The organism is Cyclobacterium qasimii M12-11B (assembly GCF_000427295.1).
GTDB classification, from domain to species: Bacteria; Bacteroidota; Bacteroidia; order Cytophagales; family Cyclobacteriaceae; genus Cyclobacterium; species Cyclobacterium qasimii.
The window spans coordinates 57672-115342 of record NZ_ATNM01000110.1 but is presented as its reverse complement, the minus strand read 5'-3'; the positions used below and the strand labels follow the sequence as shown (position 1 = coordinate 115342).

The window sequence follows — 57671 nt, the reverse complement described above, 5'->3', positions numbered from 1 at the left end:
GTAAGATCTACCTGTTTTAAAGCATAGGTGTCCTTGTTGATCCAAATGGTACCAGAAAATGCCAAATCTTGCTCCCTCAGTGGATAGACTTGCAAGGCATAAACAGAGTCTTCACCGATTTTGACAGAATCCAGAAGGTCGTAGTCATAAAAGCCACGCCATCCATCAGCAATCGGGGAAACGAATTCTTTCTCTAGAATCACCAGCCAATTTCTGTAAAAGTTATATTCCTGAAAAGCGGAACCAGTGATTTGGGAAGCAGTGGACCCATCAGTTATCCCTACACCCGTAACCTTAGATTTTTCTACCACCTCTTTTTTAAGCTCTGGATTGTTTCTGAAGTAAAATGAAGAGAGTGTTTCAGAGAAAAATACTGGCAAAATCTTTTCGCCTTCATCATTGGTCAATTGCTTAATGGAATCTAAAACAGCGGTTACTTTTTGAACCGCTTTTCTTTTTGTAAAGGCTTCAGAGACATGGTCTATGTCAATTTCTATTTTGGTGTAGTTTTTTGTTTCGTACGCTTCGAGATTTCTTTTATCAAATTGCTTTTTCTTGTCTACCGCTTTTCTAATTATTTCGAATGCCGGATTCTCTCCTGCCTCAAAAACGAATGCTTCCATTTGAATATCAGAGGGACGCAGTTGAAAATTAACGGTAAGTTCCTTTTCGTTGCCGATGGCTTTTGTTTGAGGTATATACCCAATATAGGTTGCCTCAATACTGTCTGCTTTACTATTGCTTGTAATAGTGAAGTTACCCTCAAAATCAGTTGAATTCCCGGTGCTAGTGCCTTGTAATATAACTGAAGCAAAAGGAATAGGATCACCAGTTTCAGCATCAGTAACTTTTCCATTAATGACAACCTGTCCATAAGTAGACACGGACAATAAAATAGATAGAATTAAAAGTAGATATTTTGTTTTCAATTTTCAGTCGTTAATTATTTTCTTTGGCTAAAAGTAGTTTGCCATAGGTTGTTAATCGAAATAAGTAGGCAAAAGTTCTATTTGGAAGAATATAATTGTTGAACAATATTATTTATTTTAAACAATAATGAAGCCATTCTAAGATTTAACTAAAAGGTGTGCATAAGGTTTCGATCCTTAACACTATAGAATGAGGGGGGTAATTGTGGAATATTGATTATAAAAGTGCGCCTATTGCATGCAAAAGGGTAGTCATTTTGTTTACAAGTTTAAGGATTGAGAGAAAAAACCTATTTTAATGGTGTTTTTTGTGTTATTTTGTGGTCATTTTGTAAACTTAACACCCTGTAAATGAAAAATGATTCGCTCTCCTTTAAGGTTTATTCTGAATTAAGAAGGAAGATATTGTCCAATCATCTGGTTTCAGGCGTCCGCTTGAAGGAAGATTATTGGGCGACCCATCTAAATGTAAATAGGATGGCCGTAAGAGAAGCATTGAATCGTTTGCTTGGTGAAAACCTGGTGGTTTTCGGTGAAAAGGGAGGTTTTTTTGTTAAAAGTCTCACGCCTGAAGATGTTAAGGAGATTCGTGAGGTAAGGGAAATTATTGAGTTGGGCGCATTGCGGTTAATTTTTCAGAAACAGGATAAGAAAGACATTTTAATGCTGGAGGAAATATGCGATGATTTTACAACAATGTTTAAGCGTGAGTACTTTGAGGGAGCCTGTGAAGCAGATGTAAGGTTTCATGAGAAGATGATCGAGCTGTCTGGAAATGAAAAGCTGATGCAAATTTACCAATTGAGTAATATCCCGCTATTCCACCAGAAATTGGGGCATACACAGGTACACATGAGCGATTATGAACATACAGATGAAGAGCACAGGGAAATCGTGTCTGCACTTAAAAATAAGGACTTGGATAAAGCTGAGGAGAAGCTGAAAAAGCATCTGTTAAGAGGGGAAATGGCTTCACTTGACCTGTGATGCCAAGATTGAAGATTTTCATTTAGGTTACTGGATTTATAGGTTGCCCTTAATCTTGTTATCGATTGGGGAAGTATTTTTTAATTGCGTTTCATTAAAAGTCATTTAACCTAATCATTTTTTTATTAAGCTTTTTCAGGGTTTAATGTTAATCATTTGTAAATAAGTACTTTACATTTAAATTTCGTTTTTTTATGCTTAATTTAGTTGACTTTTTATCGGTTTATTTTTCTTTTGTAAACAAAAAAGTATATTTTTGGTAAACAAAATTTGTTTAAAGTACCTGTTAATCATTATAAGCTTTTCCAGTACCTGGCTAAATTGACATTAGTATTATTCAAAACTTAATAAATAACAAAATCAGATTTACAAATGTGAGCAAAGTGGAAGTGGAAAGGGCTTTTGTATTTATTTTATTGGTCCTATCCACCTTACAAAGGGTAGGAATGAAACTCACCCAATTCTACAGGCACAAATTGACCTTAGTGAAACCAATGATGGGCCGACGTTAATTCAAAATCTAAACTATTAACCTGGCTTTGTAACGACCGGAACTTATACTATGGCCTGTTTAGGTATTAATCAATTTTAAAAAATCAATAATAAATTTATTATAATTATGAAACCAGATTCATTATCAGGAAAGCAACGAAGGTTTTTTTTGAAAACAGCAGGATTATTGGGAGCCTCCTTAGTGGTGAGCCCAAGGTTTGCCTTTGCCGGCCCACCAAAGAGTGATCGAAAACTAAGAATGGCAGTGGTAGGTGGAAGATTTGGCGCAGGGTTTTTCTTCCATGAGCATCCCAATTGTATAGTGGAGGCGGTAAGTGATTTAAGGAAAGATAGGAGAGAAAGACTAATGGAAGTTTACAATTGCTCCAAAAGTTACGATTCCCTGGAATTACTGTTAAAAGATTCGAAGGTAGAAGCGGTATTTATTGCCACTCCAGCACCTGATCATGCAGCACATGTTCTTGCTTGTTTGAATGCAGGCAAGCATGTGCTTTGTGCAGTGCCAGCAGCAATGTCTATTGAGGATTGCGAAAGACTCAGAAATACTGTAAATAGAACAGGATTAACCTATATGATGGCTGAAACCAGTGTCTTCCATCAGGTGGTAATATCTGCACAGAAATTTTATAAAGAAGGTAAGTTTGGCAATATATTCAGAGTAGAGGCAGATTATCATCACCCCGGTTTGGAAGTGCTATTCTTTGAAGATGGAAAACCTACCTGGAGACATGGTATGCCACCAATGATGTATCCTACGCATTGTACTTCTTATCATATTTCTGTCACTGGTGAGCGATTTACCGATGTAAGCTGCCTTGGTTGGGGAGATGGCAGTGAAGCTTTGAAAGGAAACCCATATAACAATCCATTCTGGAATGAAACAGCCCTTTTCAAAACCAATAAAGGCAATGCCAGTAGGATGTCAGTATGTTGGCGAGGAGCCTTGATGGGGACTGAAAGAGGTGAATGGCATGGTGATAAGATGAGCTTATATGCCAGGGATCCACATGGGCTGGAAGAAGTGAAGATCAATGCTTCTGAAGAACTTGGAAGAGATGATGCAGGATTTTTGTTTAAGCGGGCAGAAAAAGAAGATTACCATCAGCAGGATTGGTGGGAGACAGATGCTCTTCCTAAGCCATTGAGACATAATAGTGGGCACGATGGATCTCATACTTTTATCACCCATGAATTTGTGGAAGCTGTAATAAATGAACGTGAACCTTTGGTGAATATTCATGAAGCCTTGGCCTATACTGCTCCGGGGATAATTGCCCATCAGTCGGCCTTAAGGGGAGGCGAAAGCATGAAAATTCCAACATTTGACGTATAATTGACATCCTTAGTGGGTGTATGTAGAAATAATTCAATTTATTATTATGAATAATTGGCCAAAATCAAAAGCATTACTTAATAAAAACGAGAAATGGATACCTGGTGGTGTGGTTTCTTTAAATCGGAAATCAGACCCAAATATTGCCTTTTTAAAAGGGAAGGGCAGTAGGATTTGGGATGTTGATGGAAATGAATACATCGATTATCAAGCGGGCTTTGCTTCAGCTTTTTTAGGACACAATGATCCGGATGTCAATGGAGCAGTAAAGAAATCCATGGAAGACTATGAGGTGCTGATGGGGGCTGGACCTACTACGCATGAAGGCGAATTGGCAGCCTTGTTTTGTGCCTGCGTACCTACGGTGGAAAGTATACAAGTGACTTGTACTGGTTCAGAAGCCACCTACCATGCCATTCGAATTTCAAGGGCGGTTACTGAAAAAGACCATGTCATCATCATTCAAGGCGGGTACAATGGTTGGCACAATGATGTTTCGGCAAATGTAATGAGTAGTCTTGACGATATAGGGCCCAGGGTTTCTCCGGGAGAGTATCCTTATGATTCTTTGTCAGCAGGAATTCCACAAAGCCATAAAGACCTGATCCATGTAGTGAATTTTAATGACCTGGAATCAATCGCCTATGTGGTGGACAAGTATCCTGTAGCTTGTATTATTCTTGAACCGATTTTGCAAAATATTGGCATTGTAAAACCAAAGGATGGTTACCTGAAAGATTTGCGTAAAATGGCAGATGAAAAAGGTTTTCTGTTGGTTTTTGATGAAGTGAAAACAGGCTTTCGACATGCTTTAGGAGGTTACCAAAGTATTTGTGGCGTTACGCCAGATCTAAGTTCTTTTGGCAAAGCTGTAGCCAATGGTTATCCTATAGGGGTGATCGGTGGCAAGAAGAAATACATGGATTATTTTAACCACCCAGAAAAGGGTAAGAGGGTTTTAATTGCTGGTACTTTCAATGCCCACCCTTTCACAGATGCAGCAGCCATTGCCACATTGAGAAAGTTGTCTTCTCCTGAGACTGCGGTATATGAACACCTGGAAGCCATGGGAGGAATGTTGGAGAATGGATTAACAGATATCTTTAGCAAATATGATAAGCCCTTTAAGGTGGCACGTATAAAATCTGCCTATTGTGTTTATTTTATGGACCATGCACCTGTAGATTTTCATGACATTGTTTTAAATCATGACTTTGCATGGGATAAAGCCTATAGAAATGAGCTAATCCAAGAAGGAATCTATAATTTTCCTTTGCCGATTAAACAAGGCAGCATTTCGTATTCTCATACCGAAAAAGACATTACTGAAACACTTGAGAAAACAGCGAAAGTAGTAAATAAACTCATGAATAAAGGGGTCTGATTTCAGCCCCCTTTTTATTGAGGAAAGAATTGATTTTTAATTAACTATAATAACATGCTTGGTTCATTTAAAAACCATAAGGTAATCATCAGTGGAGCCCTTGGGGATATTGGTCAATCAATAGTAAAAGCATTTGTAGGGAAAGGTGCTGACGTGGCTTTAGGAGATGTAAAACCAAAGGCTGAGGCGGAAGCATTTTTAGCAAGCCTAAAAGCCATCAATTTTGAAGCGAATGTGCTTTATGATCAGGTTGATATACGCGATCCAGAGCAAGTTAAAAACTGGGTCGACCGGGCATCAGGGGAATTGGGGACTTTGGATATAATCATTCCTAACGCTGCTACAGTTACCATAAAAGGAATAATGGATATCAGCCCTCAAGAATGGACAAATGAAATAAAGGTGAACCTTGATGGCGCATTTTACCTTTCCAGATTTGCCAGTGAAAAGTTGCTCGAAGACAAGGTCCCGGGAAGGGTGGTTTTCGTGGGAAGTTGGGCTGCAGAAACAGTACATCAAAATCTACCTACCTACAGTGTGTCCAAAGCAGCCTTAAGAATGCTGTCCAAAAGCCTGGCATTGGAACTTGCTCCTAACGATATTCTAGTCAATGAAATTGCTCCAGGCTATGTGGATGCAGGCTTGAGTAAGCAGGTGTTAGACGGCAATGCATCAGCAAAGCTAAAGGCGATAGAAAAAGTACCTGTTAAAAGAATTATGCACCCGGATGAAGTAGCCAGTAGTGTACTCTGGTTATGTGATTTTGACAATAAACACATGACTGGTAGTACCCTGCTTATGGATGGGGGATTGTCGCTTTTGTCCTAAACTATTTCCAAAATGACATCAGGTAATACTAATAGAAAGCATTTAATTAGACCGTTTGAAGGAGAATTTGGAATAGGGCAAAGGGACATTACTCCTCCAATTGGCATTAATAATAAAAACTGGGGAGCTTCTTCTCAGGCAACAGCTATAGGTATCCATCAGCCTTTATTGGTGACCTGTATCAGCATTGATACCAAAAGTAACCCTTCTCCCAAAGTCATTTTGTCAGCGGATCTTGGCTGGTGGAAAAATATGCAGGATGAAGCTTATGTGAGGAATTTTATCCTGGAAAACACAGGTTTGGATGAGGCCTCCCTTTTGTTTTGTTTCTCTCATACCCATGCCGGACCGAACCTTAATAGAGGAGACAAAGACAAACCCGGAGGAGAACTGATAGCTCCTTATCTGGATACATTGAGGCAAACATGTACTGAATTAATCAAGGACTGCTTAAGAAATAGGGTTTCGGGAATACTCACTTGGGAATATGGTACATGCATGCTGGCCAAAAACCGGGATTATTATGAGCCGGAGAGTAATCAGTATTTTGTTGGCTACAATTCCAGTAAACCTGCCGATGATACTTTGCTTGTAGGTAGAATTACGGATACGGGTGGAGAAATAATGGCTACAATTGTGAATTATGCTTGCCATCCGACAACATTAGCCTGGGACAATCTTAAAATTTCCCCAGATTTCCCAGGTACTTTCAAAAAGGTAATGAATGAAAATACCGGCGCTCCAAGTTTGTTCATTCAGGGAGCCTCTGGAGACCTGGCTCCAGCAGAGCAATATTCAGGAGATGAGGCGCTAGCAGAAAAACATGGTAGGCAATTGGCGTTTTCGGCCTTGGCGGTACTCGAAAGCATGTCACCTCCCGGCAAAGCGCTAATTTTTAAGGAAACAGTTGCCTCTGGTGCCCCTTTGGCTATCTGGGAACCCGAGTCAGTTTCTTCTGAAAGTAATGTGTCAGCTGAAATTATTACTATTGAATTGCCATTAAAGCCTTGGCCATCCATCAAGGAACTTAAGCGATCTATTAATGAATGTGAGGATCCGGTGCTAAAGGAAAGGCTAATCCGGAAGCTGGGAGTGAGGAGTTCAATTGGGGATGGGACTAAAGTCACGGTCAAGGTTTGGTATTGGCAGTTGGGAGATTGCCGGATCGTGGTACAACCCAATGAAGCTTATGCTGTTTTTCAACAAACCCTCCGAGAGAAATTTTCTTCTGCTCCTGTGGTCGTGGGAAATATTGTCAATGGACATATAGGGTACCTACCACCAAAGGAACTTTATGACAAGGACATGTATACCGTGTGGCAAACGCCTTTTGAAGCAGGAGCTTATGAAGTTTTGGTTCAAGAGGTATTAAATAAAATGAAAACTAAACCCTGATTAGCTTCAAAATAATATGGAATCCAATTTCACGAATTTAGACCTGGGGATATTTGTAATCTACATTGTTGGCATCATAGGCCTAGGGCTTTATGCTTCCAGAAAAAGTACAGGCGAAAGTAAACGAGATTATTTTTTGGCAGGAGACAAGCTTCCTTGGTGGATGATAGGAGGAAGTATTATTGCTGCCAATATCAGTAGTCATCACCTGGTAGGAGTGATGGGAGTGGCTTATGAAAGAGGATTTGTTGCCATTGTAATAGAGTGGGGAGCAATACTGGTAGGGTTTAATGTGTTGTTATGGGTGTTTTTACCTTTTTACATAAGAAATGGGTTTTATACCATGCCGGAGTTCCTACAGAAGAGATTTGGGGGAGGAGCCAGGACAACCTATTCGATTTTGGTGCTTTTAACCTATATTTTTGTAGAAATCAGTGCAGTACTTTATCTAGGAGCCATTTCCCTGCAATCCTTGCTGGGAATACCGATGTTAGCCAGTATTCTGTTTTTGGCAGTATTTACAGGAGTCTATACCGTTTTAGGAGGTTTAAGAGCGGTTGTGTGGACCGAAATGTTGCAGCTTGCGGTGCTTGTGCTGGGGATGGTTGCTTTGTCCTATTATACCATAGATGCATCTGGTGGATTTGAGGCCATTGTAGAATCCTCAAAGGATTGGGAACTGATGTTGCCAGCCAATGATCCAGATTTCCCCTGGACGATGTATTTGGGCGGACTACTTTGTATTAGCATTTTTTACAATGCAACCAATCAGTTTATCGTACAAAGAACCTTGGCGGCTAAGAATGAATGGCATGCGCGGATGGGTGTGATTTTCGCTGATTACCTTAAATTTTTAATTCCCCTATTGATCATCATACCTGCCATCGTGGCGCCGAAAATCTTCCCTGACCTTGAAAAACCAGACTTGCTCTTTTCTATGCTGGTTGAGCACTTGCTTCCAACAGGTTTGGTAGGATTGGTGATGGCCGGGCTTATTGCGGCGATAATGTCGCACTTGTCAGGAGCCATTAACTCTTGTACTACGATCCTGACGATAGACGTTTATTTGCCCTATTTCCGTCCCAATGCTTCTGAAGCAGCCTCTATCCGATTTGGAAGAATAACCGGAGTATTGGTCATCCTTATTGGGATTTTGTGTACTGGCGTTTTAGTCTTCTATTCCGAAAAACCCATATTTATATACTTGTTAAATGCCTATGGTCTTTTTACACCTGGTATTGCTACGATGTTTTTAATGGGGATTTTCTGGAAGGGGACGACCCATGCGGGGGCATTGACGGCAGGTTTACTAACTATCCCTTTGTCTCTGGCGGTTGAGTATTTCTTTCCGGAGATGCCATTTTTTAATAGGACGGGAATAGTTTTCTGGACTTGTATGCTACTATGCGTCCTGGTCAGTTTGGTCAGCCAAAGAAAGAGTGAAGCAGAATTGGAAGGTTTGATATGGACCAAAGAAAGTCTTTCTCTACCCAAAAGTGAAAGAGACCAACAAAAAGGTTGGCGGAACCCATTTATCTGGTGGGCCATTGTGATGGTCATGGTTTTATACTTCTATATAAGGTATGCGTAACCCGTAATAGGTGTGGGTTTAGAAGCCCCCGGCCGCTAGCATAAATGGATAGAAGCCGGGAGCTTTCAAATAAGGATAACCGCTGCTGTAAATCTTTGGTAGGTAAACCAAGACGATCAATATGCAATGGATGAATAATTGTGCACTAGTCATCGACCCTTGATTTGGTGATGGGGAAATAGTGTTGGAATTGACCTGTAATTACTCAATTCCATCACCTAATAATATTTCGGGTAGAAGGGATTATTGGTAAAAGGTAACTCCTCCATTTGTCATTTAGGGTGCATATCCAGTATTTTTATCTGATTGCAAGAAATGAAGTAGACAAACCGTAGCTAATTGTTGATTGTTTGTGATATTGCAGCTGTAGATTTTGTAACCCAAGGTTTTCTTGAAATTTCTATTGATATAAATGTATTTTGGAAATAATAAATTCTTTAATAAATTTATCAAAATCTGAAAATCACCTTTTATTTAAAGCATTACCATCAAAAACAAGGTTAACCATACAGATGAAAATTTAATTGTCCTCTTAAAAAAAGGGGATAGGGATGCCTTTAATTGTATATATGGAAGGTATTGGAAGGAATTGTTTCTGTGCGCCATCAAAAAGCTAGGGGAAAAGGAAGAGGCGGAAGACCTTATTCAGGATCTTTTTGTTTCAATCTGGATGAAAAGGAATGACTTTGAAATAAAATCATCCTTAAAGGCGTACTTGTTTACTGCCTTGAAATATAAAATAATTAATCATTTTGAGCATAAAACGGTCAGAAGAAAGCATCTAGAGTCGCTTAAAGATGAACTTGAAGCTTTAGAAGATGCAACATCAAATGCCTTGGTAGCGGAAGAGGTAGAGAAAAGTATTGAGATTGGAGTTAATAAGTTGTCTCCCAAAGTAAAGCTCGTTTATCAATTAAGCAGGGAGGAAAATCTGTCTTTAGATGAAATTGCTGAAAAATTGGCTGTTTCTAAACAGACCGTCAAAAACCAAATATCTAAAGCATTGAAAATACTCAAAGCACATCTGAATCATGGTTATTTTGGTTTTAATTTGGATGATCTTTTAGGTATTGTCCATTTATTTTTCATTTCAACAATATTTTTTTTCTTTTAATTATTGCAAAATAATAATCCGATTTATTTAAAAATGACCTTGTAAACAGATTGTTTCGAGTGAAATTTTTCCATGGCTGAAATTTTGTATTTTTTTTGTAATTATAAAGGTTGATTCCCCCCCCGTCTTTCACCCTCTTTATCTTAATTTTTTAAACCACTGAATGGTACGATGGTGTGGGTAAGCTGACTTTTATTTAGTAGTTGATAAGTATTTATGAATCTATAGATCTCTCTAGAATTGCGAATAAATAGAATTAAAGAAATATTGAGGAATTATCGATTTGGTCGTTCGTCCCCCCAGGGAAAGCCAAATTATTGACCGATGGTTTGATTCGTTAAGCAATCAGCAGGAGGAGGTCAGTAAGGATGAACTTGATAAGCTAGGTCAAAATATTTTAAAGGAAATAAATAAAAAAATTGATGTAAATGAGAATGACTTATCCATTCCTTTAAACAAAGAGAAAATAGTACATTTTGATTTTAGGTACCTATTCAAAATTGCAGCGGTTTTTATTCTAGGAATAATCGTGGTTTCAATATTGGTATTGAATAAGTCCAACATAAATAATGTGCAATACTCAAGTGTGGAAGTAAAAGTTAAAGAAATCCATTTGTCTGATGGGAGTATTGTGTGGTTGAAGAGTGATAGTAAATTAAGTTATCCTGAAAAATTTGATCAAAATAGTAGAGAAGTATATTTGGAAGGAGAGGCATTTTTTGATGTTTTTCGTGATGTAAACAGGCCATTTATAATTCATTCTCAAGACATGGTCACCAAAGTTTTAGGGACTAGCTTTAATATCAGGGATTACAAGAAGGATGTAGAAAAGGCGGTAGAGGTATTGACTGGGAGTGTTCAGGTTTCCTTAAATCGTGAGAGTGGAAACCATGAAAGTGTCCTATTAAAATCCCGGGAAAAGATTTTTTACAATAAAGAAAACCCAGATGTAGTGGAGCTTTTAAAGAAAGAGGCATTGGTGGTTTTACCTGAAGCTACCAAGGAATTAAAGTTTGAAGAAGTTTCTATTAACGAAATTATAGAGAAATTGAATCTAGCCCATGGAGTGAAAATCCGTGTTAAAAACCAAAAGTTAAATTCCTGTAAGCTTACGGCTGATTTGTCCTATGAGAAATTAGATGTTTGCCTCGAAATTATTTCCAGGGCTTTGAATGCTAAATATTACCAGATAGAAGACCAAATCTATATTGATGGAAAAGGATGTTTAAACTAAAAAGTATATAAGAATGAAATAAAAGAAAAAGGTCAAAAGTGTTGAAGCCACTTTTGACCTAATTATTCTCCCTCTACAAAGGCATAATGCCTAAAGGGACGTTTTTGCCTAAATTTAATGTGTAACAAAAACTTTACAAATGTATGAAAATTCAAATACACCACACTGCATTATTTATAAAAATAATGAGAATATCATTGGTTCAACTTATTATTTTTCTGGTAGTTACCGGGGTTTCAGTAGCAGGCCCCTCTAACGCTCAGAATGTATTGAAAATCAATCTGTCCTTAGAGATTGATGAACAACCTATAAAGGATGTTTTGGGACAAATCGAAGAAATAGCGGATGTGAAATTTGCGTATTCGGTAGGTTTGGTTAAATCAAAAGAGAAAATTTCTTTAAATATTGTCAATGAAGAATTGGGCTCAGTTTTAGATGAAATCTTCTCTTCTAGAAATGTGAAATATTTTGTTTTGGGAAAGCAAATCATTCTGAACCATTCCACAAATCTCAAAATGAGTAATAACCTTGTTTCTATAAAGTTAAATGAGTTGATCATTTCTGGAAAGGTTAGTAATAAAGATGGAGAATCTTTACCTGGAGTTACCATAAGGGTAAAGGATACCACTATCGGAACCGTTACGGATATTGATGGAAATTACAAATTAGAAATCCCAGGTAGTAATGGCGTCATATTGGTATTTTCATCCATAGGGTTTAAAGACCAAGAGGTAAGCATTGGCGGAAGGTCAATCATCAATCTGGTGTTAGAGGAAGATGTGCAAAGTTTAAATGAGGTAGTTGTAACTGCTTTGGGTGTTGAGAAAGATCCTAAAAGCATCACCTACAGTACTCAGAAGGTGTCTCCTGCAGAGGCGATTAAAGTAAAAGACCCTAATTTTATGAACAGCCTAGCGGGCAAGGTTGCTGGTGCAGTCATCACCAAAGGTAACTTTGGGCCAGGAAGTGCACCTAGGATTTTATTGCGTGGCAATAAATCTTTAACAGGAAATAGTGAGCCTTTATTTGTTTTGAATGGTGTGCCAATGATAGGTGGCTCAGACATTCTATCCAATTACAATCCTGAAGACATCGAAAGTATCCAGGTGTTAAAAGGAGCATCGGCCGCCGCACTTTATGGTAGTGAAGCTGCCAATGGAGTTATTTTGGTTAATACCAAGAAAGGCCAGCATGGCGTTTCCAAAGTGGAATTTTCTTCAACCTTTACTGTAGAAAATGCCGTGGATTTACCCAAATTACAAACTTCTTATGGACAGACCGACCCCAATTACAATGACAGTTGGGGAGAGAAGATTAGCAATGGTAGTGATAGTCACTTAAAGGAATTTTTTGAAACGGGGAAAACCAAAATCAATTCTGTTTCCTTTTCCAATGGCAGTGATATAGGGCAACTTTACATGTCTTTTTCTAACACCTCTGCTAGTGGAATTCTTCCTAAAAATAAGCTAGAACAAAACAATTTTACGGTAAGGTTAACTTCTCAGTTTTTTAACGACAAATTATCGATAGATGGGTCTGTCAATTATACCAACCAGGAAATATTTAATCAAAATTCCGCAGGAGGTTACAGTGCTTTGCCGGGGATTTATTCTTTCCCTGTTGGGGATGATTTCTCGAAATATGACAAGGATAATTTTGAAGTTTGGGATCCAGTTCGTGCCATGTATGTTCAAAATTGGCCATACATAAGGAATGAAACTTTTCCTAATCAAAATCCTTACTGGGTGCAGAATAGGAATCAACGCGATTTTCAAAGAGACCATACCATTTCTGCTTTTACAGCAAAGCTTGAGCTTTACAGCTGGCTGGACTTGCAAGGTAGGATCACCTATGATAAAATATATGACAAATCAGAATTTAGAAATTATGCCTCTACTCAAGGGACAGTAGCAGGCCCTAATGGTGGGTATGGGATGAGTCAATCCTCAATTGATAATATTTATTCGGATTTATTATTGATAGGGAATAAAAACATCAGTGCAGATTACAACCTGGCAGGTACCCTTGGTTTTAGTAATCGTGAAACAACCAGCGCAGGATTGAATTTATCTTCTACAGTTCCAACTTCCCTGGTTTTCCCAAATTACTTCTCTGTTTATGCATTAAATGGGCAATACAATAAAGGAGAAAGCCTTAGAAAAACGATGACACAAGCGGCTTTCGGGAATGCAACATTGGGGTATAAAGAAAAAATTTACCTTGATATTACTGCAAGAAATGAATGGAGTTCTACTGTTGCCCAATCCTTTTTCTATCCGTCGGCTGGCCTTTCTTATATTTTGAAAGATGGCTCAAACGACCGGCCCAGTGCTTCTAATGTCTTGTCCTTTGCAAAATTAACGGCGTCTTATGCTGAGGTAGGTAATAGTCTTCCTTTTGGAATTAACAACAGAGCACCAGCCATGTCTTTGGACAACAGTGGTAATCTTAATCCACGAGGCACACTTCCTTTTTTTAATGGTACTGATACTTTAAACCTTAATCCAGAACGTACTAAGTCTTACGAATTTGGTACAGAACTTAGGTTCCTCAACAACAAATTGAGTCTTAACTTAAATTATTACAATGCCACTACTTCTGATCAAATCTTGCAAATTCAAGCACCTGCGGGAGCAGGAGCGTCTAACTTTTGGATCAATGGAGGAATTATTCGAAATAAGGGGATTGAAGGAATAATCAATTATAATTCATCGATTGGCGAGATTCAATGGGCTTCTTCGCTAAATTTTTCTCACAACAAAAATCAGATCAGAGAACTGAGTGATAAGCTTGATGCCGAAAGGTTTGTGTTGACAAGTTTTAATCAAAGCAGACTTGTATCGATCTACCTAACCAGGCCGGTTGATGGAGAATATGGTTCCTTTGGAGACATGTATGGACGGGTCTATGAAAAAGATGAAAATGGAACTCTTATTACCGATGAAGACGGACTTCCTCAAGTGTCAGCTAATCCGGACCAATTCATTGGCAATGCAAACCCTAATTTCTTGGCAGGTTTAAATAACTCTTTTGCCTATAAGAATTTTTCTTTGTCATTTTTGATTGACAGCAGATTTGGTGGAGGAGTAATCAACAGGACAGAGGTTTGGTTGGATTATAAAGGACTCTCAGAAAGGTCAGGAGAAGCAAGAGACAACGGAGGTGTGATGGTAAATGGCCAGATGGTAGACGCTAAAGAATATTACCTGAATCAAACAGGTGCGGGTGCTACAGCAATCGCTTCTGAGTATTTTTTCGATGCCACCAATATTCGGTTGAGAGAATTTCAAATAGGTTATAATTTACCGCTAACTAATGAATTTATTAAGGAATTAAATTTATCCTTTGTAGGACGTAATTTGTTTTCTTTTATAAAAAGGCTCCTTTTGACCCTGAAATTAGTGTAAATACATCACCTACTTCAGAAGGAATTTCTTCTTTTAGTCAACCTCAAACTAGGTCATTTGGTGTAAGTCTAAGAGCTATATTTTAATTCGTCGGAAACTTTCGTTTCAAATGGATTTTTCCTGAGTATGTCAACTAAAATATAAAAAAATGAAAAATTATATCCCAAATATAAAATCTATAAATGCCTTATTTATGGCATGCATCCTGTTTTTGTCAGTATCCTGTGTGGAATACATGCAAGACCTCAATCAGGACCAAAAACTTATTACAGATGAATTATTAATGCATGATGCAAATGAAGGTGGTGTATCACTTCCGGGTATGCAACTAAGTATAATGGATGTACTTACTACCTGGCGTATTGAAATGCAACAAAACCTTAATGCAGACAATTATGGTGGGTACATGAGTTTACCGGCACCGTTTTTTGACAATAGAAACAATGGCACTTATGCCATGGTAGATAGCTGGAACAATCAGATTTGGTTGGTGCCTTCCCAAAAAGTGTTGGATCAATGGTTGATGATGAAGAAAAGAGGTTTTGACCAAGACTATCCGGACCTTTATGCTTTAGGAGTTGTTTTTAAAACCTTTGCAGGCCATAGATTGGCAGATATTTTTGGTCCAATTCCTTATTCAAAATATGGTGAGTCTAGTGATGTCAGTTTCGATTCAGTGGAGGAGGCTTATGATGTGTTTTTTAAAGAGTTAAAGGAGGCTGTAGATGTTTTACGTGAAGCTGAAGCTGCAAATCCTGATGCTGATAAGGTTAGGTATGCGAAATTCGACAAATCTAGGTATGCAGGAGATTATGCTGTGTGGGTAAGAGTAGCGAATACACTAAGGTTAAGGCTGGCGATAAGAATTTCAAAAGTTAACCCTGAAAGAGCAAAGTTGGAGGCTGAAAGCGCCTTGGCAGATGGTGGGGTTTTGACAGCTGCTGATGGTTCATTTGAAATGTCAACTGGTAGCATCCACCCTTTAGAAACAATTACATCAGCTTGGCAGGAAACGCGCATTAATGCGGTTGTTGAAACCATTCTTGGAGGTTATAATGATCCTAGGTTGCCTATATATGCTGTTCCTGCCTCAGATCCTGAACTCAATGGACTAATTAAAGGTGTTCGTTCTGGTGCTATTTTCGGTGCAAAACCTTACCTGGGTTTTTCTCAAGTAAACTTTTTCGGGAATCCATATGTGAAAGTTATGGATGTAGCCGAAAGTTTTTTCCTCCGTGCTGAAGGAGCCCTTAGAGGTTGGAATATGGGAGGGACAGCTAAAGATTTCTATGAGGAAGGAGTAAGGGTTTCATTTGGTGCAAATGGGGTTGGAGGAGTAGATGAGTACCTGGAGAATAGTACTGATTCGCAGTTGGCTTATGTGGATCCAAATAACCCTCAAAATAATATTGAACCATTGACGGATATTACCATTAAATGGGAAGAGAATGATATATTTGAGAGAAAGCTTGAAAGGATCATCACCCAGAAATGGATAGCCATGTACCCAGATGGTCAAGAGGCTTGGTCGGAATTTAGACGAACGGGTTATCCTAAGCTTTATCCTGTTGCTGTTAACTACAGTGACTTTACAGGAGGAGAATTTATAAAAAGAATAAATTACCCTACTTCCATCACGAATAGTAGCCAATCATCTGTAGATGAAGCAGTTGGTTTGTATCTTAATGGTGATGATAATATTTATACACCTCTTTGGTGGGATGTAGATTGAACAAATTAAAATTTAATATGCTAAAAAGGAATTTGTGTTTACCTGCGATGAAAGACTTCTTTTACCCTCTTCGCATACCCATCTTTGCTTTGGGCCTTGGACTAATGCTTTTTGCTTGCCAACCGAGGTCAGCCACTCAAGATAGATCGCTTGAAAATGCTTTGTCAACCTTTGTATTAGAGGATGACTTTCAGATAGAGCTAATTGCTGGGGAGCCACTTGTGGCAGATCCGGTGGATATGGTAATAGATGAGCAGGGCAGACTATACGTAGTAGAAATGCATGGCTATCCATTGGACTTAAGTGGGTCAGGTAAAGTGAAACGCTTGTCAGATACTGATGGCGATGGCATTATGGATGAAAGTGTGGTTTTTGCAGATAATCTGGTGGTTCCTACTGGGATCATGCGTTGGAAACAAGGTCTCATCGTTACAGATCCACCCAACGTTTATTACCTGGAGGACAGTGATGGAGATGGAAAAGCAGATATTAAGCAAACCCTGTTGACAGGGTTTGCGCTTTCTAACCCCCAGCACAATGTTAACAGCCCCAAACTGGCACTAGACAACTGGATTTATTTGGGACATGAGCCAGCAGTGACTACTACCATTTATGAAGATTTACTTGGCGATAAAGGGACAGAAGTTTATTATCCTGAAAAACCAAATGTTAACAGGTTATCCCAAAATGCTGGAGGTAGAAGTATCAGGTTTAAGCCAGATACCTACGACCTGGAATTGCTGAGTAGCCGGACGCAATTTGGGCATACTGCCAATGAATTTGGACACAGGTTTTTACTAAATAATAGCAATCATATTATCCAGGAAGTGCTTTCTGCAGATTACCTGGACAGAAACCCTCACTTGGTAATTACAGAGGTGACCCAGTCTTCTTCTGATCATGGAAGTGGTGCGGAAGTTTTTCCAATAACCATCAATCCTCAGCATCAGTTATTGACAGATTTAGGCGTAATGACCTCTGCCTGCGGATTGACGGCCTATTTGGGGGCGTCTTTCCCTGAGCGGTACAACCAAGCCACCTTTGTATCAGAACCGGTAAGTAATTTAGTTCATGTGGATTTTGTTAAGGAGGATGGCACAGGCTATAAAGCATCTCGAGAGCACCCCGACAAAGAATTCTTAGCTTCTACGGATGCTTGGTTTCGACCAGTCAATGCCTATGTGGGTCCTGATGGAGCCTTGTATATTCTCGATTATTACCGTCAAATTATAGAACACCCTGAATGGATGTCTGAAGAAGTCGTTCAATCTGGAGCTTTGTACAATGGTACGGACCAGGGAAGAATTTACCGCATTACGCCTAAAGGCACTTCCAAGATAGATTGGTCAGATAAATTGTCTTTGGGAACAGCATCTCCTGAAGAATTGCTGAGTAAACTTTCTCATAAGAATGCCTGGTGGCGAATGAATGCCCAGCGAATAATAGTGGATCAGCATCCGGAAACTTTGATACCTGCCTTAAAAGAACTTGCTGTGTATGGAGAGAGCCCAATGGGTAGGCTTCATGCCCTGTGGACTTTGCAGGGAATTGGAGCACTCGATGAGGAAACAGTAGCCAATTCCTTAAAGGATCCTGTTGCTGGCATTCGGGAAAATGCGGTGAAATTGTCTGAATTTTTCTTGTCACAATCTACAGCACTTGCCCCTCAGTTACTGGCATTAAAAAATGACCCAGACCCAAAAGTTAGGTTTCAGCTGATGCAAACCTTGGGGTACATTGAAAGTGAAAGTGCTTTTCAGGTTCGAAAAGAGCTTTTGTTCAAGGATATTGATGACAAGTGGGTGCAACTGGCAGCACTTTCAGCACCTTTTTCTGAAAGCAGTCGGCTAATTGATCCTGTGCTAAATCAGTATACTGCAACTCCAGCCTATAATGGATTGGTGCAAAAACTGGCATCAATGGTAGGTGCAAGCATGGACGAGAAAGCTATACTTACCATGGTGCAAAGAGCTACTAGAAAAAATGCTAAAAACGAATACAATTGGCAGCCGGCGCTTTTGCGAGGTTTGGCACAGGGAATCAAAAGCAAAAAATTGGCTGGATCACATGGATCAAGTGCAGGTTTATTGGCTGCAACTGTTTTCGAACATCCATCCACAGAAGTGAAAGGAGCAGCCATCCAGGTATTAGAAGGAATTGGATTGGACAATGTAGCGGGTAAAAGCCAGTCTTTAGTTAAGGCTGAAGCAATTGCCATGGATAATTCATTGACTGGTGAAGAACGAAGTATGGGGATTCGGTTTTTGGCCATGGCCAATATCGCTGATTACCAGGACATGCTAATAGGTTTGGTAGAGACCAGTGAACCACTACCTGTTCAGCTAGCCGCTTTCCGTACTTTAAGTAAATCTGAAGACAATTCCTTCTCCCAAATGGTAATTGATCGCTGGGAAAGCTTTACTCCCGAATTGAGAGATGCGGGCATTAGTGCCATGATGATGAATGGGGAAAGAATTGCTGTTTTATTGGGAGCACTTGAAGATGGATTGGTTCAAAAGGCAACAATTGGTTGGAGAAGAAGTGTAGGTTTAATGGCCAATAAGGATGAAACACTAAGGCTTAGGGCCAGGGCTATTTTGACCCGGCCCGAAGGCGAGAGTGAAAAAATTATCGCCAACTACCAACCTGCCTTAGAGCTTAATGGTAGCATTGATGCAGGAGCCACTGTTTTTCAGAAAAATTGTGCGATATGTCATCAAATGGGAGAGGATCAGGGGATCGCCTTTGGGCCAGACCTTTCTTCCCTCAAAAACAGACGTGCAGCCAGCATAATGAGTGATGTTCTCAATCCCAATTTGTCCATAGCAGATGGGTATGACCTTTGGGAAGTTGAATTGCAAAATGGTGAGCACTATCAAGGGCTAATTTCTTCAGAAACACCTACGGCAATCAATCTCAGAAATGCAGGAGGTATAGACAACAACATTTCTAGAACGAATATTAAGTCCTTGAAATTAATAGAAATGTCGGCCATGCCTACAGGGCTTGAGCAAAGCATTTCGCTTCAGGAAATGGCCGATTTGTTGGCGTATATTCGAAAAGCCGAGTAAAGGTTTTTTGGAGAGCATAATACCTGGAATTAGGCAATATTATTACTCAGTAAGGATGTTGAACAATGATAGCAAGACATTTCCATCATTCAGGATCAATACATTACTCAAATAACTAAAGAAAATGAAATTTATAGATATTAAACGATTGGTGCTGATTTTGTTGGCTTTTTCAGCCTTTCAGTTGACTGTTTTTGGAGCAGCTCCAAAAACATTGAATGTAGGTTTGGCACGTGTAGCCATTACGCCGGAAACCCCGGTGCGGTTAACGGGCTATTCCAGCAGGGACATTCCGTTTGAAGGTGTTCAGCATGAATTATGGGCCAAAGCGATGGCATTTGGAGATGAGAAAAAAGGGTATCGGATAATTATTACCGTTGACTTACTGGGAATACCACATAGGGTTACTGAAAGAGTAAGGGATGCACTTGCAAAAGAAATCGGTATTTCGGCCGCCAATCTATCCATTTGTGCTTCTCACACACACAGTGGTCCACAGATTGGAAACATTGTTTCGCATTTTAATAAGCCGCTAGACCCGGACGAACTGGCAGAAATATCACTCTTTGCCATGGGATTAGTTCCAAAGTTAAAAGGTGTGGCCTTAGACGCCATAGCAAACGCTGCTCCTTCCTTGGTTTCTCATGCAAAAGGAGAAGTGAATTTTGCGGTCAATAGGCGGACTTCAATTAATCCGAATGGGGTGTCAGACCATTCTTTGCCAGTAATGCGTATTACGGATCTTGATGGAAAGACTAAAGCAGTGATGTTAAATTATGCTTGTCATGCGGTTACCTTAGGTCCAAAAAACAATGTGGCCCATGGAGATTGGGTAGGTGAGGCTCAGATTCAGGTGGAGGAGAACTTGCCTGAAGGAGCCATGGCCATGGTCGTAATTGGTTGTGGTGCAGATCAGAATTCTTCACCACGAATGAATACTAAGAACCCTGAAATGGATTTGGTTTATGCCAAAGATCAGGGGAAACAGATTGCTGATGAGGTAAATCGTTTACTGGCCGATGATGATTGGAAAGGTATTCGCCAACTGCCTGAAGGTAAAATGAAATATTTGGAGCTTACTTTTGCCAATATGCCTGATCCTAAAAAGTTGGCCGAAGATGCCAAGGGGGCCGGTAGGACAAGCAATTATTCATTATTATTGCTTGGGCGAATGGCCAGAAGTGGCGATATTCCAGAGAAAATCAATTATCCCATTCAGGTTTGGGATTTCGGGAAAGACCTGGTCATGATATTTTTAGCTGGCGAAGTAGTGGTAGATTATGCGCTACGACTAAAGCAGGAATTGGGTGAAGACCGCGTATGGGTAAATGCCTATGCCAACGACATGCCTTGTTATATTCCATCGCTCAGAATATTGAAAGAGGGAGGTTACGAAGCTGAATCGGCGATGATTGGTTATGAGAAACCTTCCAAATTTACTGAGGACGTGGAAGATAAAATTATGAATGGCATTTATTCCATTTTACCTAAATCAAGTAAGTAATGAATTTATCAAAACACATTCGAGCAAAAAGCCAATAGGAAGCTTCAAATAAATAATGCCTTGCCTTGCTTGGCGGCGCTTGTCCTCGTTCTTCTATTGTCTGTGCCAACTTCTTTTGCCGGTGATTTTAGGGCTGCAGTAGTCAAGGAAAATATCACTCCGAAAGTCCCCAAACAATTATTAGGCTATGGGGCCAGGCTATCAGAAGGGATTCTGGATAGTATTTACCATCAAATTTTAATTTTAGATGATGGGGAGTCCACTTTTGCATTGGTCTCAACAGATATCTGTGTGCTTTCACCAGCAACCTATGATCAGGTCGCGAAATTGGTTGAACAGAAGTTTGGAATAGCACGCAGTAATTTTTGGTGGTCAGTTACACATACCCATTCAGCACCTGAAGTAGGTGCACCTGGACTCCCAGAGGCATTTATGGGAGAACGATATACGCATCCTATTGATACCAACTATACTGATTTGGTGACTACTAAACTATTGGCAGGAATTGAAAGAGGGATAAAAGAACTGGCTCCGGCAAGTCTTGGAGTTGGCTGGGGACATTCCTCCGCCAATATAAACCGAAGGGCCAAGGACATTGATGACAAAGCTTTTTTGGGGATGGATCCTGATGGACCAGTGGACAGGAAAATAGGCGTTTTAAAAATTGTACATAAAGAAGACCATCGATTAATGGTTACCGTAGCCAATTATGCCATTCATGGTACCGTGATGGGTGGGGAGAATTTGCAAATTAGTGGTGATGTACAAGGAGTAGTGTCGAAATATGTAGAAGAGAAATCCGGAGCTCCAATGCTATTTATAAATGGAGCAGCAGGGAATATCGCTCCGATATACAGCGTATACCCGAATGCCAGGGCTGGAAGGATGAATCAATTCAGAAGGCTGTTGGGTGATAAAATCTTAATGGCCAATGAGGATATTTTGAAATATGAAGACCAGGTTTCTTTCTCTACTTCTGAGATGGAGTTTTTGACACCTATGAAAGAAGGCTTAAAATGGCCTGAAGCTTTGAATGACTATATTGTAGATGAAAAAGGAACGGCTAAAACCATCAAATTGCCCGTTCGTTTTCTCAACATAAATGATAAAATTGGTATTTGGGCTAGTCCTTTGGAGTTGTTCTGTGAAATTTCCAATGAAGTCAGGGAGCGGTCTCCGTTTCCTTATACCTTTTATTATGGCTATACCAATGGTTGGCTAGGATACATGCTGACAGAAGAAGAGTGGAAATACAAAGGGTATGAACCGACGGTTTCTCCCTATGTTCCAAGTGCAGGAACCAGGTTCGGAGAGGCAGTTTTGTCTTATTTAGAAAGTGAATTAAAAAGTAAACAATAAACCAATCCTGAGATGAAGTCAATATTTTCAGTTAGCGCAATTATAATAGTATTAGTTTTTGGAGGTCTGAGTGCAAGCGCACAGAATCCGGATTTCCCCTGGCCGGAAGGAAAAAAAATGGCCATTAGTTTAAGTTTTGATGACGCCCGAGGGAGCAACCCGGATCCGGGAGCAACGCTATTGAATGAGTACGGAGTGAAAGCTACCTTCTATGTGGTTCCCGCCAGTATGGAAAGCGATATTGAGGGTTGGAAGATGGTGGTGGAAACAGGCCATGAGATTGGTAACCATTCCCTCTATCACCCATGCAGCGGTAATTTTGCATGGTCTAGAGATAGGGCATTAGAGGATTATACTATTGCGCGTATGCGGAAAGAATTGTCTGATACAAATGATGAAGTAGAGCGACTATTAGGAGTGAGACCAGAGGTTTTTGCTTATCCTTGTGGTCTTTCGTTTGTAGGCAAGGGAGAAGAAACCCAAAGTTATGTGCCTTTGATCTCGGAAATGTTCCTTTCGGGAAGAGGATGGCTGGATGAGGCCCCAGTAGATCCTTATTATGCGGACATGGCACAGCTCACCGGAATGAAAATGGACAATATGTCCTTTGAAGAAATTTTACCCATTATTGAAGCTGCTTCTGAAAATCGACAATGGCTGGTTTTGGCAGGTCATGAGAACGGTACAGAAGGCAATCAAACAACTTACCTTAGCATGTTGAGAAAGCTTAGTGAATATGCCAATGATCCTGCAAATGGTATTTGGATCGCCCCAGTAGGTACAGTGGCCAAGTACGTCAAGGAAAAACGAACAGCTATGGAAGGGAACTTGAATATCCCTGGGATTTCTAAGCCTGCAGCAAATGGTAATATTTACCTAACTTCTGAGAAAGGAAGAGGAATTGGCCCAGATATTCAATACATGCCAGAGTGGAATGCTTTTGGTTGGTTTATGGCCAAGGATAGGGTAGAATGGGATATGAACCTTCCCAAAAAAGGTTCATACGAAGTATGGATGGAATGGTCTGTATCTGACGAAGAGGCAGGCAAACCTTTTTTACTTACTTCTGGTGACCAAACGATAAAAGGGGTAATCAAGCCTTCCGGTTCCTGGGAAACCTTCCAAAAGATAAAGATTGGAGAACTGACGCTAGATGAAGATTTCAATAGAATTGTCGTAGCTTCTGGACAAGAATTTGATAAAGGAGCCCTGATGGATTTAAAAGCTTTGACTTTAGTGCCGGCTAAAAAATAAACTAGATTTTGACATTTTTGAGTATTTGGAAGGAAAGAATTTTTGGGAGATAATAAAAATCACGAGATTTAGCAAAGTATAGAACAAAACATAAAACCCTAAACCATGGCATTATTCCCCTATTCTATTACTTAATCAAACCATTTAAAATGCGAAGTAAATTTACGTTACTATTCTCTTTGACTTTGTTTCTTGTGCAATTGACTTCGTCTTTTGGGCAAAGTATTAAATCATCCACCGGACCCGTTTTCGAGGATTTCGGGCCTGTCTATTCTATAGACAATGAGGATTTCCCATTAGATGCCACTCAACAATACAAGGCAATATTTGATGTGGAGAGAAAACAAACAGACCCTAGTGAACAAAACACTATTATATCAAGCTTGCACCGCTATTACAATATGCATGTGCGGTCCGGAATACCTAAAGAAAACATTCACCTGGCTTTCGTTTTACATGGGGGATCCACGAAAGATGCATTGTCCTCAGAGGCCTATAAAGCAAAGTATAAAGTAGATAACCCTAATAAAGAATTGATCAAGACCCTTTCAGAGATGGGAGTAGGTATTTATATCTGTGGTCAATCAATGATGTCTAGAGGGTATAGTAAAGAAGAGTTAATGCCTGAAGTAAAAGTTGGCTTATCCGCCATGACCGTGTTGACGGTCTATCAAATGAACAATTATGCATTGATTAAATTCTAACCAAAAGTTAAAACAGAAGCTTCCCCTAATAGGAAGCTTCTGCCTAATTTAAAAGGGCTTTAATAGGTGATTTTTATAAGTAAATACACTGGCAATTCTCCAGAATTGCCCTAATTAAATGGTGGTTTTAATATCTTCCTTTCCCCATTTATCAAGACTTCTTAGAATGTTTTCAAGCGATTTCCCTCTTTCTGTCAAGTAATATTCAACTTTTGGTGGTACCTCAGGATATACTTTTCTTTCAATAAGGCTGTCCTTCTCTAAAGCCCTCACTGTTTGGGTGAACATTTTATTAGAAATATCAGGCACTTTTTTTTGTAATATTCCTGAACGTAAAGGCCCCTCCAATAAATGAAATAATACCAATGGTTTCCATTTTGTACCTATTAAATCCATCGTGTAATTAAGTGGGCAATAATTATTCTCTCTCATCTATTGAATTAAATTATTTATTATCAGCATAATACCCCTTTTGGTAAGTATATTACCTTTTCGTGTGTTATTGCTAATAAGGTAAATATAAACCAATTTTGTAGAATAAATTAATAGATATGACAGCAAATAATAATTACCCTAAATCCTTTTCGCACATCGGTATTACTGTTCCAAAAATTAAAGAGGCGGTAGAGTTTTATTCAGAAGTAATGGGCTGGTATGTAATTATGGAACCTTCTACCGTTAAAAAAGAAAAGGATACGGCCATTGGACAAATGTGCATTGACGTTTTTGGAGAAAACTGGGAAGAATTTGAAATTGCCCATATGTCAACTTCTGATGGGATTGGAATAGAATTGTTCTCATTTCCTCATGGAGTAAAGGAAGCGGCAGAATTCAACCCTTTCAATACGGGGCTTTTTCATTTTTGCATTCAGGATCCAAATATAGAAGAGCTGATAGAAAAGATTTTGTCTTATGGAGGCAAACAAAGGATGCCTATTAGGGAATATTATCCCAATGACAAACCTTATAAAATGTGTTATGTAGAAGATCCTTTTGGGATTGTCTTTGAAATCTATACCCATAGTTATGAGCTGACCTATTCCTCTGGTGCTTATCAAAAATAAAACTTTGTAACCTTTATTTACTATAAATGCTTACCAAAGCACTTGTAGGCTTGAATTCCAGGTTGTTTGTAGTTAATCTTTTGGCCTTGCGATTATTGGCAAAGGTTTTGCATTAAAAGATTATGAAGGCTTCGTATGTAGGTGAACAAATTTAAACTTTTCTATCTCTCTGTTGTTTTATTTTGGAATACAATAAGTGCTTGAAAATATCTATTGGATAAAGCAGCCATTTGTAAGATTAATACATCAAAATTTAGGCTTTATTATGTGTTATTAGGTTTCATTCATCTATTGGGAAGTGATTTCATCAATTAATTAAGGTCTATTTTTTATTAAGAATTAAGGAAACTTATACATTCACTTTTGAATTGTATTATTTTTAAAGGTTAGGATAATGTGGATAGAATTGTTAATTTCTACTGACATTCGGTTTTAGTAGGATTGGTTTGGTATTCAAATAGGCCTCATAGTTTATAAAATTAAGGGATAATGGCAAATGGCTTAGGTAATAGCGCTTTGAATGATCTTAAATCATTGCAAATTTTGGACACATTGCCTGAAAAAGAATATGATGATATAACCAGTTTGGCAGCTTTAATTTGTAATACACCTTTTTCTCTTGTTTCTCTCCTCACAGATACCCGACAGTTTTTTAAATCACACCATGGATTGTCAATTGCTGAAACGCCCATTGAGCAATCCTTTTGTACCCATGCTATTAAAGTGCCCCAAAGGATTTTCATTGTTGAAGACCTTCGAAAAGATGAGCGCTTTAAGGACAATCCATTGGTGACGGGCAAACCTAAGGTCGTATTCTATGCTGGGATGCCGCTGGTAAGTACACAAGGGAATGCCTTGGGAACCCTTTGTGTTTTGGATAAAAAGCCCAGAAAATTGGAAGAAAACAATTGGAAGCTTTGAAATCTTTGGCTAACCAAGTGGTTCAACTTTTTGAGCTTCGAAAAAACCGGATGGAGCTTAAAGAAGTTGGTAGTAACCTTTCTCTTGAAACGCATCGCTTAAATAATATTATCAATGCCACACGTGTAGGAACCTGGGAGTGGGATATACCCAACGGGAAGTCCACTGTAAATGAACGCTGGGCAGAGATGTTAGGCTATACCCTAAAAGAACTTGAACCATTTAATTTTGAAAAATTTCAAAAGCTTTTACATCCTATGGATGCTGCTGACATCAATGAAAAGATCACAGCTTGCCTAGATAAAAAATCTGACTTTTATGAAGGAGAATTTCGGTTTTTACATAAAAAGGGATTTATAGTTTGGATTCATGATTTAGGAAAAGTTGTAAAATGGGCAGCGGATGGTCAACCACTACTTATGGCAGGAACGCACACGGATATCACGGAGCGTAAAAATACCGAAATTCAATTTAAAACCATATCCAATAATATTCCTGGAGCAGTTTTTCGCTATAAGCTCTTTTTGAATGGTGACAATGAGTTCCAATTGGTAAGCAAAGGAGCAAAAAGCTTATGGGGTTTCTCTTCTCATGAGATAATGAAAGACAGTGGTCTGATTTGGGATAGGATTGAAAAAGATGATTTAGAAGGGCTCCTGCGATCTATTGAAAAATCGGCTGAAGACTTAAGCTTCTGGGTAGATGAATGGCGTTATCATCATCCTGATGGTACAATCCGTTGGCACAAAGGTTCAGGTAATCCTTCCCGGATGGAAAGTGGAAATACTATTTGGGATTCTGTAATTCTTGACATTACGCCTCAAAAAGTAACTGAGCTTGAGATAGAACAAAGTGAAAAAAGATTCAAAGGAATGGTTCAGAATGGCTCTGATTTAATAGCCATTCTTGATTTAGAAGCCAATTATTATTATGTAAGCCCCACCTCTGAAAGTGTATTGGGGATTGCGCCAGAAGAATTCATTGGCAAAAATGCCTTGGAATACATTCATCCGGATTATAGAGAGGCTGTATATACGAGTATTTCTTCCTTAAAACACAAAAATCAACTCGCTATTGAACCTTTTAGGTTTAGACATAAAAATGGTACATGGCGATGGATCGAGACCATTTTCACAAACCTTTTGGAGGATCCTGCAGTTGGTGGGATCGTTGCCAATTCAAGAGACATTACAGAAAGAATCCTAACTGAACAAAGATTAAAAAAAAGTGAGGCCTATTATCGTGGTTTATATGAATCTCAAACCAATTATGTGCTTAGAACCGACATGAATGGTGATTATACCTACGTAAATAAAAAATTTGTTGAGGAATTTGGTTGGATATATCCTGATGGAGAAATATTGGGTAAAAATTGTATGTCTTCTATTTTGGAATACCATCATCAAAAGGTAAAAGATGTGGTTAGCGAATGCATCGCAGAACCTGGCAGAGTATTTAAAATAGAAATAGACAAACCGGCTAGAAAAGGAGGAGCTATTACGACACTCTGGGATTTCATTTGTGTTTTAGATGCCGATGGCCAACCCTCTGAAATGCAGTCTTTAGGCCTGGACATAACAGACCGCATTCAACATGAAAAAGACCTTAAAGAATCTGAACAACGTTATTCTAATCTATTTCACCTTAGCCCACAACCGATGTGGGTTTATGAATTGGCTACTTTAAAATTTTTGGATGTCAACAAAGCAGCCATTAAGCACTATGGGTATTCATATGATGAGTTTTTGAACATGACTTTAAGAGAAATAAGGCCCAAATCCGAAATCCCAAAGTTGGAAGCGGCTATCAAACAACTATTGCAAAAGGAAAAGAGTTATTCCCGCGGTGAGTATTTGCATAAAAAGAGAAATGGGCAAGAAATAATTGTTGAAATACAAAGTAATGTCTTGTTATACCAAGGGAAAAAGGCCGAGGTGATATTGGCTACAGATATTACCGAACGTTATAAACATATCCAGGCCATAGAAGGTCAAAACGAGAAACTCAAAAAAATTGCCTGGATGCAATCTCACGGGGTGCGGGCACCTCTTGCAAGGATAATGGGCTTGGTTGAATTGCTTAAGACCGACTCAGATTTGTTGGGTGAGCAAGAAAAGGAACAAGTTCTAAAACATATCATGACTTCAGCTACGGAGTTAGATGAAGTCATTAGGGAGATTGTTCGAACCAGTCACGAAACATTATGAAGCTACCTTAAAGCTTAACTTTTGATAAGAAGAACGTACTCGTTTTTCCCCTAAACTACCGCTGGTTCCTGTTGGCTTAAGCAATGAAATGAACCTAATCCCCAAATAATATCTAATGAATCAACTCCAACTACTTTTCGGTCGGGAAAGCAAGCTGAAATGATATCAATGGCTTTCTGGTCATTTTTATCTCTAAAAGTAGGTACTACAACAGCCTCATTGGCAATATAGAAATTAGCATAGGAGGCTGGAAGTCGTTGATCTTCATAGAATTTAGCTCCTGGCATTGGTAACTCCACAATGTTCAATTGCTTGCCGTCTTCTAAGCGCATTTTTTTAAGCAATTGAAGGTTCTCCTTCAAAAGTAAATGGTTTTCGTCCAGCTTATTTTCTTCTACTACAGTGAGTACCGTATCTTGATTCACAAAACGTGTAATGTCATCGATATGTCCATCCGTATCATCCCCCAAAATGCCATCACCTACCCAGAGGATATTGCTTACCCCATAATAATCGCATAAATATTTCTCGATCTGATCCTGATTCAAGTTCGGGTTCCTGTTTTTGTTCAGCAGACAAGCTTTGGATGTCAAGAGCGTTCCTGTGCCATTAAATTCCACAGAACCACCTTCCATAACGATGTGAGGAGTGAAACAAGGCACTCCTAAATGTGCTGCAATTTTGTGGGGAATTAGGTTGTCTAAGTCATAAGGAGGGTATTTGTCTCCCCATGCATTGTAATTCCATTTTACCACTACTTTTGGTTCGGTAGCAGTAGGGTTGATCAAAAATGCAGGGCCATGATCTCGGCACCAAGCGTCATTGGTAGGGAAGAAGTGAAATTTTATCTGGCTTAGATCCACTCTCGCTTTTTCCAAGTGGGTCAATGCAAAGGCTTTCATAGCTTCATTGCTCACATTGATATTTACCTTTTCTCCTTTGGCTACTATCTTGATAAAAGCAGCATAAGCGGGATAAATTGTATCAATTTTCCCTGGCCATGAATCTTCCTTATGTGGCCAACTTAGCCATGTAGCCGTATGTGGAGCAAATTCAGCAGGGAAATAATAGCCCAATTCTGCCGGAGTAACTTCGCCGGAATTAGCTAGATCAAAAATACTTTTCATGAATGCTTATTCTTCGTCAAGAAATCTTTTGGTAATCGGCTGATAGGAATCAATTCTTCTGTCCCTAAGGAATGGCCAGTGCGTTCTATATCGATCGGAACTTGCAAAATCAAGTTCTTCCACATGAATCTCATCTTCTTCATGAGATGCTTTGAAAATCACTCTTCCAAAAGGGTTGGAAACAAAAGAACCACCCCAGAATTTCATGTCTCCTTCTATACCGCAACGGTTTACAGAAACAACAGGTATGCCATTGGCAACTGCATGTGAACGCTGAATCGTTTGCCATGCGCCGTATTGCTCCTCATTGGTCAGTCCGTCTTGGTCCTTGTGCCAGCCAATCGCTGTAGGGTATACCAGAAAATCAGCACCTTTTAAAGCCGTGATTCTCGCGGCTTCCGGATACCACTGATCCCAGCAGATCAATACACCGATTTTGCCGAATTTGGTCGGGAAAACCTTATAACCCAAATCACCTGGAGTGAAGTAAAACTTCTCAAAATAACCCGGATCATCAGGGATGTGCATCTTTCTGTATTTGCCGAGGTACGTGCCATCGGCATCTAAAACGGCCGTGGTATTGTGATACAATCCTTCTGCTCTTTTCTCAAAAAGAGAAGCTACAATTACGATACCAAGTTCTTTGGCTAAGTTGCTAAAGAGGTCTGTAGAGGGGCCAGGAATAGCCTCGGCCAATTTGAAGTTCTCATAATCTTCTACATCGCAGAAATATAAAGATCGGAAAAGCTCCTGAAGCACAACTACCTGGGCTCCTTGGGCAGCAGAGCTGCGCACACCTGCAATGGTTTTTTCAAGATTTGCTGCCACATCGGCACTGCAACTCAATTGAACCAAGCCTACTTTTACAGTTTTATTTGCCAAAATTTATTCGTTTTTAATTCGTGAACAAAGATACCTCCTAACGTTGCAATCCCAAAATGTTATGCTTTATTTCCTTTTCTAGCATTTTTAATTTTGGTAATCGATTAATTAAAGAGGCCATTACAATGCGATTGATTTATGGTTTTTAACATTTAATCCAAATTCATTCTTCGTAACGAATATTAGATGCTTTGTGTTTGTTTTTGATCTAGATATAAGGATACTATTAGCCAATCAAAGAAACCTTTTTTAATTTTTCAATTAAATTTTTAGCTGCATAACTGTAATGATTGAATCATACCTAAATTTTTCTTATTTTGTTTCCTGTTACATGTGTTTGTTATATAAGGCTTTAAGAAGGTTCGATTCCTTCTGATAGGTTTGTGCTCCACCATAGCTATAAATGATTTTTTATATCATCGTCGGGCAAATCCTTAATAACCTGTAGATATGTACTTCATTTAAATCTATTAGCTCACTGGATTCTATCATTATTTATAGCTAGTCAAATTATATTTTATTTAAACAAATAGAGATTAAGATGATCAAGAAAGTGTTTGACAAAATTGGAACATTGATTAAGACAAGAAAAAGAAAATTAGAGACAAAATCTGTTTTGATGGAGCTTGGAGCTGATGAGGATAAAGTCATCAATAATCTTGTAGGTACTTTTAAATTTATGATGTCTCATAAACAATGGAGCGAGGAGGAGATCAAGTCTTTAAGCCTAGTGAATGAAATTAGGGAGGGACACAGGGCATCAAATGAGACTGTTGATTTAATGGATTATGGTGCAGGTAATTCAAAATTACAAAAAAAGCGAACAGAGAAACAAATGCGTGAAGGTGTCATTGAACAGTTTAAAATTGCAGATGTTTGTAGAAAAAGATCTATTCAAAAGGAATGGGGAGAATTGATATTCAAGATAATAAGAGATTTTAAACCAACAAATTGTTTGGAGCTTGGTACCTGTCTAGGGGTGTCAGCTGCCTATCAAGTTTCAGCCTTAAAACTCAATGGTAAGGGCAAATTTACTACCATCGAAGGTTCAGACGTATTGGCCAGGCATGCAGACAATAATTTGAAAAAGCTTAATTATCCAGATTATAGCGTTCATATGGGTAGGTTTAGTGATGTGTTGCCCAAGATTCTATCTAAAGATCAGCCCATCGATTTTGCCTTTATAGACGGGCATCATGACAAAGAAGCTACAAAGGGTTATTTTGAATTGATTTACCCCTTTTTGAGCGATAGGGCTATTTTAATATTTGATGATATCAATTGGTCACAAGGTATGAAAGAGGTTTGGGAGCACTTATATAAAAATGGTGAAGGAGTAAAAATATCCTTTGATTTTATTAAATGGGGGATTTGTGTGATAGACAAGAACGGTGAGAAAAAGGAAAATTATTACTATCCAATATCCCTGTAGCCCTAAGATCCCGAACAATGTGGAAGGATTTTCGTTTTTTATCGAGAAGTAGTGCTATTGCAAGTAAATCAGGCTATTTGGAGACTGGTTTTAATTACTTAGACCTTAGGAAAATAAATTTTTAATATTTTTCAGTCAGTATTAATTTGAGTCTGGATTCTAAGGCATCAGAAAAAAGTGACGTTGGCTTGCTCACTCGGGTGGGAATTCCCATCTTTCAAGGGTTGAATGCCATATTAATACCTCCTAAGGGTGTGAACCCGTAGGAGGTATTAATAATTATCTTTACATCAGGACTAAGGGAGAAAAAGCCTTTGAATATAGGGGTTACCTATAAAATTCCTGATTTTCCTTTGTGACAATGTCAATGGGCATGTAATAAAGTTTTTCCACGGGGAGGTTTAGCGCAAGTGAATGGTACAAGCTCATTATACCCTTATATCCTTGTTCTTCAGGTTTGTGGCATATTAAAAAATTAATTGTGCCCTTCTCAAGGTGTTTTTGGTTTTCTTTAAGGAAGTCATAACCAACCAACATGATATGGGCTAGGTCACGCTTTTCAAGGTATTCGGCAACTGCAAAAACCCTTGAATTTGTAACGAAAATAGCCTCAATATCTGGGTTTTTCATAAAGGCTTTGTGGAGGAAAAGCTCTACCGATTCCTGATCTATATCCTGAATGTTTAGATTAATGCAAGTTGCCTGGTTTGGTGGCTTTGAAAAAAACATTTTAAAGCCAGCTTCAATTTGAGTTAAATTGAAGCTTTTCTTTTGTTTTGCGATGTTTACAATAAGAATTTCAGGAGTTTTGGAAATGCCGAGCTTACATAGACTAGCCCCTACATAGCCACTTTCTAACAATGGGGGACCGATATATGATAGACTCCCTTGGGCTTCAATATTACTATCAATGCAAACTACAGGAATTTTATTGGCTTGGCAATAAAGGAAGAAATCATCAGCTTCTTTAACGAAAGAAGGGGACAATAAGACCCCATCTATGTTTTTACCCTTAATCTCTTCTGTAGCTTGTATAAAAGAAGCCTTGTTTGTTAAGTCAAAAAGGTAGTTTTCAACCGTCACTCCGTATTGTCTGATTTCAGATTCTGCTTTGGCAATGCCTTTTAACGGCGCTTCCCAGAAATCGGAATGAATGGAGGTTTTGGGTATAATAACGGCTAAATGAAAAACCTTACCTGAGGACAATCGGCTAGCTAAAACATTGGGCTGGTAGTTCAATTCCTTAATAATGGCCTCTATTTTTGCTTTGGTTTTGGCTGAAACTCCCGGGCGATTATGGATCACTCGGTCTACAGTTGCTATGGATACATTTCCCCGTTTGGCTATTTCTTTAACTCCTGTTTGACTACTTGGTTTTTTCATATGCATTCCATCCTTATAAAGCTCTATATAGTAAACAATCAATAGATGATAATGTAAAGAATTTTTAAAATTATCTGTGGCTGATTGAATTAACGTTCAAAATTAAAAGAATAATTCGTTTTACCCCTATTTTTTACAAATTGCTTCGTTTTTCCCTACATTTGAGTGATGTTGCTATCCCTAAATAGACCAAATTACAGACCACCTTTAATTGTGTTTTAGTAATATCTGGCACCTCTTACTGTTTATAATTTAAAATTTTTACACTTATATGGGTTCCTTTCTTAATGGGTTTTAGTTATTTGTATTTCAATTAATTATCGAACGATTCGTACAATTAATCCGGTGCCAGCTATTTCTGTTAACGAGCTTTTTTCATTACATCTGCTAGTTTTATAGATTTGCCACCTTTGTTTTTGCTTTCATCTGCAGCCGTCATAAAGGCCAATATTTCTAATGTCTCTTCCGGCTGAACAGGGACCACTCCGGTTTCGAAGAAAATGGTAATTTCTTTTAGTAAAGGTTCATATCCTCCATAGGGACCAAGTACAATTGCACCTTTGTCAGTGAATACTGTGCCCCCAAATCCAGAATCCCCTGACCTGGCACCCCTAAAAGTACCCACCTTTCCATCTTCCCAAATGCCTGTTACAATATCAGTATAGGGAGTGTGGGTACGCGTTACGGATACACAACCAGGGCCAAGAGCTGTAAATAAAGTTTCTACCCCATGGATTCCATACCAGTATAGATCAGGATGGGTGGGTTCCAGACTTGCTGGACTGTAGGTGTCTGCACCTACAATTATTTTGCCTTTCAATTTCTCTATTCCTTTGATATACCGAAGAGAGGAAGCAGAAAATACAGGGACGTTGTACTTTTTTGCTGCATCAAATATGGCTATTGCATCCTCTAAAGATGCTGCCACAGGTTTGTCAATGAATACTCGTTTGCCAGATTTAAATACCTCCATGGCCTGCTCTAAGTGAAGTCGGCCATCATTGGTCTCTAGCAAGACCACATCTACCTTGCCTAATAATTCCTGAATAGAGCTGGTAATGGAAACGTTATACTCCTTGATTTTGTCTATGTAATCTGGTATTCTATCGGCACTTGAGGCAATGGTTTTACTGCCATACGGGTAAGCGGCGATTACATGGTATCCATTGTAACTTTCATTGCCTTTGTTTCCATTCAGAACCTTTGTGAAGGCTAGGCTATGTGAAGTGTCTAAACCTATAATTCCCACTCGTTTTCCTTCTGCCAAAGACTGTCCGTAAGAGGGCAGTCCAAGTGTCATACCAACGCCCGCAACTATCGAGCTTTTTAAAAAATGTTCTACGATGCAATTGTTCGAGATTTTTCATGTCATGAATTATGTTGAAGTGGTTAAAGGACGAATGGTTTTAGTGCTTAGGATTTTGTTTTCTCAAATTGTTTTAACCCTCAATAAACGCGCGCTTCTAATTTAAAATCAAGGGCTTTTAAAAAGGATGCTCTTTAAAAGAGAAAAATCGTTAACGTACACATTTGTAGTTGGTAAATCTAGTATTTTACATAGGTAAAACAAATAAATATTGGTAATTATGAGTATTAATACTTAAAATAAGTTGATTAATTTAAGTGTTAAGTGTTAAGTGTTTTAGTTTAGTGTTATGCTTATTATTTAGAATTATATATAGGAGAAGGATCTTTTAGCTTAAATAGCTAGTTTTAACCTGTTGCGTAGATATCTGATTTTAGGATAGGGTTTTTAGAGTATTTGGATTCCTATAGAATATAAGGTTGTTTTAAATTTTTACTATGGTTTTATACATCTTAATATTAGGTGTTTATCCAAATTGTTTATGTTTTCTTCCTCTAATTTCATTGGTCGTTGAGTAAATTATGGATTGGGAATTCAAATTATCCAGTAACTTAAACATGTCAACAACAAATTTTAGACCTATTAATGTGAAAATAAATTATTGAATTCCACTGTGTAATTGAGGGGATGCCTCTGGGGATTAATAAAAAAAGTAATTCAATCAATTAACCCAATGATCACATCAAGGTAGCTGTAATGGGAGGGAACAGTAGAGGGAAGCTTTGGTATGATATTTTGCAAAACAGGATAACTTTGATGTTATCCATATTTGTGATGTAGGTACACGAGCTGCCGGGAAATGCATCGCATAGGTGAATGAAGCGCTAGGATTTAATCCAAAGGCCATTCCTGACTTTAGAAAGAGTCTTGAGGACAAGGATGTTGACTTATTAGTAGTAGCAGCGTTATATCACTGGTATATTCCAGCAGCAATTCTTGCCTACCAGGCTGGTAAAGAGGTGTGCCTGGCAAATCCTGCTCAGGCACTCGACAGTGTTCACATTCAGAATTTGTTTTCCAATATCAGGGAGGGCGTACCTTTAAATTCAGATAATGTAAGTGGACATATCAGTACTTTATTGTGTCAACTTGGTAATATCGCTCAGTTAAGTGGCGACACTTTAAATGTTGATCCAAGCAATGGGCATATTCTGAAAAATAAAGCAGCCAATAAATTTTGGAGCAGAGAATATGAAAAAGGCTGGGAGCCAAAAGTTTGATACTGCTTTAGGGGTGTTGATTTCGTTTAAATGATAACTACAAAAACCAATTTCAACTTAGTAAATCTAAGGTGAAATTGGTTTTATTTTGCATAAATGGGGTTTGAAGAACAATCATCGTTTAAGTATATTTTGAAAATATGGAATAATAATGGATTTTTTATTGTGAACTAACTGAACTTGATATAGGGAAATACCCTGGGTTATTTAGATTTTTTAAAAAAAATGCGTTTCTTTAAATATTAATTCGGTAACGTTAACGAAAATTACTCGCTCAATGAACACTAGAAGAAAATTTATACTTACCAGTGCCATGGCCGCTTCAGGGTTAGGCCTATCTGCTTTTTCTCCATTTTCTTATGGTAAAAATAAGGTAGAACCTTTGAAGGTAGGTTTGATAGGATGTGGAAGTAGAGGACAGGGTTTGGCTTCTCTTATGCGAAAGCTACCCATGATATCCTTGGTAGCTTGCTGTGATCCGATTAAAGAACACCTTGATAAAGGCCTCTCACACGCAGACAAAGGAGCAAAAGGATTTGCTGACTACCGGGAGTTACTGGAGAAGGGCGATATTGATGCAGTAATTATTGCCACACCATTGTACCTGCATTTCCCTATGGCCATGGATGCCATTGATGCAGGCAAACATATTTACGTAGAAAAAACAATTACCTATTCAATAGAGGAAGCAGAAAAGCTGGCACAAAGGGTGAACGGCTCTTCTACCATATTGCAGGTTGGACACCAATATAGATATTATGCACTATACCATAAGGTAAAGGAAATTATTGACAAGGGATGGTGTGGACAAGTGACACAATTTGAATGTCAGTATCACAGCAATCAAGACTGGAGAAAACCAGTAAAAGATCCTTCCATGGAAAGACACATAAACTGGAGGATGTACAAGGAATATTCTGGCGGTTTGATGACAGAGCTTTGTGCACACCAGATTGATATTGTCAATTGGTTTGTTGGCACCTCTCCTCAGAAAGTAACAGGCATGGGATCCCTGGATTATTGGAAAGATGGCCGGGAAAATTTTGATCACGTTCGAGCTACTTATTATTACCCGGAAGGCATCATGTCCAGTGTCAGTTCTATATTGACCAATGCGTACAAAGGCTATTCTATGAATATTTTAGGTACTGAGGGAACGGTAGAGATCTTGAGGGACAAAGCATTTATTTATGCGGAGCCCAAACATTTGGAGCTTGGAACAGTAGATGGCGTTTCAGGAGCAACAGTTAAAAATGGGTCAGGTGATAAGGCTGAACCAATTCTTTTTGGAAATAACGATGGTAAAGACCTTGACCCAACCTCCTATGCCTTAATTGATTTTGTTGGTTGCGTAAGGGAAGGTCGACAACCTTTTTGTGATGTAAACAAAGGAAAAGACACAGCTGTGGCTGTGCATTTAGGTAATAAGGCCATGGAAGAAGAAAAATTCCAGTATTGGTCTAAAAGTTAAAATCGGATTCCTTACCGTCATTTTAGCAAGGTGTAGAAAAACTGAAATCTAAAGGAGTTCAGTTTTTCTTACTTTTCTCAATTGGTAAAATGCATTAACCCTCTATTCCTATTATTCTTTCGATTATAACCGAATAGCTATTCTATTGGAGTAAGTATCGAAAGGGGCGTATTTAACTTAGAGATTGAAAATCTCTTAACCATTAAACAAAAATATTACAATGAAATTGAATGAATTGGACTTGGTGGTCATTGGCCTTTTTTTCTTGCTAATGCTCGTCATAGGTGTTTATGCTTATTTTAGAAACAATGACGCTGACGACTATTTTGTTGCTGGCGGCAATTTACCATGGTGGCTATCGGGTATCTCACACCATGTGTCTGGATACAGTGGTGCCGTGTTTGTCGCGTATGCAGCATTGGCCTATACCCACGGGTTTTCTATATATACCTGGTGGGCATTGACCATAGGTATTTCGATATTGGTTAGTGCTCATGTGTTTCCAGTATACTGGGTCAGACTAAGAAAAAGATACCATATTCAATCCCCATTGGAGTTTTTAGAACGTCGTTACAATTTATGGACACAACAAGTAATGGCCTGGAGCGGGGTTATCCTCAAATTGTTCGATGTTGGTGCGAAGTGGGCCGCCATTGCGCTTCTTCTTAATGTTTTTACAGGAGTAAGCCTTCCAGTAGGTATACTTATCTCAGGAGGAATCTCCTTATTGTACATTACTTTTGGAGGTCTATGGGCTGTGGTCATTACTGATTTTGCACAATTCATTGTTCAACTGCTTGCTGGCTTGGTCATGTTTGTAGTTGTTTTACAACACTTAGGAGGAATTGAAGGGATATTTACTTTGTGGGATAAACTTCCAGAACAAAATAGTCAACTATTCAATGAACCTTACGGAGTAGGTTTTGCCTTGGCTTTCTTATTTATCAACTTCCTTGCTTACAATGGTGGGCAATGGAACCTTGCTACCCGGTTCATCTCTTCTCCAAATGAAAAAGCGGCTACCAAAGCGGCACGTCTTTCCGGGATTTTGTACCTTGTATGGCCACTTATACTGTTCTTTCCAATGTGGGCTGCCCCGATTTTATTGCCAGATTTGGCTGACCCGAGTAAATCCTATGGAGAACTTACCCTATTGTTATTGCCATCAGGATTAGTTGGGTTGGTAATTGCCTCTCTTTTTGCCAATACCATGTCCATGACCTCTTCAGATATTAATACAATATCAGCAGTGATAACACGGGATATTTTACCGAATATTTCCAAGAAGATTAAAAAAGGAGAATCCTCTTTATTTATTGCGAGATTGACTACGTTCGTTTTTACGATGTTCACTATATTAATTGCCTTTCAATACGAATATTTTGGAGGCATTTTAGGCCTTATTATTTCTTGGTTTGGTGCTTTAGTTGGACCGATCGCTATCCCGATGCTTTTTGGTTTACTGCCTATATTCAAGAAAAGCGGACCTATTGCCGCAATAGGTTCTATAGTGGCTGGATTGATTACCTTTGTGATAACGAAAAACATAGACTCTTTAAGTTTAGCATTAGAAATTAGTTTGCCTTTAATAGTGTCTACCCTGACGTTCATTATTGTTGGATTTTTTGAAACCAACAGGAATGTAGAAAAAATAGCTGATTTGCTTCAGTCCATTGAGAAAGAATAAAATACCGATTATGAATTTACATATACACAAATCCCGGAATGAGATGGGGATCGCAGCTGCCAAAGCTGTTGAAAATAGAATTGAAGAACTTTTAAAAGAGAAAGAATTTATAAGAATAATCTTTGCTGCAGCACCTTCCCAGAGTGAGATGCTGAACTACCTTACTTCCAGTAAAAGAATCCAGTGGGACCGTATTATTGGCTTCCATATGGATGAGTATATCGGTTTGTCCAAGGATTCACCTGCGCTTTTCTCAAATTTTCTAAAAAGGCACCTCTTCGATTGCGTTCCTTTTCACCAGGTTCATTTGCTTGACGGCGAAGCAGATCCTGAAATTGAAGTGAAGAGGTATTCCAAATTGCTCAATGAAGCACCTATTGACATTGTTTGCTTAGGTATAGGTGAAAATGGTCACATTGCCTTTAATGATCCTCCAGTGGCGGATTTTAGCGATCCGTTTACTGTTAAAAAAGTAACACTAGATACTCTTTGCAGGCAACAACAGGTCAATGATGGTTGCTTTAGCCAATTTGCTGAAGTTCCTGAAACTGCCTTGACATTGACCATCCCTACTTTGACAAATGGGAGTTACCTGTATTGTGTAGTGCCTGGAGCTGCCAAAAGAGCTGCCGTATACCAATCTTTATTTGGTGAGATTTCTACCAGCTGTCCTGGTTCCATACTTCGCCAATCAGAGAATTGTGATTTGTTTCTTGACGCAGATTCAAATCCATTCCCTATCCAAAAAGAAGAGGAAGCTTCCAACATAATGGCTATTGATGCTGTGAGCAGCCAACCTGTACTTTTGAATACAAAAAGCAGTACCCGTGTGCAATTGCCAGCAGATTTTGAGGTGGATGAATATGTAGGAGAGGGTTTGGTAGACATTCAGATCAATGGGATCAAAGGAGTAGATTTTAATACGACCTTAACAAAGCCTGAAGCAATTCTGGAATGTACCAAGTATTTACTATCCAAAGGTGTTACCACCTATTACCCGACGATTGTCACCAATGGCTTTGACACCATTTTACAACTGGTAGAAACCATTAACAAGGCCTGTCAAGCTTATCCTTTAGTAAACTCCTGCGTGGCGGGGCTTCACATTGAAGGACCTTTTATTTCTTCAGAGCCCGGAGCAAAGGGTGCTCATCCTGAAGAATTTACCAGAAACCCTTCAATAGCATTTTTGGATCAGCTTCAAAAAATCTCTTTGAAGCCCATCGCTTTAATTACCCTTGCTCCCGAGTTGGAAGGCAGCGAAGAATTTATAAGGACCTGTACTAAAAGAGGTGTAAAGGTGTCTATTGGACATTCATTGGCTACCGGAGAGCATGTGCAAATGGCAAAGGACGCTGGTGCTTCGCTTGCTACGCATTTAGGTAATGGTGTCCCTTTAAATTTGCAACGCCATCCCAATATTATATGGGAACTAATGGCTCAAGAAGGAATCAATGCCAGTCTGATTGCTGATGGCTTTCATTTACCTCCCTCTTTTTTGAAGGTTGTTTTCCGTGCAAAAGGTGACGAGTGCCTGCTTGTAAGTGATGCCACTTGCTTTGCTGGCATGGCTCCAGGAGAATATGATTCGCCCATTGGTGGAAAGGTTGTTTTGGAAGAAAGTGGAAGGTTGTCTATGAAAGGTGCCAATGGACTATTGGCAGGAGCAGGCAAGGACCTGTTGGAAAACATAGACTATTTGCTTGAAAGCCAATTATTATCATTGTCTGAAGCATGGAAGAAAGCCTCAATACTTCCATTGAAATACATGGTAGGTGATAAGGTCCCGAACAAGGATTGGGTGGTATTTAAACTCAAAGACAATGTAGTAAACATTCAGAAGGTCTATAAAGATGGAGTTTTGGTCTTCGATCAAACGCTAGAAAAATAATATTTTTTACTTTCCTAATGTGTTCATATAGGGGTGGGGGTGTTACCTGGTTTATAGCTATGGTGGACTTTCCATCCCTGTTTTTTTTGCTGTAATACTCAATTATTAAGTTAGTTAAGCTCTTTGGGCTGCTAATTCGTTTGCCAATTGACGATTGTGGAAATAGATCTGGTTTTGGTTTTACTATAAAGGGTTTTGGTTGTAATGAGATTGTCTGATATTTGTAATGAATTAAAATTAAAAATGAAATGCCATATACGTATGATTACCCACGACCTGCCTTTACAGCAGATGCTGTGGTATATTGTGCTGAAGTGCACAAAATCTTATTAATTAATAGGAAAAACCCTCCTTTTGAACAAAAATGGGCGCTTCCAGGTGGTTTTATTGAGAAGAATGAACTGCCTTTAAACGGTTGCAAAAGGGAATTGGAAGAAGAAACAGGACTTTTACTTACGGGAGGTCAACTGATAGGTGTTTTCGGGGAGGAGGGAAGAGATCCTAGAGGATGGACTGTAAGTGTGGCTTTCCTTTTTGAAGTTGATAAATCTCTATTGGAGAAGACAAGGGCTGGTTCGGATAGTCAGGAGGTAGGCTGGTTTTCTATTTCCACACTTCCAGCCCTGGCATTTGACCACCTTGATATTATTAAAAGCGCTGGCTTGTAAAGCGGTTCTATATTTCAGGATTTAGTTTGAAGAATATTTCCTTCATTGCTTAAATTCCGGCCATTTTGAGAAGTAACTTAAGGAATGGTACAGGGCTTAAATCTGTTCGGTGACAGCGTGAATAATCTAGGTACTAAAGGAAATTGGTTGTCTTAATTTTTCACCGCATATTTAATTAATTCCTCAAGAGCGATGAGTTCAAGTGTTTTTTCATGCGTGGCCTCAAGAATTACTCCTGGTGCTTTTTTTTCTTGATAAGCGTGGAGCCACCTGGTAAGGCAAACGCACCATTTGTCTCCTGGTTTAAGCCCAGGGAAGTTGAATTCTGGTCTTGGGGTAGATAAATCATTGCCTGTTGCAAGGCTAAAACTCAAAAAGTCTTCAGTCATCACGGCACACACTGTATGTGTTGCAGAATCAAGCGCGTCCGTATTGCAATAGCCATCTCTATAGAAACCTGTTCTGGGAGAAAGGCAACAGGGGATAAGGGCTTCACCAAATACATTATTTGCCATATTAGTAGGGGGATTAAATTAAAAAAGTGCCATGAAATTTTCATGGCACTTTATATCTATTTATCTAGATTTTAAAAAAGCGATTAGCTTAATTTAAATCTGATAGGCAATCTCATTTTTACTCTAACTGGTCGACCTCTTTGTCTTCCTGGTTCCCATGCTGGAGCATTTTTTCACAACTCTTACGGCTTCTTCATCACATCCTCCGCCAACACCTCTAAGGATGCCAACATCTTGAATAGATCCATCCGTATTTACTACGAACACTACGTAAACAGTTCCTTCAATTCCCATTCTTCTTGCTTGGGTTGGGTATTTAAGGTTTTTAGATAGATACTTGTTCCATCCTTCCATTCCACCCGGAGGGGTTGGCATGTTTTCCACAACATCAAAGATCTCATCTGCTTTTTCAACAACTGGAGCTTCTTCGATTACCACTTCCTTGATTACTGTTTCTTCCTGAACATCTACGTCGAAGTTTACTTCAATTTTTTCTTCGATTTCAACTTCATCAGGAATCTCTTTAATCTCCGGCTGCTCTACTGGTGGCGGCGGTGGAGGTGGTTGTTCCGTAATCGGAATGTCTAATAATTCCTCAAAGTCATCATCGATCGATCCAAGGTCTTTAAGTAAACCATCGTCAAATGATTTATACTCAAAGGCAAAGAGGACCAGACCAACACTGACCATTAAACCAAGATTTAGGAACATTCCCGTCTTTTTGGTTAAGTCAGCTTTTGGTGTTTTTTTGGCTTCCATGGTTATAACTCTTTTTTAATTTTTGTTGATTCAGTTTAATAATTCCAATTAACAATCATAACAAATAATTTTTATTTATACAAGGACGCTACCCCTCTTATTCAAATAAATAAAAATACCTGTACCTATAATAACGCCTACAATATTCGTGATAATATCAAAATAGTCAAATGACCTTCCTGGTACCAGTCTTTGTAAATACTCTGTCAATATAGCAATAAAAATCCACAAAACTAAATAATTAGTGAATAACTTTATGCTATTTTTATACTTTATATCTACTTTTTCACGGATTACCCTGCTCCATAATATCGCCATACCCGCAAACATCCCAAAATGAATCACTTTATCTGATCCATAGAATTTAGGTATGTTGGGCACATTGCTAGCTGGGCTAAATAGAGCATAAGCCATGCCAAATGACCAGAGAATAGCAAGAATGACTTTTACTCTCAAAATGAATTACTGCCCGATGAGGTTTTTGTATTCTTCTTGAGTCAGTAGATCGGTATCAATATTCTGATCCCATTTCACCTTTATCATCCATCCCTCTCCATAAGGGTCTTCATTCACCAATTCAGGGGAGTCTTCCAGAAGACTGTTCAGCTCCAGAATCTCGCCATTGACTGGCATGAACAAATCTGAAACAGTTTTCACTGCTTCTACGGTTCCGAAGACCTCTCCGGAATCCAGGGAATCACCTACTGTTTCTACTTCTACAAAAACGATGTCCCCCAATTCTTTTTGGGCAAAATCAGTTATTCCTATAGTAACAGTTTCACCGTCTATTTTGACCCATTCGTGGTCTTTGGTGTATTTTAAATCTTCTGGGAATTTCATGCTAAATATTTTTACTGTTCAAAAATACGATGTTTCTAGATAGTACAAAAAATTATTGACTTAAATTAAATGTTAATTGTCCACCAAATGAGGTGGAACTAGTTCTGTAGGCGGTAGAAACCTTTGGATCATTAATGGTTCTGTCAAAATAGAATTGAATATTAAGTTTCTGATTGACCACATATCCTACACTAGGTCTTATTTGAACGTTAAGATTACCGTTCGTAAGTGTATTCTCTCCTTCTATTTTTCTTTGGATCGTGTTGGTGTCTACAATTCTGGTAGATACCCGGATCGTAAGGTCATTACTGAGGACTTCCTGCCTTCCCTGAATTTTGAATGGAACTTTTACGCCTGCTTTGGTATATCCAAGGTCAAATCTAAAATCCTGACTGCTTTGTTCGGTAACTTGTGCATTGGAAAAGTTCAATCCGATATTTCTCTCGGTATTGTATTCAAAACTAATATTCATTCGGTCTTTGGTAAGCAAGTCAACACCAATTAATGGCGCAAACCTTTCAGATATCACTACATCGCTAAGTATCATGATAGGGATATAGGCGCCAAATTCATCTGTCATACTTGCCATAGGAAGCTGCTGTAATGTATTGTACAACTCCAGACCTTCTTGATAAATTAGGGCATTAGAAAAATTGCTTACTTCATAAGATGAAGTATAGTTATGAGTCAAATTTATTGATGAAAAGTACTCATTCAATGCTGGTAACCTTGCCAATCCCCTGTATTCGACTCTCCAATTTGGCAAAGGCAATTTTGGGAATGGATTCAAAGCAATGTCAGAGGCTGCCTGACCTGAGTAGGCTGCTAAAAATGCTGGAATTAATACATCTTGTCCATTTGCATTATAGCTTCCTCCGGGGTTTTCAATTTCAAGCCGAGATTGAATGACCGCTCTGTAACTTTCAAACGCTGTAAATAATGGAGAGTTATTTTGTGCATCCTGTTTGCTAAAAGCTGTTTTAATTACATTATAGGAAATACTATAACTTCCTAGCCTGTTAGGGTTAATGGATGCGAAGTCGTCTTCACCAGGCCCATTTCTCCTAAATATTTCGCTGTAGTTACCATTTTCTCGCTTTCTAAAATCAAGTGTGATTTTAAAGTCTTTAATGGGTTCTATCAAAGTGCTCAGCTGAAGGTTCCTGGATTCATTTTGACTAAATGCCTGCGTTAGTGAGGAACTGGAAGCCAAGGCACCCCTATTGGCCATATTGTACCTAATGCTACTATTCTGTTCACCGAAAAGAAAACCTAAGCCAGGATTGATGAAACTACGATCCATTCCAAATAGTCCTGTGTTGGGCATGTAGCCAGGGAGGTAAGTGCCCTGGGTTATTTGGTAGCTGAAGTTCACATCCTTTAACATCATCATGAACCTCAAGATATTTGATCCAAATCCTTCTGTTGAAAGCACTTTTTCCTTTTCTCCATCTTCAGGTTCATTTGCATTTGGAGTAGGTCTACCTGGAATGGTAGGTCTTTTTGGTGAATTTAGCGCATTGAGCCGTTTGTTCTTATTGTACAATTGTACCAAATCTAGTTTTCCTGATAAAGACCTGTTTCTAGAATTCTGAATTACATTGCCCAGCGTATCTCTTTGACCAAGGGCTCCTGTGATCCAGCTGTAGGTAGCTTCATACCGTACGTCAGCACTTATCCAATCGGTAAGTGGAAACTTGTCTAGAGGTACTTTATAATTGACGACAGCCTGCTGGCTGTAATTGGTCGTCCTTCCTAGTCTTTTAATATTGTTTCTCAAAGAATCTAATTTTGCCTCCGTGTCCAGGTCACCTTCGGGTTCGTCTACTACAGCATTAACACTTGAGCTGAGATCAAAGGATAGATTTTCGGTCAAGTCCCAATTGAGGCTATAAAATCGATTCAGGTAGAAACTTTTTTGAAAAAGTGGGTCAACGCCAGCGGTAGTCAATAGATCATTTCTATTTTGGGTTCGCATAAAGCGCCTGTCCACATCCAGTCTTGCCGAAATGAGACTTGGTGCAAAATTTAAATTGAAGTCTTTAAACAATTGCAAATAACGGCTATTAAATATCCCCCATCCTTTGAAGGGAGTGACTATAAGCGGGTCAGGTTGGAAATTATAAGCAATGCTTCCACGTGTAGTCTCGTAATTATAACTCTCCAGCTGAATATTACTCTGAGTAATGGAGCCATAAGCATAGGAAAATGAGAAGTTCTCTAATGCGTAGATGCGGTTGGTCTCTTTCTCCGGGTTTTTCAACTTTCTTACATTGTTCAGACTGAAATTCCTGCTTTTGGATTGATCCATCACCAGGTTCTGGTATTCTTCTTTTTCAGTATCTGTCCTAAATTTCTGAAGTGCTATTTCGAAGGGCACATCTGGATTGAGTGGGTCAAACTCTGGTTTGGTAGAAGAGTTCTCAACACTTGCATACAGCGGTATACTTACGCCGAGTCCTTTTGGTAACAGTTTATCGACATTGACATTGGCCGAAACGTCATATTGAGTGGTCGATTCTCTTGCTCTTTCAGAAAGGCGGGTTTCTAAGCCTCCAAAGCCAAAGGTATTGTGTCGGATAGAAGATGATATAGTAGCTACATCAGCAATTTGAGCATTTAGACGCGCATTGGCTGCCCATCCTGAAGACTTATTGAAGTCTGTAGCCCTTAATTCATTGGCCCAAAGACAAATAGATTTACTAGCGCCACCGATTCCAGGGTTTCTAACGCCTATCATCATTCCTTGAATATAACTTAATTCAGGCCTACCAACAACGGTGATCTTGTATTGTCTCACCATGACAGAGTAGGGGAGGTTTTGAGGTTGCTGGTTATTGTCTCTTTCTGCTTTTACTCCTACTATTTCATCAAACGCAACGTCTATTTCATTTTCTGAAGGCCAGATCTGGCTGGGGTCCCTTGTTCCGGTTGGGGTGATGTTTAGGGGCACCTCTATTTCATAATAATTGTCGGTGTAATCTGTACCCATTCTTAAAAAAGCCGATAATTCGCCGTCTTGTGCATCCTGGCTATCGGCATGTAAAAACATTTTTAAGCGACCATATTGTACGAGGTCTTGATTTACATTTTTAAAGACAGCTCTTGAATCTCTACTTTGAAGGTTGTCGACACACAAGCGAAGTGATTGTTCGTTTAGTTGTCTTTCTACGGTTGAGGTATTGTCTCTGTCTCTATTGATGCCTGGAGGTAATACATAAGGACTTTGATTTTCGCTGCCTTGTCCATTTTCTTCAATATTGACCACACCTACCGTTAGATTGGAATTGTCTGGTTCGGGTATCTCAGAAAAGCCTTTTTCAAACAATGATTCCTGAAAAGTCCTCCATTGACTGCCTACCAACCTAAACTGAGCCATTCTTAGCACCACTGGTTGCTGGAAATCTGTCAAGTAGGTTCTAATGAATCGAATGGATTTATACCCAGAAATATTGCCATAAGTAGCACTTGGTTGACGGATAGGTATACGGAAAAGATACCAATCGACCTCTTCGCCATTTTCTATAGAGGATACCTTGTCTACAATATTGTTTTCACCAACCTCTAAACCAGTTGGCCGTAAGTCTATTTCATATTCGTAATAACTCTCCACCTCGTTGATGGTATTGTCATTGTTGAGGTCTTCGTTGTCAGGGATGTTGGAGCCAGATGGGGTATAAGGCAAATTACTATTGGCCGTAATAGGTGTATTTCCCTCAAGCCCATTGAAATGTTTGTATCGTTCTAATATTTTTATGTCGTTGTTGTCAAACTCAGGATCAAGGTAATATTGGAAATTATCAGCGGCTGGATCTGCTTGTATTTTCTGTAATGCTTGTGAATTTACATTGAGCCTATTTATATACCTGGCACCATAAAATTCAACCTCTTCTTCACTACTTAGACCATTTAGTCCTACATCCTGGTTTTCTCTTGCCTCCGGGGAGTTGTCAAATGCGGGAGTCAAAAATTGTTGACTGGTTATTTTTCCCCATTCGTTGGTTGAGGTGCTCGTTTCGGATCCATCTGCCGGAAGTCCGTTTTCAAAAGCATGTCTGCCGTCTACAATCACATCTTCAGATACCTCGCCTAAATTGAAAACCAATTTACCGCCTGTGGTATTGTTTTCATTGAAAACACCATCCAGAACCCTGCCGTTTTCTCCTGTAATGAAGGGGTCCATCATCCAGAATTCTATGTATTCAATGTTCGTCCTGTCAAAATCCACTTCGGAAGTAATGGCCCTGGTGATTCCGCCATAGTTTTCTCTGGGATTGGTCAGTAAGCCGTCACTATTGAGGCTTGTATTGAAATTATACATGCCTCTTTCATGTGGGAAATAAGCCAAATCAAAAAGAGGTTCATTTGTAATCATATAGTCTCGGTACCTTCCTTGGAAAATTTCCTGGGGGAGTACCCTTCTTACATAATGGTTTCTTCTGTCCTCAGTGGAAATGTTAGAGGGAACACCCGTTCCTGAAGACCTGTAAAAGACATTGTCCACTGTATACCAGGATAAACGAGCTCTTCTATAAGCGCTTCCTAATCTGTCTTCTGTTAGCTGGCTGAGATCAAATTTATTTTCCGAGGTGGCAGGAGTGGAAGAAATCTTCCAGTTTTGAGTACTTGAACCGAGGTTAAAAGGAATGATAGCTGTTTCAAAATCATCAATATAAGAAGCCCCTTCTCCATCTACTTGGTTGGAAGTTCCAGGGATCAGGTGAGCAAATTCACCACTAAACTGAATCAAAGACTTTTCTTTGGTTTCAGTAAATGGCAGCGCATCGGCCAGCTTGGTTAGGAACAGGGATTCATCGTTATAATTGACATCGAGGCCCCAAAGGCTATTTCTTAAGGTTTCATTCCCTGTGGCAATTCTTGAAATATTTGGCCGTTCATTTAGGTATAAGAAGGTACCACCAATATTGAAATTCTCATTGACCATATAATCCAGTCGGGTTCCCAACAAGCTTCTTGTCTGAAAGGAAACTAAATCAGCTTTTTCAAAACTAACACTAATTGTTTTACCAGACTGAAGGATGCCCTCATTGATGATTACGACCCTGCCTATATTGTAATCCACTGTATAATCTACCCCTTCTGTAAGTGGGATGTTTCCTGCTGTTATGATTACAGAGCCCTCGCTAATATTCAGGCCAGGAAGCATGATCTCTGAAGCCGAACCAGAGCTAAAACTACCTTTTAGGTAGTATTTGTTAAGTAGAGTGACTAATTCTGCATCAGCCTGAGTAGTCCTGTACAAAGTGTCGTAAACGTATTTGTCTCTAAGGTTAACTTCTGCAGGTGAAAAATACTCTTCAAGGGTGTTACCAAAAGGCTCAACTACGGGAAATATGACTAGTCCCAATTCTGGTTTGATCGTTAACCCATTGACAAAGTCAAAATTACCATCAGGTTGAGGGTCATTTTGAGGGTTTAAGTTGTCTAAATTCAGTAGCCTGATTAAAGGAATGTCCTTTACATTGGCACCTTCCAAAAGACTGGGATTATCCAATCCTGTACGGTCGTCTCTATAAATGATTTGCAATTGAAAACCTTCTTGTTCAATCTGATTGGCATTTAGGTTGTAGATGTTTTTCATCATAAGATCCCAGGTGGGGATCGTGGTATTGATTCTTGCCGGACGAAGCATTTTCAAAAAGATGACATTTTCCTCAGACAAATTTTGGTAATCTTCAGATAGCTCTCCAACTTTGAAACTTTGTCCATTATAGGTGTATTCGTAGGAGACGGCGATTACTTCATCATTTTGAAGTTTTCTGGAAAGACTAAAATAGCCCAATTGGCGGTCAAAGGTATATTCATTCTCTGCTAGTTTTCTAGCACCGTTTATTTGCTCAAATTCCACTCCTCTTTCAATCCCCAGATCGTTGCTTATAGTTGTAGCAGCAGTTTCAAAATTCCTGAACGATGGATTACTTTTTAGATTGCTAAATAGTTCGTTTGCCGTATTGGTAGCTGGAGCTTGTGGATTACCTGTTCCGATATTGGGATTATTGGGGTTGTATATGGTTTGCCCTTCTCCCAAATCCATGAATGCAGCAAAATTCCGAAGTGTTTCGGTATTATTGGCTCTGTTCATGATGTATACTTCCAATCGGGTAATTTGTACACCAGACAGCACCTGAGGTAAACCTCTCAACCAGTTTTCGTAATTATTTCTAAAGAAATGACCAAGAAAAAAGTGCCTGTTTTCATCATAAGCAGAAGCCCTTATTTCAAACGGCCTACCTTGATTTCCCCCTTCAATGATGATTTCATCTCTTCTACCGCGTTGGGTAGATGCGACAGTGGTCATAAAGAGTTTGCCAAATTGCATTTGTGTTTTTACTCCAAATAGGTTTTGAGCCCCTTGGATCAAGCTGTTTTGAATAGGCATGCTTACATTGCCTATTTCTATGGATTTCAGAATGTCTTCCTCAAAACCAGCATACTCTACTTTTAGCTGGTTTTCAAAGTCAAAAGAGTTATTGCTGTCAAAATTTGCTCCGATGCGTACTTTTTGGCCCAGCATTCCATTGACACTCATTTGGATTTGCTGATTGAAATTGAAATTCCCTGTCTTTTGTTGGCGTATAGGTATGGATGGATTGTCGATTCTCCTGAAAATCCCCCCAAAATCCAGATTGACATTACCAGTTGGTACGATTGTGATCTCACTACCACCAAATAGGCGATCGAAAGTTGGACTCATGGTAATCGGAGGAATAAGGCCTCTGCCGCCAACCGCACTTTCTCCATCTAATCCTCTGGAACGATCTCTCCAGTATTGTTGTCTAATCCGGTATTCCTGCATTCGCGAATAATCGTCAAAATCCAAGGAATACCCTGGGTCTAAAGATGTCGAATCCAAATTTGGATAGATTTGAAAATTAACGGCGGTATCCACTTCCACTTCTACCCGTTGATTTTTTTCGGGTGTTAAAAGAAATGGTGAATTTCTTCTCAAAAAAGGATTTTGATAGGGGTAAAGTGGCTTTGTATTTAGGTTGTCCCATAATAAAAAGGAGGGTAGAGACCTTCTTTTGTTCAAAGTGTCCATCAGACTTGGTAAGGTGTCAGATGGGGTAGTCACGGGCAATTGTTGGGCATATGTACCCGATAAAGACATCATGAACACTAAAAAAAACACTCCTGAATGGGAAATGTAATCGTGTTGAAATGACTTTTTTCTCCAAAAAATATTTGAGAAGGTAAAGGCCAACGTTGTTAAATTATGATGATGACTTTAAAGATGCTTTAATTAATGTTTCTAAGGAAACATCGGGGCCACTTTTTTTCAAAACTGTCATGATATTTTTTTCAGCCTGAGCTTTAGTGAAGCCTAACGTAATCAAAGCTTGTAACGCCTCTTGTTTTAATTTATTGCTGTTTTGTACAAAGCCATGACCGACTCCCTCAGGGGTAGAAATTCCTGACTTTATTATTTTATCTTTAAGTTCTAACACAATTCTTTGTGCTGTTTTAGCACCAATTCCCTTTACCCGCTGTATAGTAGGATGGTCGCCTTCACTTATGGCTTGCTCAAGCTCAGGTACGGACATGCTGGACAGGATCATTAATCCTGTATTTGCCCCTACACCTGAAATTGAAATCAGGTCTAAAAATGCTTTTTTTTCTGAAGCTTCAATAAAGCCATATAAGGTATGGGCATCTTCCTTGATATGGAGATAAGTGTGAAGCATTACTTCTTCCTTTTCGGCTATTTTCCCGTAAGTGTTTAATGATATTTTAACTTCATATCCAATTCCGTGTATGTCTATTATGACATGGGTGGGATCTTTAAACGCTAATTTTCCTTTCAGGTAAGTAATCATTCAGTTTCTATGGTTTGAGCATCCACTACCGCAATGGCTATCATATTGACTATTTCTCGTATTGAGCTACCCAATTGTAAAATGTGAACAGATTTATTCATGCCCAAAAGTATAGGGCCAATGGCTTCAGCATTACCGATTTCAGCCACCAATTTATAGGCAATATTTCCGGAGGCAAGATCAGGGAAAATCAGGGTGTTGGCCTTATTGTTAATTAAGGCACTAAAAGGGTAATTTTCCTTTTGAATGCTCTCATCTAAAGCCACATTGGCTTGCATTTCTCCTTCGATTACTAAATCAGGATATTGCGCTTTGGCTTTTGTGGTGGCCAATGCTGTTTTTAAAGGTACCTGTCCTTTGGCTGATCCAAAGTTGGAGTAAGACAAAATTGCAATTTTTGGTTCTATATCAAAAAAGCGTACCCCATTGGCCGTTAATCCGATTATCTCTACCAGTTCGTCGGCACTTGGATTTTCGTTTACTGTGGTATCTGCAAAAAAGAGTGGCCCCCTGTCAGAATTCATGATATACATCCCAGCTACCTTGTCTACACCTTTTTTAACGCCAATAATTTGAAGTGAGGGGAGGATGGTTCTTGGGTAATCTTTTGTCAATCCTGAAATTAGTGCATCACCTTCACCTACTTCTACCATCATTGCACCAAAATAATTACGGTCTTTCATGAGTTTTTTAGCCTCATACAAGGTTAAGCCTTTGCGCTTCCTTTTGTCATATAGCAATTGACCGTAATGCCTTAATTTGATTTTTTCTTCGTTGGGATCAATTACAATTATGTCCTCCAAATCAAGTGAATTGGCTTGGATAAGTTTTTTGATTTTGCCCTTATTGCCAAGTAATATTGGGATGCCAATTTTTTCATCCCGCATTATTTGAGCAGCTTTTAAAATTTTAGGGTTATCTGCTTCTGCAAATACCACTCGTTTAGGATCTTTTTTGGCTCTGGCTACTACGCGTGACATTAAGCGTTGGTCTATGCCGATTCTTTCCTGAAGGTCTAATTCATAGGCTTGCCAATCTTTGATATGGCTTTTGGCTACACCTGATTCCATGGCCGCTTTGGCCACAGCAGGAGCAATTGTAGTAATTAGCCTTGGGTCCAAAGGTTTGGGAATAAGGTATGTTTTTCCAAAAGCTAATTTTGCTTCCCCATAAGCTTTGTTAACAATGTCTGGGACTGGCTCTTTAGCGAGGTTAGCGATTGCCAAAGCAGCTGCTAATTTCATCTCTTCATTGATCCCCGTGGCCCTAACATCCAAAGCACCTCTGAATATATAAGGAAAGCCTATCACATTGTTCACCTGGTTGGGGTAATCTGAACGACCGGTGGCCATAATGATGTCCTTTCTGGCGGCCATTGCCTCCTCGTAGCTGATTTCTGGTGTTGGATTGGCGAGGGCAAAAACTATGGGGTTTTTAGCCATAGCTCTTATCTGGTCCTGATTAATGATGTTTCCAGCAGAAAGTCCTAAAAACACGTCAGCTCCCTGCATGGCTTCAGTGATGGTATAGAGGTCCCTATCTGTGGCAAACATGCCATGAATATCTGTAAGGTTTTCCCTGTCTTTTCTTATGACACCGTCAATGTCACACATGACAACGTTTTCCAACTTAACGCCAAGTTTTATATAGAACCTTGCGCAGGAAATGGCTGCCGCACCTGCACCACTTACAACTAATTTTATTTTTTCTATTTTTTTCTGGATCATTTCCAGCGCATTCAGTAGCGCAGCGCCAGAAATTATGGCTGTACCATGTTGATCATCGTGCATTACTGGAATCTTCATTAATTCCTTCAGCCTTTTTTCAATGATAAAACATTCAGGTGCTTTGATGTCCTCCAGGTTGATGCCTCCAAATGTAGGCTCTAAAGAACGAATGGTTTCAATTAGCTTTTCAGGGTCATTCTCGTCTATTTCTAGGTCAAAAACATCTATTCCAGCGAATTTCTTAAACAAAACCCCTTTGCCTTCCATGACTGGCTTTGAAGCTGCTGGTCCTATATTTCCTAACCCTAAAACGGCTGTTCCATTTGAAATTACAGCTACTAAGTTGCCCTTAGCGGTGTATTTATAGACGTCTTCAGGGTTGTTTTGTATCGCAGTACACGGTTCTGCAACCCCAGGAGAATAAGCCAAGGCCAAGTCTAGTTGGCTGGAAAGAGGTTTTGTGGGTACTACCTCTATTTTCCCAGGTCTCTTAAATTCATGATAATTTAATGCATCCTCTTTTCTTATCTTCATTGCGTAAGGGAAAATAATTATCTGTTTTTATGAAATTTATTCTTTTGCCAAATTGAACTTGGTAGCTTGAAGAATGGTCTCAATCTCTCTTAAAGAAGCTCTATGTGCCTCATTCGGGTAATAGACGAATCCTTCCATATAGAAAATCATTCCTTTTTCTTCATCTACCACAGTATAGGATAAAAATGAGCCACCCATTGACAAGTTGTTTGTTTTCCAGGATCCACGCATTTCTGTGGAATACTGTCCATCAATTCTAATGTTTCTGAAAATTGGAGGTTGCTGTTTTTCAGTGACCACAAAGGATTCAGGTTGTTCAGGATCTCCAAAAATTGTGTTTCTGGTAATTTCGTCCCTCAACTTAATAATGTTTTCTGGAAAAACCTGAGATTCGTCTTCATAAGCAGTCTGATAAAAGAACACACTTATATCTGGTTTGTCTATTCTAGGGGTAGGTTGCCTACACCAAATAAAGTTCTCCTCCTCTTTTACGAATTGATAGGATGCGGGGAGACTGAGCTCAACACCGAATTTACCCTTCGCCATCTCAGAGACTTCGCCATTTTTACGACTAAAAAGTGCAGCACTTAAAATCTCTTTTTCTTTATTGGAAAAGAGGTTTTGTAATGCTTGTTTGTTGGCTTCAATATTTTTGATAAGCTCTGGCTCATTTTCACCAAATAAATACAGGACTTCCTGACCAACGGCAAACTCATTTTGATTTCTGAGCATAAATATGGAAGAATCAGCCTTGCTTTTTTCGATGGACTCAGGCGTAAATTGATTGGCGATAGTTCTACTTCCACCACTTCTATCATCAAACGTGGTGACAAATATAATGTTAGAAGCCATCTTCAATATTCTTGTCATTTTTCTAGGGTCCACCTTTCTCATGTAAAACATGGACTCCTCACGAATGATGCCTTCGATATTGGATTCGAAAACATTTTTAAGGGCATCTCCAACAGGACCAGCATATTTTGTTGAATCAATTACTAGTATGATTTCTCCTAGAGTACCCCTTGCTTTAGGCTTGTTGCTATCTGAATTTGCTCCAGTATTGCTTTCACAACCGGCAAAAATCAGAGCTGAAAATAAGGCTATAATGCAAAATCTTAAACTCATAATGGTTCGTTTATTTTTGTTCAAGCCTAATTTAGGGATATTTATGACAACTTAAAAAACAATTAACAAATTAGTTTGAAAACTATCCTATGATTAATTTTTGACCTGGTTTTATTTGATTATTGTTCAGGTTATTTAGTTTTTTAAGCTGATCAATAGTCACACCTTCCAGTTTTTTTGAAATTAACCAAAGCGAGTCCCCGGGTTGGACTGTGTACAATTTGCCTCCGTTGTTGTTCGTAGAGATGGTTTGTGTTGAAGCGAGATTTTTCTCGAAGTTGTCTTTGTCTTGGTGGATATGAAGTACCTGACCTATTTTGATTGTATTAGAATACAAACCATTCCAGGATTTGAGTTGATTTACTGAAACGCCATACCTTGCGGCTATTTTGCCCAGTACATCACCACTTCTAACTCTGTAAGTAGCACTATGAAGTGGTTTTACTGGTTCTCTTTCGGGCAATTCAGCTAGGAACCTCTCCGTTTCGATTTTTAATGAATCTTTAATCCAGCCTTGATTGTCGGTGATGAATTTGTGTCCTGCCTTGGGTACATTAATACTTAACGCTTTGCCAAAATTAGGAACTTTACTCTTTAACAAAGAAGGGTTCAAATATTCAAGGTCCTCAATGCAAAGCCCTGTATGTTTGGCCAGGTTTTCCAGGGTATATCCATTTCCCATATCTACCTTCTCATAGGCGACAGGGTAGGAGGGTTCTTCCAATATTAGATTGTGCTCCTCAGCATATCTCAATACATACATGATGGCTTGAAATTGCGGTATATAGCTTCGTGTTTCACGAGGCAAAAACCTGTAAATTTCCCAAAATGTTCTTTTTCCTCCGGAGCGACGAATGGCCTTGTTCACATTTCCAGGACCACAATTATAAGCAGCAAGTGCTAACTCCCAATTGTCGTACCTTCTGTTAAGTGCTTTAAGATAGCGAATGGCTGCTTCAGTAGAAAGTTCTGGATCAAGCCTGTCGTCCACATGACTGTTGTAATACAGTTTAAACTCTTTCCCTGTTGCAGGCATAAATTGCCAAAGTCCCATTGCTCCTACACGAGATTTGGCCTTAGGATTCAGGCCAGATTCAATTATGGAAAGGTACTTGATGTCTTCAGGCATATTGTGCGCCGAAAGATAAGTATCAAACATAGGGAAGTACATGTCCTGTCTTTCAAGGACCATGCGGGTGTAATCTCTATTTCTTACCGTGAAATAATCAATGAAGGCAAAAATAGTTTCATTTAATTCAAAAGGCATATCGGTATCCATTTCTGCGATACGCTTTTCTACTTCTTCATAGGTAAAATCCGGTATATGCTCGTAGTCATAAAAAGGCATGATGGTCTCTTCTCCCATTGGATTGATTGAGACATTCATTGCATTTTCCTGAGCTATTGCCACATTCCAAATTGGAATGGACAATAGTAAAGTCACTACTAGAATATAGAATGATTTTAACCTCATATTTTATTTATTAAATGCTGCTGCTGTTAGATAATTGGCAAAAGCATATAACTCAGCTTCTTTAAAAGAATTGGCCATGATTTGAAGTCCTATAGGCAATCCATTATTGTCCTTTCCATTAGGTATAGAAATGGATGGAACACCCGAAACAGATGCCTGTACCGTAAACATATCCTCTAGATACATGGCCACTGGATCATTAGAATGTTCTCCAAATTTAAACGCCGTACTTGGGGTTGTTGGAAGAACAATATAATCATACTTGGTCAATAAGTCTTCCGTAAAATCCTTTATTAGCCGTCTTACCTTTTGGGCTTTTGTGAAATAAGCATCATAATAACTGGCGCTCAAAACAAAAGTACCGAGCATTATTCTACGTTTTACTTCATCTCCAAAGCCTTCTGACCTGGTAAGCTTGTACATGCTTTCTAGATTGTGGGCATTTGGCGTTCTATAGCCATACTTGACCCCGTCAAATCTTGATAGGTTTGAACTTGCTTCAGCTGTAGTAAGGATATAGTAAGTGGGAAGTACATAGTCCAACAAAGGGAAGTTAATTTCCTCCACAACATGACCTTCTTCCTTTAACTTCTCCAAAACATTTAGCGTATTGGCTTTAATCTCAGGCTGTAGGGCTTCAGAGTAGACAGTCTCCTTCAGGTAAGCAATTTTTGCAGGTTTATCGAAATGCAAAAGTTTGCTGTAAGAGGGGACAGGCTTCCTTGAAGAAGTGCTATCAAAATCATCAGGTCCTGCCATTGTTTCTAAAACCAAGGCATTATCTGTGATATTGTTTGAGAAAACGCCTATAGTGTCAAATGACGATGCGTAGGCGATCAGTCCATATCTGGAAATCCTGGAATAAGTAGGTTTAAGACCAATTACACCAGTGAAAGCCGCTGGCTGCCTAACAGATCCACCTGTGTCTGTTCCTAAAGAAACAGTACAAAGATTTGCCTGTACGGCTACCGCAGATCCACCAGATGATCCACCAGGAACCCTGCTTTCGTCAATGGCATTAAGCACCTTCCCGTGAACAGAGTTCTCATTGGAGGATCCCATACCAAATTCATCGCAGTTAAGCCTTCCTATAATGATGGCATCCTGATCTATTAAACGCTGAACAGCAGTACCGGTGAATTGGGATTCAAAACCTTCCAGAATTTTACTGGAGGCGTTTGCTTCATGCTCATTATAGCAT

At 39.1% G+C, this 57671-nt stretch carries 38 protein-coding genes and 2 pseudogenes (2 of these 40 cut by a window edge); 24 read left to right on the top strand and 16 right to left on the bottom strand.

The genetic code is table 11. The annotated features are described in order from the left end of the window. Positions 1-929 carry the 5' portion of a DUF5686 and carboxypeptidase-like regulatory domain-containing protein gene (locus tag ADICYQ_RS12940; RefSeq protein WP_020888878.1) on the bottom strand. Its footprint begins 1555 nt before the window's first position, so the window shows 929 of its 2484 coding nt (coding positions 1-929); the start codon lies at positions 927-929; its stop codon lies off the left edge, out of view. A gap of 351 nt (positions 930-1280) precedes the next feature. Between ADICYQ_RS12940 and ADICYQ_RS12935 the strand changes: the two genes are divergently transcribed. The 15 genes from ADICYQ_RS12935 to ADICYQ_RS12865 all read left to right on the top strand — a co-directional run bounded on the left by ADICYQ_RS12935 (position 1281) and on the right by ADICYQ_RS12865 (position 24339). Further along, positions 1281-1916: a GntR family transcriptional regulator gene (locus ADICYQ_RS12935; RefSeq protein ID WP_020888877.1), complete on the top strand. Its 636-nt coding sequence runs from the start codon at positions 1281-1283 to the stop codon at positions 1914-1916. Between the two features lie 619 nt (positions 1917-2535). Beyond that, complete coding sequence (locus ADICYQ_RS12930) at positions 2536-3762, top strand: Gfo/Idh/MocA family protein (RefSeq protein ID WP_020888875.1); 1227 nt, start codon at positions 2536-2538, stop codon at positions 3760-3762. Between the two features lie 46 nt (positions 3763-3808). Continuing rightward, the gene (locus tag ADICYQ_RS12925) at positions 3809-5146 is read left to right on the top strand and encodes an aspartate aminotransferase family protein (RefSeq protein ID WP_020888874.1); all 1338 of its coding nucleotides are present in this window, start codon (positions 3809-3811) and stop codon (positions 5144-5146) included. A 54-nt stretch (positions 5147-5200) separates the two neighbouring features. Then, positions 5201-5974, top strand: a complete 774-nt coding sequence (locus tag ADICYQ_RS12920) for an SDR family NAD(P)-dependent oxidoreductase (protein ID WP_020888873.1) — start codon at positions 5201-5203, stop codon at positions 5972-5974. A 12-nt stretch (positions 5975-5986) separates the two neighbouring features. Then, entirely contained in the window at positions 5987-7369 is a 1383-nt protein-coding gene (locus tag ADICYQ_RS12915) for a hypothetical protein (RefSeq protein ID WP_020888872.1), read from the top strand. Between the two features lie 16 nt (positions 7370-7385). Next, the gene (locus ADICYQ_RS12910) at positions 7386-8960 is read left to right on the top strand and encodes an SLC5 family protein (RefSeq protein ID WP_020888871.1); all 1575 of its coding nucleotides are present in this window, start codon (positions 7386-7388) and stop codon (positions 8958-8960) included. Between the two features lie 481 nt (positions 8961-9441). Next, positions 9442-10074 carry an RNA polymerase sigma-70 factor gene (locus ADICYQ_RS12905; RefSeq protein WP_081652349.1) on the top strand — a complete coding sequence of 211 codons (633 nt, stop codon included), beginning with the start codon at positions 9442-9444 and terminating at the stop codon, positions 10072-10074. Between the two features lie 283 nt (positions 10075-10357). After that, positions 10358-11308: a FecR family protein gene (locus tag ADICYQ_RS12900; RefSeq protein WP_020888869.1), complete on the top strand. Its 951-nt coding sequence runs from the start codon at positions 10358-10360 to the stop codon at positions 11306-11308. Positions 11309-11451: 143 nt separating this feature from the next. Beyond that, entirely contained in the window at positions 11452-14715 is a 3264-nt protein-coding gene (locus ADICYQ_RS12895; RefSeq protein ID WP_020888868.1) for a SusC/RagA family TonB-linked outer membrane protein, read from the top strand. A 148-nt stretch (positions 14716-14863) separates the two neighbouring features. Continuing rightward, positions 14864-16447: a SusD/RagB family nutrient-binding outer membrane lipoprotein gene (locus ADICYQ_RS12890; protein ID WP_020888867.1), complete on the top strand. Its 1584-nt coding sequence runs from the start codon at positions 14864-14866 to the stop codon at positions 16445-16447. A 17-nt stretch (positions 16448-16464) separates the two neighbouring features. Beyond that, on the top strand, positions 16465-19518 hold the full coding sequence (locus ADICYQ_RS12885) for a PVC-type heme-binding CxxCH protein (protein WP_235114628.1): 3054 nt from the start codon (positions 16465-16467) through the stop codon (positions 19516-19518). 124 nt (positions 19519-19642) lie between these two features. Beyond that, positions 19643-21022, top strand: coding sequence for a neutral/alkaline non-lysosomal ceramidase N-terminal domain-containing protein (locus ADICYQ_RS12880; RefSeq protein ID WP_020888865.1), 1380 nt, complete (start codon positions 19643-19645; stop codon positions 21020-21022). A gap of 60 nt (positions 21023-21082) precedes the next feature. Further along, the gene (locus ADICYQ_RS12875; protein WP_040416099.1) at positions 21083-22381 is read left to right on the top strand and encodes a neutral/alkaline non-lysosomal ceramidase N-terminal domain-containing protein; all 1299 of its coding nucleotides are present in this window, start codon (positions 21083-21085) and stop codon (positions 22379-22381) included. A gap of 12 nt (positions 22382-22393) precedes the next feature. Further along, positions 22394-23635: a polysaccharide deacetylase family protein gene (locus ADICYQ_RS12870; protein WP_020888863.1), complete on the top strand. Its 1242-nt coding sequence runs from the start codon at positions 22394-22396 to the stop codon at positions 23633-23635. Between the two features lie 149 nt (positions 23636-23784). Next, positions 23785-24339, top strand: coding sequence for a DsrE family protein (locus tag ADICYQ_RS12865; RefSeq protein ID WP_020888862.1), 555 nt, complete (start codon positions 23785-23787; stop codon positions 24337-24339). 114 nt (positions 24340-24453) lie between these two features. Here ADICYQ_RS12865 and ADICYQ_RS12860 read toward each other — a convergent pair whose 3' ends face one another. Further along, positions 24454-24771 carry a winged helix-turn-helix transcriptional regulator gene (locus tag ADICYQ_RS12860; RefSeq protein WP_040416096.1) on the bottom strand — a complete coding sequence of 106 codons (318 nt, stop codon included), beginning with the start codon at positions 24769-24771 and terminating at the stop codon, positions 24454-24456. Between the two features lie 119 nt (positions 24772-24890). Between ADICYQ_RS12860 and ADICYQ_RS12855 the strand changes: the two genes are divergently transcribed. The 3 genes from ADICYQ_RS12855 to ADICYQ_RS26055 all read left to right on the top strand — a co-directional run bounded on the left by ADICYQ_RS12855 (position 24891) and on the right by ADICYQ_RS26055 (position 28531). Then, complete coding sequence (locus ADICYQ_RS12855) at positions 24891-25403, top strand: VOC family protein (protein ID WP_020888860.1); 513 nt, start codon at positions 24891-24893, stop codon at positions 25401-25403. Between the two features lie 489 nt (positions 25404-25892). Further along, complete coding sequence (locus ADICYQ_RS12850; protein WP_020888859.1) at positions 25893-26324, top strand: GAF domain-containing protein; 432 nt, start codon at positions 25893-25895, stop codon at positions 26322-26324. A 50-nt stretch (positions 26325-26374) separates the two neighbouring features. Beyond that, the gene (locus tag ADICYQ_RS26055) at positions 26375-28531 is read left to right on the top strand and encodes a PAS domain S-box protein (protein ID WP_152520486.1); all 2157 of its coding nucleotides are present in this window, start codon (positions 26375-26377) and stop codon (positions 28529-28531) included. Between the two features lie 50 nt (positions 28532-28581). Here the strand turns inward: ADICYQ_RS26055 and ADICYQ_RS12840 are convergent, their stop codons facing one another. Together ADICYQ_RS12840 and ADICYQ_RS12835 are read right to left on the bottom strand one after the other, a co-directional pair. Continuing rightward, positions 28582-29658 carry an agmatine deiminase family protein gene (locus ADICYQ_RS12840; RefSeq protein WP_020888857.1) on the bottom strand — a complete coding sequence of 359 codons (1077 nt, stop codon included), beginning with the start codon at positions 29656-29658 and terminating at the stop codon, positions 28582-28584. Positions 29659-29664: 6 nt separating this feature from the next. Further along, positions 29665-30540 (bottom strand): carbon-nitrogen hydrolase, encoded by an 876-nt coding sequence (locus tag ADICYQ_RS12835; protein WP_020888856.1) that lies wholly within the window; start codon positions 30538-30540, stop codon positions 29665-29667. A gap of 541 nt (positions 30541-31081) precedes the next feature. Here ADICYQ_RS12835 and ADICYQ_RS12830 point away from each other — a divergent pair. Next, entirely contained in the window at positions 31082-31972 is an 891-nt protein-coding gene (locus ADICYQ_RS12830) for an O-methyltransferase (protein WP_020888855.1), read from the top strand. A 327-nt stretch (positions 31973-32299) separates the two neighbouring features. Here the strand turns inward: ADICYQ_RS12830 and ADICYQ_RS12825 are convergent, their stop codons facing one another. Both ADICYQ_RS12825 and ADICYQ_RS12820 read right to left on the bottom strand, forming a co-directional pair. Continuing rightward, positions 32300-33355: a LacI family DNA-binding transcriptional regulator gene (locus ADICYQ_RS12825; RefSeq protein WP_040416188.1), complete on the bottom strand. Its 1056-nt coding sequence runs from the start codon at positions 33353-33355 to the stop codon at positions 32300-32302. A gap of 361 nt (positions 33356-33716) precedes the next feature. Next, complete coding sequence (locus tag ADICYQ_RS12820; protein WP_020888853.1) at positions 33717-34655, bottom strand: Gfo/Idh/MocA family protein; 939 nt, start codon at positions 34653-34655, stop codon at positions 33717-33719. 878 nt (positions 34656-35533) lie between these two features. Here ADICYQ_RS12820 and ADICYQ_RS12815 point away from each other — a divergent pair. The 5 genes from ADICYQ_RS12815 to ADICYQ_RS12790 all read left to right on the top strand — a co-directional run bounded on the left by ADICYQ_RS12815 (position 35534) and on the right by ADICYQ_RS12790 (position 41658). Beyond that, a complete protein-coding gene (locus tag ADICYQ_RS12815) occupies positions 35534-35941 on the top strand; it encodes a hypothetical protein (RefSeq protein WP_020888851.1) in 408 nt (135 codons plus the stop codon). A 277-nt stretch (positions 35942-36218) separates the two neighbouring features. Beyond that, entirely contained in the window at positions 36219-37412 is a 1194-nt protein-coding gene (locus tag ADICYQ_RS12810; protein WP_020888850.1) for a Gfo/Idh/MocA family protein, read from the top strand. Between the two features lie 220 nt (positions 37413-37632). After that, on the top strand, positions 37633-39099 hold the full coding sequence (locus ADICYQ_RS12805) for a sodium:solute symporter family protein (protein WP_020888849.1): 1467 nt from the start codon (positions 37633-37635) through the stop codon (positions 39097-39099). Positions 39100-39109: 10 nt separating this feature from the next. Beyond that, positions 39110-40990 carry a 6-phosphogluconolactonase gene (locus tag ADICYQ_RS26785; RefSeq protein WP_081652347.1) on the top strand — a complete coding sequence of 627 codons (1881 nt, stop codon included), beginning with the start codon at positions 39110-39112 and terminating at the stop codon, positions 40988-40990. Positions 40991-41238: 248 nt separating this feature from the next. Continuing rightward, entirely contained in the window at positions 41239-41658 is a 420-nt protein-coding gene (locus ADICYQ_RS12790; protein WP_020888847.1) for an NUDIX domain-containing protein, read from the top strand. A 152-nt stretch (positions 41659-41810) separates the two neighbouring features. Here the strand turns inward: ADICYQ_RS12790 and ADICYQ_RS12785 are convergent, their stop codons facing one another. The 10 genes and pseudogenes from ADICYQ_RS12785 to gatA form a co-directional block, all read right to left on the bottom strand. Next, positions 41811-42173 (bottom strand): DUF2237 family protein, encoded by a 363-nt coding sequence (locus ADICYQ_RS12785; protein ID WP_040416090.1) that lies wholly within the window; start codon positions 42171-42173, stop codon positions 41811-41813. Between the two features lie 83 nt (positions 42174-42256). Beyond that, positions 42257-42932: pseudogene (locus tag ADICYQ_RS12780) on the bottom strand (energy transducer TonB). A gap of 75 nt (positions 42933-43007) precedes the next feature. Beyond that, complete coding sequence (locus tag ADICYQ_RS12775) at positions 43008-43388, bottom strand: VanZ family protein (protein WP_235114614.1); 381 nt, start codon at positions 43386-43388, stop codon at positions 43008-43010. Positions 43389-43394: 6 nt separating this feature from the next. Next, complete coding sequence (gene gcvH / locus ADICYQ_RS12770; protein WP_020888843.1) at positions 43395-43772, bottom strand: glycine cleavage system protein GcvH; 378 nt, start codon at positions 43770-43772, stop codon at positions 43395-43397. A gap of 52 nt (positions 43773-43824) precedes the next feature. Next, entirely contained in the window at positions 43825-50907 is a 7083-nt protein-coding gene (sov, locus tag ADICYQ_RS12765) for a T9SS outer membrane translocon Sov/SprA (protein ID WP_081652352.1), read from the bottom strand. Between the two features lie 100 nt (positions 50908-51007). Then, entirely contained in the window at positions 51008-51610 is a 603-nt protein-coding gene (gene ruvA / locus ADICYQ_RS12760; protein ID WP_020888839.1) for a Holliday junction branch migration protein RuvA, read from the bottom strand. Next, positions 51607-53871 (bottom strand): NADP-dependent malic enzyme, encoded by a 2265-nt coding sequence (locus ADICYQ_RS12755; protein WP_020888838.1) that lies wholly within the window; start codon positions 53869-53871, stop codon positions 51607-51609. The genes ruvA and ADICYQ_RS12755 overlap by 4 nt, the downstream gene beginning before the upstream one ends. Before the next feature lie 36 nt (positions 53872-53907). Continuing rightward, on the bottom strand, positions 53908-54996 hold the full coding sequence (locus ADICYQ_RS12750; protein WP_020888837.1) for a DUF4837 family protein: 1089 nt from the start codon (positions 54994-54996) through the stop codon (positions 53908-53910). A gap of 82 nt (positions 54997-55078) precedes the next feature. Beyond that, complete coding sequence (locus ADICYQ_RS12745; protein ID WP_020888836.1) at positions 55079-56470, bottom strand: lytic transglycosylase domain-containing protein; 1392 nt, start codon at positions 56468-56470, stop codon at positions 55079-55081. 3 nt (positions 56471-56473) lie between these two features. Next, positions 56474-57671, bottom strand: a pseudogene (gene gatA, locus ADICYQ_RS12740) (Asp-tRNA(Asn)/Glu-tRNA(Gln) amidotransferase subunit GatA) (it continues 235 nt past the right edge of the window).

Bases quoted from the DNA above. Each gene is read 5' to 3' on its own strand.
- ADICYQ_RS12915 (WP_020888872.1), top strand. From the start codon at position 5,987: ATGACATCAGGTAATACTAATAGAAAGCATTTAATTAGACCGTTTGAA.
- ADICYQ_RS12885 (WP_235114628.1), top strand. From the start codon at position 16,465: ATGCTAAAAAGGAATTTGTGTTTACCTGCGATGAAAGACTTCTTTTAC.
- sov (WP_081652352.1), bottom strand. From the start codon at position 50,907: ATGATGTCTTTATCGGGTACATATGCCCAACAATTGCCCGTGACTACC.
- ADICYQ_RS12910 (WP_020888871.1), top strand. From the start codon at position 7,386: ATGGAATCCAATTTCACGAATTTAGACCTGGGGATATTTGTAATCTAC.
- ADICYQ_RS12750 (WP_020888837.1), bottom strand. From the start codon at position 54,996: ATGAGTTTAAGATTTTGCATTATAGCCTTATTTTCAGCTCTGATTTTT.
- ADICYQ_RS12890 (WP_020888867.1), top strand. From the start codon at position 14,864: ATGAAAAATTATATCCCAAATATAAAATCTATAAATGCCTTATTTATG.
- ADICYQ_RS12880 (WP_020888865.1), top strand. From the start codon at position 19,643: ATGAAATTTATAGATATTAAACGATTGGTGCTGATTTTGTTGGCTTTT.
- ADICYQ_RS12805 (WP_020888849.1), top strand. From the start codon at position 37,633: ATGAAATTGAATGAATTGGACTTGGTGGTCATTGGCCTTTTTTTCTTG.
- ADICYQ_RS12865 (WP_020888862.1), top strand. From the start codon at position 23,785: ATGCGAAGTAAATTTACGTTACTATTCTCTTTGACTTTGTTTCTTGTG.
- ADICYQ_RS12920 (WP_020888873.1), top strand. From the start codon at position 5,201: ATGCTTGGTTCATTTAAAAACCATAAGGTAATCATCAGTGGAGCCCTT.
- ADICYQ_RS12825 (WP_040416188.1), bottom strand. From the start codon at position 33,355: ATGAAAAAACCAAGTAGTCAAACAGGAGTTAAAGAAATAGCCAAACGG.
- ADICYQ_RS12855 (WP_020888860.1), top strand. From the start codon at position 24,891: ATGACAGCAAATAATAATTACCCTAAATCCTTTTCGCACATCGGTATT.
- ADICYQ_RS12870 (WP_020888863.1), top strand. From the start codon at position 22,394: ATGAAGTCAATATTTTCAGTTAGCGCAATTATAATAGTATTAGTTTTT.
- ADICYQ_RS26785 (WP_081652347.1), top strand. From the start codon at position 39,110: ATGAATTTACATATACACAAATCCCGGAATGAGATGGGGATCGCAGCT.
- ADICYQ_RS12830 (WP_020888855.1), top strand. From the start codon at position 31,082: ATGATCAAGAAAGTGTTTGACAAAATTGGAACATTGATTAAGACAAGA.
- ADICYQ_RS12860 (WP_040416096.1), bottom strand. From the start codon at position 24,771: ATGAGAGAGAATAATTATTGCCCACTTAATTACACGATGGATTTAATA.
- ADICYQ_RS12810 (WP_020888850.1), top strand. From the start codon at position 36,219: ATGAACACTAGAAGAAAATTTATACTTACCAGTGCCATGGCCGCTTCA.
- ADICYQ_RS12790 (WP_020888847.1), top strand. From the start codon at position 41,239: ATGCCATATACGTATGATTACCCACGACCTGCCTTTACAGCAGATGCT.
- ADICYQ_RS12785 (WP_040416090.1), bottom strand. From the start codon at position 42,173: ATGGCAAATAATGTATTTGGTGAAGCCCTTATCCCCTGTTGCCTTTCT.
- ruvA (WP_020888839.1), bottom strand. From the start codon at position 51,610: ATGATTACTTACCTGAAAGGAAAATTAGCGTTTAAAGATCCCACCCAT.
- ADICYQ_RS12850 (WP_020888859.1), top strand. From the start codon at position 25,893: ATGGCAAATGGCTTAGGTAATAGCGCTTTGAATGATCTTAAATCATTG.
- ADICYQ_RS12745 (WP_020888836.1), bottom strand. From the start codon at position 56,470: ATGAGGTTAAAATCATTCTATATTCTAGTAGTGACTTTACTATTGTCC.
- ADICYQ_RS12935 (WP_020888877.1), top strand. From the start codon at position 1,281: ATGAAAAATGATTCGCTCTCCTTTAAGGTTTATTCTGAATTAAGAAGG.
- ADICYQ_RS12895 (WP_020888868.1), top strand. From the start codon at position 11,452: ATGAAAATTCAAATACACCACACTGCATTATTTATAAAAATAATGAGA.
- ADICYQ_RS12840 (WP_020888857.1), bottom strand. From the start codon at position 29,658: ATGAAAAGTATTTTTGATCTAGCTAATTCCGGCGAAGTTACTCCGGCA.
- ADICYQ_RS12820 (WP_020888853.1), bottom strand. From the start codon at position 34,655: ATGACACTTGGACTGCCCTCTTACGGACAGTCTTTGGCAGAAGGAAAA.
- ADICYQ_RS12755 (WP_020888838.1), bottom strand. From the start codon at position 53,871: ATGAAGATAAGAAAAGAGGATGCATTAAATTATCATGAATTTAAGAGA.
- gcvH (WP_020888843.1), bottom strand. From the start codon at position 43,772: ATGAAATTCCCAGAAGATTTAAAATACACCAAAGACCACGAATGGGTC.
- ADICYQ_RS12930 (WP_020888875.1), top strand. From the start codon at position 2,536: ATGAAACCAGATTCATTATCAGGAAAGCAACGAAGGTTTTTTTTGAAA.
- ADICYQ_RS12925 (WP_020888874.1), top strand. From the start codon at position 3,809: ATGAATAATTGGCCAAAATCAAAAGCATTACTTAATAAAAACGAGAAA.
- ADICYQ_RS26055 (WP_152520486.1), top strand. From the start codon at position 26,375: ATGGAGCTTAAAGAAGTTGGTAGTAACCTTTCTCTTGAAACGCATCGC.